This is a genomic window from Anaeromyxobacter oryzisoli, from assembly GCF_022690765.1.
GTDB classification, from domain to species: domain Bacteria; phylum Myxococcota; class Myxococcia; order Myxococcales; family Anaeromyxobacteraceae; genus Anaeromyxobacter; species Anaeromyxobacter oryzisoli.
This window is the reverse complement of record NZ_JALCZA010000041.1, coordinates 1-41,742: the sequence shown is the minus strand read 5'-3', so window position 1 is coordinate 41,742 and position 41,742 is coordinate 1. Positions and strand designations below refer to the sequence as shown.

The 41,742-nt window shown below is 71.9% G+C and carries 41 protein-coding genes; 19 read left to right on the top strand and 22 right to left on the bottom strand.

The features are described from left to right. A partial coding sequence (locus MNZ27_RS14000) for a hypothetical protein (RefSeq protein ID WP_242394702.1) occupies nt 1-226 on the top strand: 226 nt, incomplete at its 5' end. Nucleotides 227-407: 181 nt separating this feature from the next. Here the strand turns inward: MNZ27_RS14000 and amrB are convergent. Beyond that, on the bottom strand, nt 408-1,205 hold the full coding sequence (gene amrB, locus MNZ27_RS13995) for an AmmeMemoRadiSam system protein B (protein ID WP_242394701.1): 798 nt from the start codon (nt 1,203-1,205) through the stop codon (nt 408-410). Nucleotides 1,206-1,232: 27 nt separating this feature from the next. Here amrB and MNZ27_RS13990 point away from each other — a divergent pair, with 27 nt between their 5' ends. From MNZ27_RS13990 to MNZ27_RS13980, 3 genes are all read left to right on the top strand, one after another. Further along, nucleotides 1,233-1,622, top strand: a complete 390-nt coding sequence (locus MNZ27_RS13990; protein ID WP_242394700.1) for a response regulator — start codon at nt 1,233-1,235, stop codon at nt 1,620-1,622. A gap of 107 nt (nt 1,623-1,729) precedes the next feature. Then, complete coding sequence (gene mrtX / locus MNZ27_RS13985; RefSeq protein ID WP_277957941.1) at nt 1,730-2,485, top strand: myxosortase MrtX; 756 nt, start codon at nt 1,730-1,732, stop codon at nt 2,483-2,485. A gap of 68 nt (nt 2,486-2,553) precedes the next feature. Further along, nucleotides 2,554-3,600, top strand: coding sequence for a deoxyguanosinetriphosphate triphosphohydrolase (locus MNZ27_RS13980; protein WP_242394698.1), 1,047 nt, complete (start codon nt 2,554-2,556; stop codon nt 3,598-3,600). Nucleotides 3,601-3,621: 21 nt separating this feature from the next. Here MNZ27_RS13980 and MNZ27_RS13975 read toward each other — a convergent pair whose 3' ends face one another. After that, nucleotides 3,622-4,467 (bottom strand): class II glutamine amidotransferase, encoded by an 846-nt coding sequence (locus tag MNZ27_RS13975; RefSeq protein WP_242394697.1) that lies wholly within the window; start codon nt 4,465-4,467, stop codon nt 3,622-3,624. A gap of 210 nt (nt 4,468-4,677) precedes the next feature. Between MNZ27_RS13975 and MNZ27_RS13970 the strand changes: the two genes are divergently transcribed. The 3 genes from MNZ27_RS13970 to MNZ27_RS13960 are packed head-to-tail and all read left to right on the top strand — an operon-like array spanning nt 4,678 to nt 7,602. Continuing rightward, nucleotides 4,678-6,288 (top strand): Hsp70 family protein, encoded by a 1,611-nt coding sequence (locus tag MNZ27_RS13970; protein WP_242394696.1) that lies wholly within the window; start codon nt 4,678-4,680, stop codon nt 6,286-6,288. Between the two features lie 27 nt (nt 6,289-6,315). Further along, the gene (locus MNZ27_RS13965) at nt 6,316-6,879 is read left to right on the top strand and encodes a J domain-containing protein (protein ID WP_242394695.1); all 564 of its coding nucleotides are present in this window, start codon (nt 6,316-6,318) and stop codon (nt 6,877-6,879) included. 6 nt (nt 6,880-6,885) lie between these two features. Continuing rightward, nucleotides 6,886-7,602, top strand: coding sequence for a CvpA family protein (locus tag MNZ27_RS13960; RefSeq protein ID WP_242394694.1), 717 nt, complete (start codon nt 6,886-6,888; stop codon nt 7,600-7,602). Between the two features lie 246 nt (nt 7,603-7,848). On the opposite strand, the gene MNZ27_RS13955 is transcribed toward MNZ27_RS13960, so the two are convergent. The 3 genes from MNZ27_RS13955 to MNZ27_RS13945 all read right to left on the bottom strand — a co-directional run bounded on the left by MNZ27_RS13955 (nt 7,849) and on the right by MNZ27_RS13945 (nt 10,600). Then, nucleotides 7,849-8,874 carry an agmatinase family protein gene (locus MNZ27_RS13955; RefSeq protein ID WP_242394693.1) on the bottom strand — a complete coding sequence of 342 codons (1,026 nt, stop codon included), beginning with the start codon at nt 8,872-8,874 and terminating at the stop codon, nt 7,849-7,851. A gap of 12 nt (nt 8,875-8,886) precedes the next feature. Beyond that, entirely contained in the window at nt 8,887-10,056 is a 1,170-nt protein-coding gene (locus MNZ27_RS13950; RefSeq protein ID WP_242394692.1) for a homospermidine biosynthesis protein, read from the bottom strand. A gap of 67 nt (nt 10,057-10,123) precedes the next feature. After that, nucleotides 10,124-10,600 (bottom strand): RrF2 family transcriptional regulator, encoded by a 477-nt coding sequence (locus MNZ27_RS13945; protein WP_242394691.1) that lies wholly within the window; start codon nt 10,598-10,600, stop codon nt 10,124-10,126. An 86-nt stretch (nt 10,601-10,686) separates the two neighbouring features. On the opposite strand from MNZ27_RS13945, the gene MNZ27_RS13940 reads away from it, so the two are divergent. Next, nucleotides 10,687-11,538, top strand: coding sequence for a PHP domain-containing protein (locus MNZ27_RS13940; protein WP_242394690.1), 852 nt, complete (start codon nt 10,687-10,689; stop codon nt 11,536-11,538). Between the two features lie 314 nt (nt 11,539-11,852). Here the strand turns inward: MNZ27_RS13940 and MNZ27_RS13935 are convergent, their stop codons facing one another. The 11 genes from MNZ27_RS13935 to MNZ27_RS13885 form a co-directional block, all read right to left on the bottom strand. Then, the gene (locus tag MNZ27_RS13935; RefSeq protein WP_242394689.1) at nt 11,853-13,418 is read right to left on the bottom strand and encodes an NADH-quinone oxidoreductase subunit N; all 1,566 of its coding nucleotides are present in this window, start codon (nt 13,416-13,418) and stop codon (nt 11,853-11,855) included. A gap of 13 nt (nt 13,419-13,431) precedes the next feature. Further along, nucleotides 13,432-15,090: a complex I subunit 4 family protein gene (locus MNZ27_RS13930; RefSeq protein ID WP_242394688.1), complete on the bottom strand. Its 1,659-nt coding sequence runs from the start codon at nt 15,088-15,090 to the stop codon at nt 13,432-13,434. Nucleotides 15,091-15,108: 18 nt separating this feature from the next. Further along, nucleotides 15,109-17,574: a proton-conducting transporter transmembrane domain-containing protein gene (locus MNZ27_RS13925; protein ID WP_242394687.1), complete on the bottom strand. Its 2,466-nt coding sequence runs from the start codon at nt 17,572-17,574 to the stop codon at nt 15,109-15,111. Nucleotides 17,575-17,578: 4 nt separating this feature from the next. Then, on the bottom strand, nt 17,579-17,908 hold the full coding sequence (nuoK, locus tag MNZ27_RS13920; RefSeq protein WP_242394686.1) for an NADH-quinone oxidoreductase subunit NuoK: 330 nt from the start codon (nt 17,906-17,908) through the stop codon (nt 17,579-17,581). Nucleotides 17,909-17,917: 9 nt separating this feature from the next. Further along, nucleotides 17,918-18,559, bottom strand: a complete 642-nt coding sequence (locus MNZ27_RS13915) for an NADH-quinone oxidoreductase subunit J family protein (protein ID WP_242394685.1) — start codon at nt 18,557-18,559, stop codon at nt 17,918-17,920. A gap of 8 nt (nt 18,560-18,567) precedes the next feature. Beyond that, nucleotides 18,568-19,287 carry a NuoI/complex I 23 kDa subunit family protein gene (locus tag MNZ27_RS13910; RefSeq protein WP_242394684.1) on the bottom strand — a complete coding sequence of 240 codons (720 nt, stop codon included), beginning with the start codon at nt 19,285-19,287 and terminating at the stop codon, nt 18,568-18,570. Between the two features lie 14 nt (nt 19,288-19,301). Continuing rightward, a complete protein-coding gene (locus MNZ27_RS13905) occupies nt 19,302-20,687 on the bottom strand; it encodes a complex I subunit 1/NuoH family protein (RefSeq protein WP_242394683.1) in 1,386 nt (461 codons plus the stop codon). Further along, the gene (locus MNZ27_RS13900; RefSeq protein ID WP_242394682.1) at nt 20,684-21,823 is read right to left on the bottom strand and encodes an NADH-quinone oxidoreductase subunit D; all 1,140 of its coding nucleotides are present in this window, start codon (nt 21,821-21,823) and stop codon (nt 20,684-20,686) included. Before MNZ27_RS13900 ends, MNZ27_RS13905 begins: the two co-directional genes overlap by 4 nt. A gap of 9 nt (nt 21,824-21,832) precedes the next feature. Beyond that, nucleotides 21,833-22,414, bottom strand: a complete 582-nt coding sequence (locus tag MNZ27_RS13895; RefSeq protein WP_277957936.1) for an NADH-quinone oxidoreductase subunit C — start codon at nt 22,412-22,414, stop codon at nt 21,833-21,835. Nucleotides 22,415-22,519: 105 nt separating this feature from the next. Next, nucleotides 22,520-23,041: an NADH-quinone oxidoreductase subunit B gene (locus MNZ27_RS13890; RefSeq protein WP_242394681.1), complete on the bottom strand. Its 522-nt coding sequence runs from the start codon at nt 23,039-23,041 to the stop codon at nt 22,520-22,522. A gap of 73 nt (nt 23,042-23,114) precedes the next feature. Beyond that, nucleotides 23,115-23,561, bottom strand: coding sequence for an NADH-quinone oxidoreductase subunit A (locus MNZ27_RS13885; RefSeq protein WP_242394680.1), 447 nt, complete (start codon nt 23,559-23,561; stop codon nt 23,115-23,117). 158 nt (nt 23,562-23,719) lie between these two features. On the opposite strand from MNZ27_RS13885, the gene MNZ27_RS13880 reads away from it, so the two are divergent. From MNZ27_RS13880 to MNZ27_RS13845, 8 genes are all read left to right on the top strand, one after another. Beyond that, complete coding sequence (locus MNZ27_RS13880; RefSeq protein WP_242394679.1) at nt 23,720-24,109, top strand: NADH-quinone oxidoreductase subunit A; 390 nt, start codon at nt 23,720-23,722, stop codon at nt 24,107-24,109. Nucleotides 24,110-24,127: 18 nt separating this feature from the next. After that, nucleotides 24,128-24,679 carry an NADH-quinone oxidoreductase subunit B gene (locus tag MNZ27_RS13875; RefSeq protein ID WP_242394678.1) on the top strand — a complete coding sequence of 184 codons (552 nt, stop codon included), beginning with the start codon at nt 24,128-24,130 and terminating at the stop codon, nt 24,677-24,679. A 10-nt stretch (nt 24,680-24,689) separates the two neighbouring features. Further along, entirely contained in the window at nt 24,690-25,214 is a 525-nt protein-coding gene (locus tag MNZ27_RS13870) for an NADH-quinone oxidoreductase subunit C (RefSeq protein WP_242394677.1), read from the top strand. Nucleotides 25,215-25,275: 61 nt separating this feature from the next. Continuing rightward, nucleotides 25,276-26,574 carry an NADH dehydrogenase (quinone) subunit D gene (nuoD, locus tag MNZ27_RS13865; protein WP_242394676.1) on the top strand — a complete coding sequence of 433 codons (1,299 nt, stop codon included), beginning with the start codon at nt 25,276-25,278 and terminating at the stop codon, nt 26,572-26,574. Between the two features lie 34 nt (nt 26,575-26,608). Next, entirely contained in the window at nt 26,609-28,360 is a 1,752-nt protein-coding gene (locus MNZ27_RS13860; protein ID WP_242394675.1) for a 2Fe-2S iron-sulfur cluster-binding protein, read from the top strand. A 12-nt stretch (nt 28,361-28,372) separates the two neighbouring features. Continuing rightward, the gene (locus tag MNZ27_RS13855) at nt 28,373-29,758 is read left to right on the top strand and encodes a complex I subunit 1/NuoH family protein (protein WP_242394674.1); all 1,386 of its coding nucleotides are present in this window, start codon (nt 28,373-28,375) and stop codon (nt 29,756-29,758) included. A gap of 5 nt (nt 29,759-29,763) precedes the next feature. Continuing rightward, the gene (locus MNZ27_RS13850) at nt 29,764-30,483 is read left to right on the top strand and encodes a NuoI/complex I 23 kDa subunit family protein (RefSeq protein WP_242394673.1); all 720 of its coding nucleotides are present in this window, start codon (nt 29,764-29,766) and stop codon (nt 30,481-30,483) included. Between the two features lie 106 nt (nt 30,484-30,589). After that, nucleotides 30,590-32,131, top strand: coding sequence for a hypothetical protein (locus MNZ27_RS13845; RefSeq protein WP_242394672.1), 1,542 nt, complete (start codon nt 30,590-30,592; stop codon nt 32,129-32,131). Here the strand turns inward: MNZ27_RS13845 and MNZ27_RS13840 are convergent. The 3 genes from MNZ27_RS13840 to MNZ27_RS13830 form a co-directional block, all read right to left on the bottom strand. Further along, nucleotides 32,112-32,696 carry a porin family protein gene (locus MNZ27_RS13840; RefSeq protein ID WP_242394671.1) on the bottom strand — a complete coding sequence of 195 codons (585 nt, stop codon included), beginning with the start codon at nt 32,694-32,696 and terminating at the stop codon, nt 32,112-32,114. The two genes, MNZ27_RS13845 and MNZ27_RS13840, sit on opposite strands and share 20 nt — an antisense overlap. A gap of 195 nt (nt 32,697-32,891) precedes the next feature. Next, entirely contained in the window at nt 32,892-34,232 is a 1,341-nt protein-coding gene (locus MNZ27_RS13835; RefSeq protein ID WP_242394670.1) for an MFS transporter, read from the bottom strand. A 72-nt stretch (nt 34,233-34,304) separates the two neighbouring features. Further along, nucleotides 34,305-36,122 (bottom strand): helix-hairpin-helix domain-containing protein, encoded by a 1,818-nt coding sequence (locus tag MNZ27_RS13830; protein ID WP_242394669.1) that lies wholly within the window; start codon nt 36,120-36,122, stop codon nt 34,305-34,307. A gap of 141 nt (nt 36,123-36,263) precedes the next feature. On the opposite strand from MNZ27_RS13830, the gene MNZ27_RS13825 reads away from it, so the two are divergent. Both MNZ27_RS13825 and MNZ27_RS13820 read left to right on the top strand, forming a co-directional pair. Beyond that, on the top strand, nt 36,264-36,776 hold the full coding sequence (locus MNZ27_RS13825) for a MogA/MoaB family molybdenum cofactor biosynthesis protein (protein WP_242394668.1): 513 nt from the start codon (nt 36,264-36,266) through the stop codon (nt 36,774-36,776). A gap of 124 nt (nt 36,777-36,900) precedes the next feature. Next, a complete protein-coding gene (locus MNZ27_RS13820; RefSeq protein WP_242394667.1) occupies nt 36,901-37,959 on the top strand; it encodes a TIGR02757 family protein in 1,059 nt (352 codons plus the stop codon). On the opposite strand, the gene MNZ27_RS13815 is transcribed toward MNZ27_RS13820, so the two are convergent. After that, nucleotides 37,859-39,391, bottom strand: coding sequence for a glycosyltransferase family 39 protein (locus MNZ27_RS13815; protein WP_242394666.1), 1,533 nt, complete (start codon nt 39,389-39,391; stop codon nt 37,859-37,861). The two genes, MNZ27_RS13820 and MNZ27_RS13815, sit on opposite strands and share 101 nt — an antisense overlap. 64 nt (nt 39,392-39,455) lie before the next feature. Then, the gene (locus tag MNZ27_RS13810) at nt 39,456-40,340 is read right to left on the bottom strand and encodes a DNA integrity scanning protein DisA nucleotide-binding domain protein (protein WP_242394665.1); all 885 of its coding nucleotides are present in this window, start codon (nt 40,338-40,340) and stop codon (nt 39,456-39,458) included. Nucleotides 40,341-40,582: 242 nt separating this feature from the next. Between MNZ27_RS13810 and MNZ27_RS13805 the strand changes: the two genes are divergently transcribed. Then, complete coding sequence (locus MNZ27_RS13805; RefSeq protein ID WP_242394664.1) at nt 40,583-40,945, top strand: TraR/DksA family transcriptional regulator; 363 nt, start codon at nt 40,583-40,585, stop codon at nt 40,943-40,945. A 24-nt stretch (nt 40,946-40,969) separates the two neighbouring features. Here MNZ27_RS13805 and MNZ27_RS13800 read toward each other — a convergent pair. Continuing rightward, nucleotides 40,970-41,742, bottom strand: a 773-nt coding sequence (locus MNZ27_RS13800; RefSeq protein ID WP_242394663.1) for an FHA domain-containing protein, incomplete at its 5' end; no start/stop codon positions are given.

The window sequence follows — 41,742 nt, the reverse complement described above, 5'->3', positions numbered from 1 at the left end:
GCCGGCGGCGGCGAGCCTCGCGCCGGGCGCCCTCGGGGCGCCGGAGCCCGCGAGCGCGACGGCGGTCGCGGCCGCGAGCGGGGCCGGCGCGGCCTGCATCCCCGCGGCGAAGAAGAGCGGCGGCTGCGCGAGCGGCCCGGGTTTCGCCGGGACCACGCTGCTCGCCCTGCTCGCGCTCGCGCTCCGGCGCGGGCGCGGGCGCAGTACTGCTCCGCACAGCTCATGAACCAGCTGACTCGATGTGCTCCGCAGTACTTCGCGGGGAAGACTCCAGGCCTTGCAGAAGAGCCGCAAGGCCTGGGCCCTCCCCGCGGAGCCCTACCGGGGGAGGCGGAGCGCCGCCTCCCCCGAACCCCCACCCGCGTACCGCGCGTGAGGCTCCGGCTCGCAACCACTGACGCGCGGTACTAGGCCACGACGATCCCGGCGTAGCCCACCACGCTCGAGCGGTCGCCGGTGACGTCGCCCGAGCTCGCGTAGCGCACCAGCTCGGCCCGGGTGGCGCCGAGCGCGCGCGCGGCGACGAGCATCACCGTGGCCGGGATGATCCCGCACATCGAGATCTCCTCGTCGTGGACCACGGCGTACAGCCCCGCCGGGTCGAGGGCGAGGATCCGGTCGATGGCGCGCTGGTCCGCGGCGCGGGCGACGTCCGCCGGGACGTAGTGGCTCATGTCCGACGACGCGACGACGAGCGCGCCCGCCTTCCGGACCGCGTCGGCGACGGCGCGTCCGAGGGCCTCGCACGCGTCGTACGGCAGGTGCGCGAGGCACAGCGCGGCGATCGAGACGCCCGGGCGGGCTCGCTGGAGGAACGGGACCTGGACCTCGAGCGCGTGCTCCCGGAGGTGGGCGAGCGGGTCGGGAGCCACGCCCGGCGCCGCGGCGAGCGCCGCGGTGAGGCCGGGATCGATCGCCACCTCGCCGAGCGGCGTTCGCCAGGCCCCGCCGGGGAACAGCGCCGCGCGCGCGCGGCCGAGCCCGGTGTGGTTCGGGCCGAGGACGAGGACGCGGGCGGGGACGTCCACTCGCTCGTAGACCGCCCCGGCGACCGCCCCGGAGTAGACGTACCCGGCGTGCGGCGCCACGATGCCCAGCGCCGGCGCGCGCGGCGCGCCGCCCATGAGGAAGCCGTCCACCTGCGCCGCGAGCGCGGGGGCCGCGCCCGCGTAGAAGCTGCCCGCCACCGCCGGTTCACGGACCATGGCGGTTGGAGTATAACGCAGGGCAAGATGTCGCCCCGGAAGACGGTCCTCATCGTCGACGACTCGCCGGCCGTCATCGACGCCCTCCGGTCTGCCTTCGAGGAGGCAGGCTACGAGGCGGTCTCCGCCGGGGACGGGGAGGAGGTCTTCCGGAGGATGGCGACGTCGGATCCCGACGCGCTCCTGCTCGACGTCTACATGCCCAAGCTGAACGGGGCGGACGTGTGCCGGTTGGTGAAGGCGCACCCGCACTGGAAGAAGACGTACCTCGTGCTCATGTCGTCGCGCATCAGCGACCGCGAGATGGACATGTACCGCAGGCTCGGGGCGGACGAGATCCTGAAGAAGCCGTTCGACCCCGCGAACGCCGTGTCCATGGTCGCGAAGGCCGTCGGCGCCGCGCCGGCCGAAGGTTAGCGCGAGGCGAGCGCCCGCCCTGCGGGCACCTCACCGGGACCTGCCGTTGACGCGCGCCGCGGCCCGTGCGAAGCGGGGGCGTGGCCGAGCCCAGCCCCCTCGCCTCGATGACGTCGCCGGCCGGCCCGGCGGATCCTCCGCGCGTGCTCGTGTGGACCTGGGCGAAGGCCGTGCTCTGGCTCGCCGTGGCGGCGGCGATCGCGCAGGGGATCCCCTGGTTGCGGGCGAACCTCGCGGGGGTCGCCGCCTTCGTCTTCATCGCCCTCCCGGACGGCCGGCTCCGCGTCCGTCACGAGGGCTGGGATCGCTACGGGTTCCCCTGGGACGGCCTCGCCGATCGTCGCACGTGGCGGGCGTGGGGGCGCGGCGTCCGCGACGGCCTGCTCGTCTGCGCGGTGATCTTCCCGCCGTTCGCCGCGGCCTTCTGGGGCTACTCCGTGCTCCTGCCGCACCTGCCGGCCGGCCTCTCGTCCGCGCTCGCGCCGTACGGCGGCACGCCGCGCCTCGCGCTCCGCCTGCCCCCGGATCTGGCGGTGCGGGCCGCCGTCCAGGTGCTCGTCGTCGCGCTCCCGGAGGAGCTCTTCTACCGAGGGTGGATGCAGACGTCCTGGGCCCGGAGCGCGCCCGGCGCCGGGGTCCGGATCCTCGGCGCTCGCCTCGGGCCGGGCTTCCTCTGGACCCAGGTCCTCTTCGCGGTGGGGCACCTCCCCGCGAACCCCGTGCCCTGGCGGCTCGCCACGTTCTTCCCTGGCCTGCTCTTCGGGTGGGTCCGCGAGCGGACCGGCGGCCTCGTCGCCCCCATCGTGGTGCACGCCCTGTCGAACCTCTTCATCGCGACGCTCGAGGCGAGCTTCTACCGATGACAGCCCGGGGGCCGGGCGGTAGTGGTACCGCGAGGGCGCGCGGCGGCCGCGCGCGGACGAGGCCTGCGATGGGCGGATCGATCCGGGAGATGCTCGAGGAGCTGGAGGAGCGGATCCAGCACCCCCGCGCGGCGCGCTCCGCGGCGAGCCGCGGGCGGGAGCGGCCGGAGGCGCCGGATCCCGAGCGCCCGTCCTTCCAGCGCGACCGCGATCGCCTCATCCACTGCAAGGCGTTCCGCCGGCTCGCCGGCAAGACCCAGGTCTTCCTCGCGCCCCGCGGCGATCACTACCGGACGCGGCTCACGCACACGCTCGAGGTGGCGCAGGTCGCGCGCTCCATCGCCCGGGCGCTGCGCCTCAACGAGATGCTGGTCGAGGCGATGGTGATGGGGCACGACCTCGGCCACACGCCGTTCGGCCACGCCGGCGAGCGGCTCCTCGATCAGGTGTCCCCCGGCGGCTTCCACCACGTGGTCCAGTCGGTGCGCGTCGTCGAGGTGCTCGAGCGGGACGGCCAGGGGCTGAACCTCACCGTCGAGGTGCGCGACGGGATCCTCCGCCACTCGAAGGGCAGGGGGGAGGTCCTGCTCGAGGGCACCGGCCAGAAGGCGCTCACGCTCGAGGCGGAGATCGTCCGGATCGCGGACATCGTGGCCTACGTGAACCACGACCTGGACGACGCGATCCGCGCCGGCCTCTTCGGCGAGGGGGACGTGCCCGCGGGCATCCGGCGCGTGCTCGGCGACAGCCGGTCCGCGCGGTTCACCACCCTCGTCCACGACGTGATCGGCGCGTCGGACCTCGACGGCGGCGGGCACATCGAGATGTCGCCGGACGTGCACGGCGCGCTGCTCGCGCTCCGCGACTTCCTCTACACCCGCGTCTACGAGAACCCCGTGGTCCACGACGAGTTCGTGAAGGCGCAGCGGATCCTGCGCGACCTGTGGGGCTGGTGCCTCGAGGATCCCGCGCGCCTCGCCGCCCGCCACGGGATCGCGCCGCGCGACGGCGAGCCGCTCGAGCGGGCGGTGGTGGACTGGATCTCCGGGATGACCGACCGGTTCGCCCTCGCGACCTGGGAGGAGCTGTTCGTCCCGCGGCCGTGGGGGCTGTGAGGAGCAGGCCCGAGGCCCGCCTCACGCCGCGTTCAGCGGCGACACCGAGACCTGCAGCCTCCGGCTCACCGAGACGACGCTGCCCTCCGGCACCTCGATGAAGCCGTTCGGGGCGGTGATCCGCGACGCGAAGCAGACCGCCTTCACGATCCGATGCGGGCGGACCCGGGGATCGCTCTCCGGCGTCGCGAGCGTGATCCCGTCCAGCGCGCACGGCACGATCCCCTCGAGCAGGGCGTAGAACAGCGGCCCGCCGCGCCGCGTGGCGGCCAGCACCCGGCCGTTCGTCGCGACGAAGTCGAGGCGCGACGGGCGCTGCGCGCCGACGTCGCGGCTGAAGGCCTCGAGGTCCCGGACCGTCCGGGCGAGGGCGCGGCCCGCGGTCGCCGCCTCGAGCTCGAGATCGTCCACCGCGTTCTCGTCCCGGAGGTGCTTCGCGAAGAGCATGAACGCCGCCTCCGAGTCGGTGTCGCCCATGATGGCGCGGCGCAGGTGGTCCGGGAGGGCGGCGACGAGCTTCGGGCGAACCCGGTCGAACGCCTCGATCGCGCCGTCGTGCGCGAAGACCCACTTCCGGTAGCGGAAGGGCTGCGTGTTCTCGTCCTTCGCGGTGCCGGCGGCCGCGCGCCGCGCGTGGACGACGAGCGCCTCCGAGTCCACGCGCCCCACCAGCTCCGGCAGCGAGAGCGGGTGCGGCGCGCCGGTGGGGCGCTTCCCGAGCAGCACGTTTCCGCCGTGGTAGTAGCCGAACCCGTACGCGTCGGGGGCCGCGTCGCCGTCCTGGAGGGACACGTGGCCCTTCAGCCGGTCGATCTGGCAGCGGAGCAGGTTGGGATCGCTCTGGAGGATCGCGACGAGCGCACCCATGTCATCCTTCCTCGGTGGTCCGGGTCGAGGAGCTTGGCCACCGAGGAAGTAATAACGGCCGGCGGCGGCGCGGACACGCCCCCCTCTTCGAGCGGAGCACCGCGGGTGCGCGCGGACCGGGTGAACCCGTGGTTTGACAGCGTCCCGACACGGTCGCCCTGTGCTAAGATGCGCCCTAACCCGGCGGAACCGCTGGGAGACGCGACCTCCATGAGCGACGACATCGCCGTCGGAATCGACCTCGGTACGAGCTACAGCTGCGTGGGCGCCGTCCTCGCAACGGGGGAGGCCCCCTCCGTGCTCCCGAACGAGTGGGGAGAGCGGACGCACGCCTCCGTGGTGTCCTTCCAGGAGGACGGCACCGTCCTCGTCGGGAACGGCGCCAAGAAGAACATCATCACCAACGCCGAGAACACCGTGTACTCGGCGAAGCGCCTCATCGGCCGCTTCTACTTCTCCGACGAGGTGAAGAAGGCCCAGGCGGTGATGCCGTACCGGATCGTCGAGGGCCCGGGCAACTCGGTCCGCGTCGCCGTGCGGGACCGGGTCCTCGCGATCCCGGAGATCTCCGCCCTCGTGCTCAAGGAGATGAAGGCGGTCGCGGAGACCGCGCTCGGGCGCGAGGTGACGAAGGCGGTCGTCACCTGCCCGGCCTACTTCAACGACAACCAGCGCCAGGCCACCAAGGACGCGGGCAAGATCGCCGGCCTCGAGGTGCTGCGGATCATCAACGAGCCCACGGCGGCCGCGCTCGCGTACGGCTTCGGCAAGGACATCAACCAGAAGATCTGCGTGTACGACCTCGGCGGCGGCACGTTCGACGTGTCGATCCTCGAGATCGGCAAGGACGTGTTCGAGGTGCTCTCCACCGCCGGAGACACGTACCTCGGCGGCGACGACTTCGACGACCGGATCATGACCTGGCTCGCGGACGACTTCCTCGCGAGGCACGGGCTCGACCTCCGCCAGAACAAGTACTGCCTCCAGATGCTCAAGGAGGCGGGCGAGCGCGCCAAGATCGAGGTCGGCCGCGACGGGGTCGCCGACGTCCTGGTGCCGGGGATCTGCCAGTCGCCGGAGGGCGAGGTGATCGACCTCGCCCAGAAGCTCACCCAGGACCAGTTCAACCGGATGGTGATGGACCTCGTGCAGCGGACCTTCAAGGTCTGCGACGAGGCGCTCCAGTCCGCGCGCCTGACGGCCTCGGACATCGACGCGGTGATCCTGGTGGGCGGCCCGACCCGGCTCCCCATCATCCGGAGCAGCGTCCGGCACTACTTCCAGAAGGAGCCGATGACCGGCGTCGATCCGGACGAGGTCGTCGCCCTCGGCGCCTCGATCCAGGCGAGCGCGCTCCTCTCGACGACCGCGCCGGACGCGGGCCAGGCGAGCTACCTGCTCGACGTGACGCCGCTGTCGCTCCGCGTCGGGACGGTGGGGGGCTTCACCGAGAAGATCATCGACAAGAACACCCCCATCCCCATCGAGAAGTCGAAGACCTTCACCACCAGCCGCGACGGCCAGGACCGGGTGCGGATCCGCGTGTACCAGGGCGAGTCGAACCGCGCCGACGGCTGCGAGCTGCTCGGCGAGTTCGAGTTCACCGGGTTCCGGATCGGCTACCGGGGCGAGGTGCAGATCCAGGTCACGTTCGAGATCGACTCGAACGGCATCGTGAACGTCGCGGCCACCGACCTGGACTCGGGCCAGAAGACCTCGACGACCATCAGCCTGTCGTCCGGCCTCTCCGCGGGCGATCTGCAGAAGGCGATCGACGACAACGCGGGGATCGAGCTGGCGCGCGGGGCGCGCGCCGCCTGACGCGCGGGGACCCTCCGGAGGACCAACGTGGACGCCCAGTTCCTCATCGAGGTGGAGGCGCTCGCCGGGGCGCTCGATCAGCTCGACTACTTCGGGATCCTCAAGATCCCCCAGACCGCCACGCCGGCGGAGATCAAGGCCGCCTACTACCGGGAGTCGCGCGTGTACCACCCGGATCGCTACGCGGCGGTCGCGAGCGCCGAGCTGCGGGAGCTCGTGGGCCGCGTCTACCGGCGCATCAACGAGGCGTACACGGTCCTCCGCGACGACCACAAGCGCGAGCGCTACCTCGCGGACGTCACCGGCCCCGAGCGCGCGCGCAAGCTCCGCTTCACCGAGGCCGAGGAGGTCCAGGTGAAGGAGGAGCAGAAGCGGAAGCTGGAGGAGCAGTTCGGCCTGACGCCGAACGGGCGGAAGTTCTACGCCGCCGCGCTCGCCGAGATCCAGCAGGGGCGGTGGGAGGCGGCCGAGCGGTCCCTGAAGAGCGCGCTCATGTACGAGCCGGCGAACGCCAGGTTCAAGGAGCAGCTCGCCGCGGTCGCGGTCGAGGTCGAGAAGCGCCGCCCCAGGGGCGACTACCGGATCAGGTAGGGGCGCGTGTCGCTCGACCTCCTCGCGCTCGCCCTCCTCGCCGGCGCCGCCGCCCTCGGCGCGGCGAGCGGCGCGCTGCGCCAGGGCGTGCAGCTCGCGGCCGCGGTCCTCGGCTGGCTCGCGGCGCGACATCTCGGGCCGTCGGTCGCCGACGGCTTCGCCCGCTCGGTCCCGGCGCCGCTCGCGCGCGCGGGCGCGGCCGTGCTGCTCTTCGTCGGGATCTCCGCGCTGGCGACCCTCGCCGGCGCGGTCGCCCTGCGCGCGACCGACCTCTCGCGCGTGGTGCGGGGCCCGGCGGACCGCGGGGTGGGCGCGCTGCTCGGAGGCGTGAAGGGCGCGCTCGCGATCTGGGTCCTCCTCTCCGCCGCGCTCCTCGCCGGCCGCGCGCTCCCCGGGGGGGCCGGGCTCGGCCGCGCGCTCGCGCGGAGCGATCTCGCGGCGCTGGCCCGCGAGCACAACCTGCTCGTCCGGATCGACCCGGAGGGCGTCCGCGCCCTGGAGCGCGCGCTCCGCGCGGCCCGCCAGGCGGAGCGGGCGGGCGAGCTGGCGCGCGATCCGGAGACGCGCCGGCTGCTCGAGGACCCGCGCGTCCGCGCCTTCGTGGACGGCGACCGCGAGCCGGCCCCGGCGGAGCTCGAGCGGGCGCTCGAGGATCCCGAGGTGGCGCGGCTCGTGGAGCGGATCCGGGCCCGCGCCGCGGAGCGCGAGCGGGGCGAGGAGTGAACGAAGAGGCGCCGGGACGCCCCGGGTGTCGAGGTCTCCCGTGCCCGTGACCGTGTGGCGTCACCGATCCCCGTGCCCGTATCCCGCTTCCCGTGTCCCCTGGCCCGGGAATCCGTCGGGCATCGGGCCACGGGCGAGGGGAAGCGGTTCACGGTTCACGGAGAAGCCGGTGACGGTGACGGGCACGGTCCGCGGGGCCGATGGGGAGGCGTGTCGTGCGTGTTCCGAGGCGCGAATGCGCCCGCCTCACCGCCCCTGGCGCATCCACCCGACGAGCTTGTAGAGGAGCCGGGCGCCGACGTTGCCGTCCCACTCCCCGCCGCCGGGGTCGGGCGCGACCTCGACCAGATCGAACCCCACCAGCCGCCGGCCGCTCCGCACGACGGCGCCGACGAGGTAGGCGGCCTCCTGGAAGGAGAGGCCGCCCGGCACCGGCGTGCCGGTGTGCGGGCAGAGGGTCGGGTCGAGCCCGTCGATGTCGAAGGTCACGTAGACGTCGCGCGGGAGGGGCTCGACGATCCGCGCGACGCGGTCCGCCCAGCGCTCGCCCTCGAAGCGGGCGCGGGCGAGCTCGGCGTCCGCGTGCTGGACGATGCGCCCGCCCGAGGAGGCGGCGTAGGCGTGCTCCTCCTCGGAGAGGTCCCGGACGCCGACCTGCACGATCCGCGCGACCTCGGGCAGGCGCTCCGCGACGTTGTAGAGCACGGACGCGTGGCTGTAGGTGAACCCCTCGAAGGCGACGCGGAGGTCCGCGTGGGCGTCCACGTGGAGCACGCCGAGCCCGGGGTGGCGACGCGCGTGGGCGGCGACCGCGCCGAAGGCGACCGAGTGATCGCCGCCGACGACCCCCACCTGCTTCCCCCGCGCGAGCAGCCCCGAGACCTGCTCCTCGACCCACGCGTTCACGCGCTCGCAGGCCCGATCGACCTCCTGGGCGGCGCGGGCGAGCTCGGGGCGGCCGGGGACGATCCCGCCGGCCTCGATGACCGGCGCCGCCGCCGCGCGCGCCGCGCGGTCGAGCCGGGCGATCTCCTCGGGGGAGGGGAGCATGTGGATCCCGGCCTCGTACGGGCGCCCGGTCTCCACGTCGAAGAGATCGACCTGGCGGCTCGCCGCGCGGATCGCCTCCGGCCCGCGCGCGGCGCCGCCGCCGTAGGACGTGGTCGCCTCGAAGGGGACCGGGACGAGGACGACCGCCGCCTCCTCGGCGGAGTGCGGCAGCCCGAACACGCCGGAGTCGGGGAGCGCCGCGGCGGAGGGGTCGAAGGGCATGGCGGCGAGGCGCTAGCGCCGCGCCTTCGCGCGGGCGCGAACGGGCTGCGTCTTCCCGGACTCCTTCATCTCCTCGAGCGCGCCCGAGCCCGGGTGCTTCTTGAGGTGCGCCTTCCGCAGCGCCTCGTACATGTCCGGCAGCCGCTGGAAGAGCCGCTTCGGCTTGCGCTTCTTCCGGGTGGCGAGGGCGTACGCGAAGATGAGCGGCGTTGCGATGGTCGTGTCGGAGTACACGACCACGTGGTTCCGCTGCATGTTCGCCTGGATCTTGCCCCAGCTGATCGCCTCGGACGGCGTCGCGCCGGAGAGGCCGCCCCACTGCGGCGAGTCGGTGGTGATCTGCAGCATGTACTCGTGGCCGCCCCGGTTCAGGTCGAGGATCTGCCAGAGCGTCGGCTGCGTCTGCATGTAGAAGTTCTTGGGCGAGCCGCCGCCCAGGATGACGACGCCGTTCACGTCGGCGTCGTAGACGATCGCGGTGGACTGGAGCACGTCGAGGTCCGGGTCGATCGTCGTCTCGCCGCCGCGGAGCTTCATCGCGGCCACGTTCATGCCGATGGACGAGTCGCCGGGAGACGAGGTGAACACCGGGACGTCGTACCGGGCGGCGGTGGCGAGCCAGCTCTTCTGCGGCAGCGGCGCCTGCTGGTTCACGAGCTGGCCGAGGTAGTGGTGGAGCTGCGGCGTGGAGATGCGGCCGCGCAGCTCCGGGGGCGCCTTCTCGAGCGCCTCGCGCACGAACGCGTCGGTGTCGAGGAGGGAGTCCTCGGTGATGAAGATGTCGTAGATGCGCTCGATGCCGGCGCGGTACAGCTCCTTGTCGTCCACCTGGAAGTGGCCCTGGACCACCGGGAGCTTCAGCGCGAAGTGGAGGTCGTGGTACAGGTTCGCGCCCGTCGAGACCACGAGGTCCACGAACCCGGCCTCGATCATGGCCTGGATCGCGCCGCCGACGCCGGCGGGCGAGAGCGCGCCGGTGACGGTGAGGGCGATGGTCGCGCCGGAGTCGATCATCCGGCCGAACAGGTCGCAGCCCTCGGCGAGCCGGCCGCCGTTGAAGGCGCCGGCGCGCCGGTAGACGTCGACGAGATCCTCGACGCTCATCCCAGGGCGGAGCCGCATCGGCTCGACGGGGGGGCGGGCGAGGTACTTCTTGCGGAGAACCTTGGGAGACGGGGCCATGAGGGCGCGGACGTTAGACCGTCCGCGACCGGACCGTCAAGGCGCCGCGCGCGAGGCGACGGCGCGGCTAGATCGGGCGCGCCGCCGGGGAGAGCTGGAGCTGGACGAGCCCGATCTGCCCGTCGTCGGCCGGCTTGAACGCGAGCTCGGCGAGCTTCGACTGACGGTATACGTCCAGCATCCGCTCCTGCCCCTGCCGCCACACCGACACCATCGTGCAGGAGGTCGAGTGGCCGCACGCGTCCTCGCCGTCCAGGCAGACGTTCAGCGCCACCGGGCCCTCGACCGCCTCGATCACGTCGAGGAAGCTGATGTCGAGGGGAGATCGCGCCAGCGCGTAGCCGCCGTGGGGACCGCGGGTGGACTTCACCAGCCCCATGTCCACCAGGGTCTTCAGGATCTTGGCGAGGAAGTCCTCGGGCACGTCCATCTGCCGGGCGATCTCCCGGAAGGGGACCACGGAGTCCTGCGGAATGGAGGCGAGGTAAATCATGGCCCGCAGGCCGTAATCGATCTTGCGCGAGATCCGTAGAACGTGCTGCATGGAGCCTTCCTCGTGCCCGTCGGCTGTATCCGGGCGCGGCTTGTGACAGGGTTGCGTTACTGTAACACGACCGAGGTGCGTATCACATGGGTGAGGCGGCGACCGCTGGACCGACCGGCGGGAAGATCGATCTGCACTCGCACAGCAGGGCCTCCGATGGCCAGTATCCGGCCGCCGAAGTAGCAGAGCGCGCGGCGCGGGCGGGGGTTCGCGTCTGGGCGCTGTGCGACCACGACACCGTAGCCGGACTCGAGGACGGGGCCGCTGCGGCGAAACGCCTAGGGCTGCGCCTGGTGCCCGGGATCGAGCTCTCCGCCTTCCTGGACCAGCGCGAGATCCACCTGCTCGGCCACTTCGTCGACCCAGCGCACGAGGCCCTGCGGCGGTTCGAGGATCTCCTCGCGGATCATCGCCGCGAGCGGATGCGGAAGATGGTCGACAAGCTCGCCGGGATGGGCATCCGCGTCCGCACCGAGGACATCGTGAAGTGGAGCGGCGGGAAGACGATCGGCCGCCCGCACGTCGCCCGGGCGATCGTCGAGCTCGGCGCGGTCGCCACCGTGAAGGAGGCGTTCGATCGCTTCCTCGGCGAGGGGCGACCGGCGTACGTGCCGCGGTACCGGCTCGAGGCGGAGGAGGCGATCCGGCTGGTGCGCGGCGCGGGCGGGACGACCACGGTGGCCCACCCGGGCGTGTCCAGGCTCGAGCGGTACGACCTCGAGCGGCTCCGGGCGGCGGGCGCGGAAGGGGTGGAGGTCTACCACACCGACCACAACCCCTCGGTCCGGGAGAAGTACCTCCGGCTCGCCGAGGCGCTCGACCTCGTCCCCACCGCCGGCTCGGACTTCCACGGCGAGGCGGTCGCGCCCGATCGCCACCTCGGCGACGTGTCCATGTCGCCGGAGGCGCTCGCGCGGCTCGAGGCCCGGCGGCCCTGAAACGAGGGCTCGCGGTTCGCGAGGACCTTCGCTGCTGGGCCTCGCGCTCTCTTTTCAGGGCGTGTGTCGCCTCGGCCTGAACGGCCGATTGGATTCCGCCGGGGAGGGGCCCATCCGCAGGAGTAGAGGGGCGGCGCCCCCTCCCCGCGGGACAGCGCGCGCCAGCGCGCGTGGGCCCCGCGGAGCCAGGGGGGCCCGGCGACCCTTCGACGAGCTCAGGGTGGACGGGGCGGGGGCGCGGCCCCCGCATGAACGATGGCCCGGTCGGTTCGGAACCGGCCGGGCCATCGAGAGGGGCGGGAGGAGGGGACCCGCTACCCTCTGAACAGCTGAAGCGACGAGAGGGTCCAGTCGATGATGGCCTGAGGACGGATGCCGAAGAAGAGCACCGCCGCGGCGCACGCACCGAGCACGACCTGCCACGACACCGGCGACACGATCCGCTTCGCGTCCGGCGCGTAGGGCGGGTCGATGAACATCGCCCGGATCACGCGCGCGTAGTAGAAGAGCGCGATCGCGGTGTTCAGGGCGGCGATGACGAGCAGCGCCCCGTACCACGTACCGTGCGGCCCGCCCGTCCGCTCCCAGACCGCCACGAACAGGTACCACTTGCCGATGAACCCGGCGAACGGCGGGATGCCCGTGAGCGAGAACAGGAAGATCGCGAACGTGATGGCGGCGAACGGCTGCCGGCGCGACAGCCCCCGGTAGTCGAGGATCGACTCGGACCCGGTGGCCTGGGCCACCAGGATCACCACGAGGAACGCGCCGAGGTTCATGACCAGGTAGATGGCCATGTAGATCATCACGCTCTGCGTCCCCACGGCGGAGACCGCCGCGAGCCCCATCAGCATGTAGCCCGCGTGCGCGATCGACGAGTACGCGAGGAGCCGCTTCAGGTTGGTCTGGAGCAGCGCGGTGAGGTTGCCGAGCGTCATGGTGACCGCGGAGACGACGCCGATCACCGCCGGCCAGGGGATGTCGCCGATGGGCAGCGCGAGCCCGTCCGCGTTCGCGGGGAAGCTGAGGGCGGAGAGGAAGAACCGGAGCGCGAGGGCGAAGCCGGCGGCCTTCGGGCCCACCGACAGGAAGGCCGTGAACGGCGTGGGCGCGCCCTCGTACACGTCGGGGCACCACATGTGGAACGGGACCGCGGCGATCTTGTAGCCGAGGCCTCCCGCGACGAACGTCGCGGCGACCACCAGGGCGATCCGGGTCGCGGCCAGCTCGGCGGTGCCGGAGGCGGAGAGCTGCTGCACCTGGGTCGCGATCTGGGAGAGGTTGGTCGTGCCGGTGAGGCCGTACAGGTAGCTCATGCCGAAGAGCATGATCCCGGACGCGACGCTGCCGTAGATGACGTACTTCAGCGCGGCCTCGGTCGCCTTCCGATCGCCCTTCTTGAAGCCGGCGAGCACGTAGCTCGAGAGCGAGACGAGCTCGATCGACAGGTACATCATCAGCAGATCGGTGGCGCTCGCCATCATGAACAGGCCGAGCACGATGCTGACGAGCAGGGCGTAGAACTCGCCGACCCGCGCGGGCGGGAAGTCCTTGCCGGACGCCGTGATGATCACCACGAGCGCCGCGGCCGCCAGGAAGAGCCACTTGAAGAAGCTCGCGAACGCGTCGTTCGCGAGCAGGCCGTTGAAGAGCGACAGCGCGTCCGCGGGCTGCACGGCGAGGAACCCGGCCGCCGCGGCGAGGACCGCGAGGGCGCTCGCGGTGAGGTACGCCACGCGGCGCGGGCTCTTGCGCCAGAACAGATCGAGGACGAAGAGGAGGACCGCCCCGGCGGTGAGCACCGCCTCGGGGCGGAACCAACTCGCCGACCAGAGGTTCTGGGTGACGAGCGGATCGAGCTGCTGGACGAGTGGGGTCATCACGGTCTCGCGCCTACCCCTGCAGGAGCGCCAGGGCGGGCTTGATGAGGTCGTGCAGGGTCCCGTTGATCACGCCCAGGATCGCCTGCGGGTAGAACCCGAGGAAGATCGCGATGGCGGCGAGCGGGTAGAGCGCGATCCGCTCACGCCAGTTGAGGTCCGGGTAGCCCTTGTAGGCCGGGTTCGGCTTGCCGAGGAACATCCGGTGGATCGCCCACAGGTAGTACGCGGCCGTGAGGATGACGCTGGTCGCCGAGATGACCGTGTAGAGCGTGAACCGCGGGAACGAGCCCGTGAACACCATGAACTCGGAGATGAAGCCGGCGAGGCCCGGCAGGCCGAGGGACGCGAAGAAGGCGAGGCCCATGATCGCGGTGTACTCGGGCAGCTCGGTGGCGAGGCCGCCGAACTTCTCGATCTCGCGGTGGTGGGCGCGGTCGTAGATCACGCCGACGATGAGGAACAGCATCGGGCTGATGATGCCGTGCGTGAAGAGGTTGAACACCGCGCCGGAGATGCCGGCCTCGGTCATCGCCGCCATGCCGAGCAGCGAGAAGCCCATGTGCGAGACGGAGGAGTACGCGATGAGCTTCTTCAGGTCCTTCTGCGCGAGGCAGACGAACGCGGCGTAGATGATGTTGATCATCCCGAAGACGGCGATGGCGTTGGCGGCCCAGGCGGTCGCGTCCGGGAAGATCCCGTAGTTGAACCGGAGGATGCCGTAGATGCCCATCTTCAGGAGCACGCCGGCCAGGATGACGGAGACGGGCGTCGGCGCCTCGACGTGGGCGTCGGGCAGCCAGGTGTGGAAGGGGAACATCGGGATCTTGATGGCGAACCCGATGAAGAGGGCCACGAAGGCGACCCGGGCGAAGTCGAAGCCGAGGAACGTGAGGCCGTGGAACTGCCCGGCCGCGCCCTGCTTCGCGAGCTGGATGAGGTTGAAGGTGTGGCCGCTCGACATCGTGACGCCGTCGGCGAGCAGCTCGGCGTGGCTGTTGTAGTAGATGCCGATGATCGCGAGGAGCATCAGCACGGAGCCGGCCAGGGTGTAGAGGAAGAACTTGATCGCCGCGTACTCCTTGCGCGGGCCGCCCCAGATGCCGATGAGGAAGTACATCGGCAGGAGCATGACCTCCCAGAACACGTAGAAGAGGAACATGTCGAGGGCGACGAAGGTCCCCATCATGCCGGTCTGGAGCAGGAGCAGCATGGCCATGTAGCCGGGGACCATCCGCACCGAGAAGTGCTTCGGGTGGTGCGGATCGTCGTGGCCGTCGTCGACCATCCCGGCCATCTGGGCCGCCTTCGCCCCCGACCACCACGGCATCGAGGCGATGGTCGCGATGAAGGAGATGAGGGCGGACAGCAGCACCATCGAGATCGACAGGCCGTCGGCGCCGACGAAGTACTCGATGTTGAACGCCCGGATCCACGTGAAGTGGTGGACGAGCTGCGGCCCCTTGACGGTCGCGTCGAACATCCGCCAGGCGGCGATCGCGGCCGCGAGCGACATGCCGCTCGCGAGGAGGGCGATCCACCGCGCGGCGTCGTCCATCACCCGCTTCGACAGACCGGTGAAGAACTTCACCACGAGGAGGGCGCAGATGAGGATCGAGCCGGCGACCGGCACGAACGTGGCCCAGCTGAGGACGGTGTTGGGGTTGAACATTGCGTCGCTCTCCAGGTGCTACTTGATGAGGAAGTTGAGCAGGACCACCACGAGCGCGCCCCCGAGCGCGCCGTAGAGGTAGGTCTGGACGCGGCCGGTCTGGAGCGTCCGGAGGGACCGGCCGAGGCCCGCCGTGCCGTTGGCGACGGCGTTGACCACGCCGTCCACGATGTACTTGTCGATGGCCCCGTCGAGGTTGGCGAAGGCCCGCGTGATCGCGCCCACCAGGAGCACCACGCGATCGATCACGTTCGAGTCGAACCAGGAGCAGGCGCCGGCGAACGCCGTCGCGGGCTTGTACACCACGCGCGCGTAGGCCTCGTCCACGTAGTACTTGTTGTAGACGACCGTCCAGAGCCCGAGGAACCGCTCCTTGAGGGCCGCCGGGACGGTGCTCTTGCCGTCCTTGAAGAGCAGCATCGCGAAGAACCAGCCCACCGTGCCGGCGAGGACGCCGAGCCCCTGGAACGCGTACTCCATCCAGTGGGGCTTCTCGACGAACGGGACCTCGGCGGTGAGGACCGGCTCGAGCCAGTGCTCGAGGATCGGGGCGTGGTGCGTCCACGCCGCGGGGAGGCCGATGAAGAGGGTCGCGAAGGAGCCGAGCGCGAGGACCGAGAGGACCACGGTCATGTTCCAGGGCGACTCGTGCGGCGTGCCGCCGTGGTGGCCGTGGCCGCCGGCGTGCGCCGCGTCATCGTGCGCGGTGACCGCGTGGGCGGCCGTCGGCGCCGGGTGGCCGTGCGTGCCGTGGTCGAGGTGGGCGGCGCCGTTCGAGGCGTGGACGCTCACGGACGCCGCGGACATCGCCGTCGCGCCGGCGGAGTGCGGATCCTCGTTGTGCTCGTCGTGGTGGCCCGCACCGCCGCGGTACTCGCCGGTGAAGGTCATGTAGTAGCTGCGGAACATGTAGAAGCTGGTCCCGGTCGCGGCGACGATGCCGACGAGGTAGATGACGGGGCCGAGCCACGGGGTGGGGTGCCCGAAGAGCGCGAGGTGACCCGAGGTGAACGCCTTCCAGAGGATCTCGTCCTTCGAGTAGAAGCCGTTCATCCAGGGGAAGCCGGCGATCGCCCAGCAGGCGGCGAGGTACGTCCACCGGGTGACGGGCATGTACTTCTTCAGCCCGCCCATCTTCCGCATGTCCTGCTCGTGGTGGCAGCCCAGGATCACCGAGCCGGACCCGAGGAACAGCGTCGCCTTGAAGAAGGCGTGGGTGAGGAGGTGGTAGACGCCCGCCCAGTACGCGCCGACGCCGACGCCGATGAACATGAACCCGAGCTGCGAGACGGTCGAGTAGGCGAGGACCTTCTTGATGTCGTACTGGAAGAAGCCGATCGACGCGGCGAAGATCGCCGTGACCGCGCCGATGAGGGCGACCCAGCCCATCGCCGACGGCGAGAGCGCAAAGAGGAAGTTCAGCCGGGCGACCATGTAGACGCCGGCGGTGACCATCGTCGCGGCGTGGATGAGGGCGGAGACCGGGGTCGGGCCCGCCATCGCGTCGGGGAGCCACACGTAGAGGGGGATCTGGGCGCTCTTGCCCATGGCGCCGACGAACAGCAGGATCCCGACGAGCATCAGGACCGGGATGCCCCAGATCGTCGCGCCGACGAGGTGCTCCTTCACCCCGGTGGCCTCGATGACCACCTGGTCGCGGAGCTCGCGGAAGTTCATCGTCGGGCCGACCTTCACGCCGTCCACCATCGGCGCGAGGGCCGCGGACTGCGCCGCGTTGGCCGCGGAGGCGATCGGGCGCGTGTCGACGGCCTGCCCGCGCAGCTCGACCGTCGTGCCGTAGCGCGGGTTCGGCGAGCCCTGCGGGCGGGGCATCCACGTGCCGCCGAGGGTCCAGAAGAGGAGGAACAGGCCGGCGAGGAAGCCGAAGTCGCCGAAGCGGTTCGCCACGAAGGCCTTCATGCCGGCCTTCGCCTTCTCGGCGTCCGCGTGCCAGAAGGAGATGAGCAGGTACGACGCGAGGCCGACGCCCTCCCACCCGAAGAACATCACCGCGAAGTTGTCCCCCATGACGAGGAGCAACATCGCGAAGACGAACAGGTTCAGGTAGCTGAAGTACCGCCAGTAGGACGGCTCGTCGGCCATGTAGCCGATCGAGAAGACGTGGATGAGCGAGCCGATGCCGGTGATGACGAGCACCATCATCATCGACAGCGGATCGAGGGCGAAGGACAGATCCACCGTGAGCCGGCCGGCGGTGAGCAGGTTCCAGAGCGTGTCCTGCAGGAACCGGTGCTCGGGATCGAGGTGGAGGAGCTGCCAGTAGGCCCGGACCGCCACCGCGAACGCCGCGAACATCGCGGTGATGGCGATGCGGTGGACGATCTTCTTGCCGAAGACCTTCTGGAGCTTCCACCCGATCAGCGCGTTGATCGTCGCGCCGAGGATCGGGAAGAAGGGGATGAGCCAGAGGTAGCTCGCGTGCGTCACGGCGATCTGGCCGAGCTCTCGTGCGGTCTCGTGCATCGACTTACTCCCGCATCAAGTCCGCGGAGCGGACGTCGATGGACTTGAAGGTCTGGAAGATGGCGAGGACGATCGCGAGCCCGACCGCCGCCTCCGCCGCCGCCAGGACGATGACGAAGAGGGAGAAGACCTGGCCGCCGATCGCGTCGAAGGTCTGCGTCCCCGCGCTCCCGACGTAGCGGTTGAAGGCGACGAAGTTCACGTTCGCGCCGTTGAGGATGAGCTCGACGCCCATGAGGACGCCGACGGCGTTCCGCCGCGTGGCGACGGTGACGATGCCGAAGGCGAAGAGGAGCGCGCCGACGGCGAGGAAGTGCGAGAGGGAGATCTGCATGGTCGGTTCCTAGGCCTCCTCGGCCTTGATCTCCTTGCGGGCGATGAGGACGGCGCCGATCAGGGTCGACAGCAGGACGAGCGACGCGACCTCGAACGGCAGGAGCCAGCGGGACAGGAGGGCGTCGCCGATGACCTCGGCGGTCGGGGCGAGCGCCGCCGGCGGGACCACGCGCCACGGGGTGAGGAGCGCGACGGAGAGGAGCACCGGCGCGGCCGCCACGAAGAGCAGGACGCCGCCGAACAGGCCGAAGCTGGTGTTCGAGACCTTGATGTCGGAGATGCGGCTGGTGAGCATCACCGCGAACAGGATGAGCACCAGGACGCCGCCGATGTAGACGAGGAGCTGCGCCACGGCCACGAAGTCGGCGGAGAGCATCACGTACAGCGCGCCGGCGCCGAGGAGCGCCGTCAGCAGCCCGAAGGCGCTGTAGAGGATGTTCCGCGAGAGCGTGACCCCGGCCGCGCCGACGACGGTGAACCCGGCGATGACGTAGAAGAGCACGTCCGGGAGCGTGAGCGCGCCGGCCACCGGGCGCGGCATGCCGCGGGCCGCGGGACCGACGACCTGCGTCGCCATGTAGACCACGAACGCGACGACGGCGACCGCCGCGAGGGCCCAGGCGACGAGCTTTCCTCCTTTGGATTCCATCGACGGCCTCACTTGGACTCGGGGTTGGCTGCGGGGGCCTTCGGCGCCTCGGCAGCGGCCGGAGCGGCGGCCGCGGGCTTCGCGGCGGGCGCAGCGGCGGTGGGAGCGGGAGCGGCCTTCAGCGCCGGGGCCGGCTTCGCGGCGGCGGGCTTGGGCGGCTCGGGCGGCAGGAACTCCGGCGCGGGCCGATCCCACGCGAGGGTCTCGAGCCGCTGCCGGACGAGGGAGCCCAGCGGCGCGCGCGGGAAGTACTCGGCGGTCTTGTCCACCTTGTACACGGGGAACGGGTTCATCGGGTCGGCCCAGCGGAACACCAGGTTCCGGATGTAGCGGTGGGTCCCCTCGAACTCGCGCGTGTGCTGGATGGCGCCGGTCGGGCAGGGCTCGACGCAGAGACCGCAGAACATGCACCGCGACTCGTCGATGTCGAACTGCGCGACGAGACGCTGCTTGGGGTTGGTCGGGTCCTTCTCCAGCGTGATCTGGATGCAGCCGATCGGGCAGGCACGCTCACAGGCCTGGCAGCCCGTGCAGATCGTGTTGTCCACCTCGAGGAAGCCGCGGTAGCGCGGCGGCAGCATGTCGCGCACCGGGAGCGGCGTGCGGTCCGGGTACTGGACCGTGGTCGGGCGGCGGGCGAGGTACGAGAGCGTGATCGACAACCCGTGCCAGAAGGACTTCACCGTGTCCCGGATGGCGCCGGTGTACTCGCGGACGGACTGAGGCATCGTTCCGACTCCCGTTACCAGTTGGTGAAGTCGACGCGGTCGCCGACGGCGGAGATGTTCTGCCGGGTCTGCCGGAAGAACAGGAGGGCCGTCACCACCGCGGCGGCGAACATCACCGCGCCGGAGACCGTCGCGGACACCGGCAGCCGCGCGATCAGCATCTGCCAGAGCAGGGTGGCGACGAACACGACGAAGGCGATGGGGACGAGGTACTTCCAGCAGAGGGTCATCATCTGGTCGACGCGGATGCGGGGCAGCGTCCAGCGGACCCACACCACCACGTTGAGGACGACCAGCGTCTTCGCGACGAAGACGAGCATCGAGAGGATCTGGAGCCCCCACCAGGCGGCGCCGGGGAGGTCACCGACCCCACGCGCAGCGGCGAACGCCTCGGGGCCGACGAAGGGCACCTGCCAGCCGCCGAAGAAGAGCGTGACGGCGATCGCCGACATCACCCAGAGGTTCCCGAACTCGACGAGGAAGAAGAGCGCGAACCGGAAGGACGAGTACTCCGAGAGATAGCCGGCGACGAGCTCCGACTCGGCCTCGGGGAGGTCGAACGGCGTCCGGTTGCCCTCGGCGAGCTGGGCGACGAAGAAGATCGCGAAGGCGGCCAGGGCGAAGGGGTTGGTGAACGCGTGCCACTCCCACGGCCAGGCGCCCTGGGAGCGGATGATCCCCTGCATCGAGAGGGTGCCGGACATCATCACCGGGACCATCGCGGCGAGGCCGGAGGGGATCTCGTACGAGATCACCTGGGCGGCGGATCGCATGCCGCCGAAGAGCGCCCACTTGGAGTTGGAGGACCAGCCGGCGATCAGGATGCCGACCACGATCAGGGCGGTGACCGCCGTGATGTAGAAGATGCCGACGTTCATGTCCGCGGCGATGAGGCTCTCGCCGAAGGGCAGCGCGACGAAGACGAGGCCGAAGCCGGTGAGGACGAAGTACGGCGCCGCGCGGAAGAGCAGGGCGTCGGCGTCCGCCGGGACGAGGTCCTCCTTCAGGAGGAGCTTCACCGCGTCGGCGATCCACTGGAAGAAGCCGGCCGCGCCCACGCGGTTGTAGCCGACGCGGCTCTGCATGCGGGAGCTGACGCGCATCTCCCACCACACGGTCATGCCGGAGATCACCGCTCCGAAGGAGAGCAGGATGAGGGCGAGGACCGCGATCGCCACGATCCAGGCCACGTACTGGCCGGTGACCGACCAGCCGGAGACGTTCACCCCCGCCGCGCCGAGCGCCGCCATGAGCATCGCGGGCTTCGAGAGCGGGGAGAGCAGCAGCACGGCGGCGAGCAGCACCAGCGGCAGGCCGAACCCGACGGCGAGCGTCGCGAGGACGACGCCGCGGGCGGTCTTGCCGGAGCCCGCGCAGAGATCCTGGGTCTTGGAGTTCATCGATCGATCTCCGGGGCGATGACGTCCAGCGAGGAGATGAGGGCGACCAGGTCGGCGACCATCAGGCCGCGCGAGACGTCCTCGATGATGCACATGGCCGAGAAGGAGCCGGTCCGGACGCGCACGCGGTACGCCTTGTTCGTGCCGTCCGAGACCACGTAGTAAGCCATCTCGCCGCGGGCGCTCTCGACGCGCGCGAGCGCCTCGCCGGCCTCCGGCTTGATGTTGCGCGGCACCTTCGCCGAGATCTCGCCCTCGGGGAGCGTCTCGAGCGCCTGGCGGATGATCCGGGACGACTGGGCCATCTCCAGGCAGCGGACGTAGTACCGGTCGAAGCAGTCGCCGGTGGTGCCGAAGAAGCCCTTGCCGATCGGCACGTCGAACTTGAAGTTCGGGTACGCGCCGTACGGCATGTCGCGCCGGACGTCCCAGTCCACGCCGGAGCCGCGGAGGTTCGGGCCGACGAGGCCGTAGTTCACCGCCATCGGGCCCGGGATGACGGCCACGTTGGCGAGGCGCTTCACGAAGATCTCGTTGAACGAGATGAGCCGGTCGAACTCGCCGAGGAACTTGTCGAAGTGGTCGAGGAAGGCGAGGGCCTTGTCACGCCACCCCTCGGGCAGGTCGAACGCGACGCCGCCGATGCGGTGGTAGTTGTAGGTCATCCGGGCGCCGCAGAGCGCCTCGATGAGGTCGTTGATGACCTCCCGCTCGCGGACGCCGTGGAGGAACGGCGTGAACGCGCCGATGTCCATCGTCATCGTGCCCACCCCGACGAGGTGGGACGCGATGCGGCAGAACTCGTTGGCGATGACGCGGAGCCACTGGGCGCGGGCCGGGACCTCGAGCTTGAGGAGCCGCTCGACCGCCATCGCGTAGCCCTCGTTGGCGAACATGGCCGCCACGTAGTCCACGCGATCCGTGTACGGCATGAACCCGGGGTACCCGACGATCTCGCCGATCTTCTCGATCGAGCGGTGCAGGTAGCCGACGTCCGGGATCGCCCGCTTCAGCACCTCGCCGTCCGTCTCGACGAGGAAGTTGATGACGCCGTGGGTGGAGGGGTGCTGCGGACCGAAGTTGAGGATCATCTCCTCGTTGGACTGGTCCACGCGGCGAAGGATGAGCTTGTCCATTTCGTCTCCCTACGCCTTGGGGGCGGCCTCGGTGCCGGTCGGCGGCGCCGCCTTCGCGGCCGCCTCCGCGCGCCGGGCGTCGTCGAGCCGCTTCAGCTCGACGAGCGGGTTCTCGCGGACGTTGGAGATGCCGTGCCAGCCGCCCGCCTCCTGGTAGTCCTTGCGGAGCGGGTGGCCGACCCAGTCGTCCGGCAGCATCAGGCGGCGCAGGTCCGGGTGCCCCGTGAACGTGACGCCGAACAGGTCGTAGACCTCGCGCTCGAACCAGTTGGCGCCCTTCCAGACGCCCTCGGCGGTCGGGACGACCGGGGCCGCGCGGTCCGCCTCGACCTTCAGCACGAACGTGTGGTGATGGCGGTACGAGAGCAGGTGGTAGACGATCTCGATGACGCTCCGCTTCGGCCAATCGACCGCGGTGAGGTCCTCGAGGAAATCGAACTCGAGGCCCGGCTCCGTGGCGAGGAAGCGGCAGACCTCGACGATCCGGTCGGCCTTCACGACGCAGAACGCGTCCGCCTTCGGCTCGGACAGAGGACCGACGTCCTCTCCGAACCGCGCCTTCAGCCGCTCGTGGATTTCTTGAGTCGTCATTCGTTCCTCAGTTGCGGACCAGGGCGAGCCAGCGCGCCCCTTCCGAGCGTCCGGCCCGCCCCGTCGTGATCAGCCGTCCGGAGAGATGTCCTGGCGTGGCGAGGGCTAGGCGCCCCCCGTTGCCTTCGGCCGCCGCTTGGTGGACCACGGCTCGCTCCGCACGATCTCCTGCAGCCGGAGGAGCCCCTCGGTCAGCGCCTCGGGCCGCGGCGGGCAGCCTGGGACGTACACGTCAACCGGGATGACCTTGTCGACGCCCTTGCACACGGAGTAGCCGAGCTGGAACAGGCCTCCGCAGTTCGAGCAGGAGCCCATGGAGATGACGTACTTGGGCTCGGGCATCTGGTCGTACAGGAGCTTCGCGCGCTCGGCCATCTTGTAGGTGAGCGTCCCGGCCACGATCATGAAGTCCGCCTGGCGCGGGGAGGCGCGCGGGATCGCGCCGAAGCGCATCACGTCGGCGCGGGGGCCGCCGGTCTGCATGAGCTCGATCCCGCAGCAGGCGAGGCCGAACGTCAGGTAGTAGAGCGAGCTCGCGCGCGCGAGGTTGATGAGGTTGTCGAGCTGGCTGGTGTGAAGGAGGGTGACGTCGCCGCCGACCCCCGGGTCCATCGTCCGCGCTGCCATGTGGGACCGTCCTCCTCTGCTGCCTGCGTCCAGCGGGTCTTCGGTTTCGAGCGAGCGCCAGCGGCGCCTGCGATCAAGCGGCCCGACGCGCTCCGTCGGTGCCGGGGACCTGCTTCTCCTCGCGAGGCGGCGTGGCCAGGCTCTTCACCCACTCGAGGTCGCCGTTCGCCCACGCCCACGCCAGCCCGACCACCAGGATGACGGTGAAGAGGACGAGCTCGAAGAACGCCACCCACGCGAAGCGGGGGGAGGCCTCGGCCCAGCGCCGGTACACCGACACGACCGGGAAGGTCAGCGCGATGTCCACCTCGAAGACGAGGAAGACGAGGGCGACCAGGTAGAAGCGCGGGTTGAAGTTGAACCAGGCAGCCCCGATGGGCCGCTCGCCGCACTCATAGATGGAGGCCTTCTCGGGATTCGGCCACTTGGGACCGAGCGCTCGGGAGGCAGCAATCCCACCGAGCGCGAACCCAATCGCGACCACGGTGAAGACGAGGACGGTAGCGAAGTCGAAACCCATTTTTCGGGCCCCTTAAGTGGACCTATCTTGTCGGCAAAACTAGGGAAAAGTGCGCGCAGTTTACAGATGGGACCTTCGAAGTCAAGGGGCTGGAAAGCCGTTGACAAACCCAAATCGGGCAGGCACTTAAGTGCCTCCAACCGACCATCCCCCACCTTATGACACCCCTGCAGATCTACTTCCCAATCGGTGTAGTGCTGCTGGTCGCGATCGCCCTGGCGTTCACCATGCTGGGGCTCTCCAACCTCCTTGGTCCGCGGCGGCCCAGCCGGGTCAAGGAGACGCCGTTCGAATGCGGCTCGGTGCCGGTCGGCCCGGCGCACGAGCGCTTCAGCGTGAAGTTCTATGTCGTCGCGATCCTCTTCATCGTCTTCGACATCGAGGCCATCTTCCTTTACCCGTGGGCGGTGCTGCTTCTTCCCGACGAGAAGACCGGCTACGCCGGCCTCGGCTGGCCCGGGTTCGTGTCGATGGGGATCTTCGTCGCGACCCTCGTCGCCGGCCTCGTCTATGTGTTGAAGAAGGGCGTCGTCGACTGGCAGGACTAGAGAGGAGCGACCGAGCGCATGTCTTCCGAGATCGACGTCGTCCCCGCCATCGCCACGCGTCGTGAAGACGCGGAGACGGGCCTGCGGAGCCTCATCTCCAAGGGCCTCGGCTGGGCGCGGAAGTACTCGCTGTTCCAGTATCCGTTCGTCACCGCGTGCTGCGGCATGGAGTACATGACCGTCTCCGCGGCGCGCTACGACCTCGACCGCTTCGGCGCCGCGATGCCCCGCTTCTCGCCGCGGCAGGCCGATCTGCTCATGGTCGTCGGGACGGTGAACTGCAAGCAGGCGCCGATCCTCCGGCGCATCTACGAGCAGATGGCCGAGCCGAAGTGGGTCATCGCGTTCGGCGTGTGCGCGAGCTCCGGCGGCTTCTACGACAACTACGCGACGGTGCAGGGCATCGACCGCATCGTCCCCGTGGACGTCTACATCCCGGGCTGCCCCCCGCGTCCGGAGCAGGTGCTCGACGGCATCATGCTCCTGCAGAAGCGGATCCAGGAGCAGCCGCACAAGCTCATCGACCGCGCGCCGCTGCCCGTCCTCGGGCAGGAGCGGGGCGAGCGGTAGAGAGGGTCTCATGTCCAAGGCCGTGATCGACGCGCTCGTGCAGCGCTTCCCCGACGTGGTGACCGACGCCTACGAGGGCGTGGGCGGCGACGACTGCGCGTTCGTGAAGAAGGACCGCATCGTCGAGGTCTGCCAGGCGCTCAAGGACGATCCCGAGCTCCGCTTCAACATGGCGCCGTACGTGACCGCGGTGGACTACCTCGGCCAGCAGCCGCGCTTCGAGCTCGTCTACAACCTGTACTCCTCGAGCACCAACCGGCGGATTCGCCTGCGCGTGCGCGTGCCCGAGGACGACCTCGTGGTGCCGTCCGTCTGGTCGGTGTGGCGCGGCGTGGACTGGTTCGAGCGGTACTGCTTCGACATGTACGGGATCCGGTTCACCGGCCACCCGGACCTCCGCCGCCTGTTCATGTACGACGAGTTCGTCGGGCACCCGCTGCGCAAGGACTATCCGCTGCGCGCCCGCCAGCCCCTCGTCCCGGAGCGCGAGGTGAAGGACATCTACCGCGGGCCTGGGCCCGCGACGCGCGACTAGCGCGGACGGCACTCGTTCCCCGCGCGCCCCTCGACGGGTTCGGCGCGCACGGAGGTCTCAGGTGACGGAAGGCAAGGGAGTCGGAGGCATCGACACGCGGGCGACGCCGGGCAGCGCCGGCGCCGGCCTGTCTGCGCCGCAGCTCGGGGGGCCGGCTGCCGGTCCGGCGGACGGCGAGCTGGAAGCGCCGCTCCGCGGGAAGCGGATGACGGTCAACTTGGGCCCCTCGCACCCGGCCACGCACGGCGTGACCCGGCTCGTCGTCGAGCTGGACGGCGAGAACATCGAGGCGATGAAGATCGACATCGGGTACCTGCACCGCGGCTTCGAGAAGAGCTGCGAGAACGGCACCTGGACGCAGGTGTTCCCGTACACGGATCGCCTGAACTACGTCTCGTCGATCATGAACAACGTGGGGTTCGCGCTCGGCGTCGAGAAGCTCTGCCGGCTCGACATCCCGGATCGCGCGAAGTACCTCCGCGTCATCACCAGCGAGGTGCACCGCATCTGCGACCACCTCACCCTCGTCGGCGCCATGGGGATGGAGCTCGGCGCGATGACGGTGTTCCTCTACGCCATCGAGGCCCGAGACCTCATCTACGACCGGCTCGCGGAGCTCGTCGGCGCGCGGCTCACCTCGAACTACGCCCGGATCGGCGGCGTCGCCCGCGACGTGCCGGAGGGGTGGATCGAGAAGATGACGAAGACGCTCGATCGCACGCGCGATCTCGTGGACGAGATCGACGCGCTCCTCGCGCGGAACCGGATCTTCATCGATCGCACCCGCGGCACCGGCAAGGTGTCCCGCGAGCTCGCGTGCGAGCTCGGCTTCACCGGGCCGTGCCTGCGCGCGGCGGGCGAGCCGTACGACATCCGCAAGGCGGCGCCGTACCTCGTCTACGACCGGCTCGACTTCGACATCCCGGTGGGCTCGAACGGCGACAACTTCGACCGCTACCTGATGCGGATCGAGGAGATGCGCCAGTCGGACAAGATCATCCGCCAGTGCTTCGCGCAGATGGAGCCGGGCGACATCATCGTCCGGGACTTCCGCTACGCGCTGCCCCCGAAGCCGCTCGTCTACGGGACCATCGAGGGGCTGATGGCGCACTTCAAGCTCGTCATGGAGGGGATCAAGGTCCCCGCCGGCGAGGTCTACTCGTACACCGAGGCCGCGAACGGCGAGCTCGGGTTCTACATCGTGTCCGACGGGGGCGGCCGGCCGTACAAGCTCGGCCTCCGCGCGCCGGGGTGGCCGATGGTGGCGGGGCTCCCGTACATGCTCAAGGGCTCGCTGCTCGCCGACCTCATCCCGACCTACGACTCCATCAACATGATCGGCGGCGAGGTCGAGCAGTAGACCCGCCCGGATTCGCGAGAACGGAGCCTTTCCGATGGCCGACGAGAAGAAGCCTGCAGTTCCACCCCCCGCGGCGGCGAGGCCGCCGCCTCCGCCGCCCAAGAACCCCGGGTTCGTGACGGCGACGATCGACGGCCGCGAGGTCGTCGTGAAGCCCGGCACGACCGTCATCGAGGCGGCGAAGTCGGTGGGGGTCGAGATCCCCTTCTACTGCTACCACAAGCGCCTCAGCATCGCGGCCAACTGCCGGATGTGCCTCGTGGAGATGTCCAACGCGCCGATGGGCAAGCTGATGCCGGCCTGCCAGATGCCGGTCGCGGAGGGCGTCGCCGTCAAGACGGACACGCCGCGCGTCAAGGACCAGCAGCGCGCGGTGCTCGAGTTCCTGCTCCTGAACCACCCGGTCGACTGCGCGATCTGCGACCAGGCGGGCGAGTGCAAGCTGCAGGACTACTACATGAAGTTCAACCGGCAGCCGTCGCGGCTCGACGTGCCGAAGAACGTGAAGGGGAAGCGGGTCGCGCTCGGGCCCACCGTCACGCTCGACCAGGAGCGCTGCATCCTCTGCACGCGCTGCGTGCGCTTCATGCGCGAGGTCGCGAAGGCGCCGCAGCTCGGCGTCGCCGAGCGCGGCAACGAGAGCTTCATCACGACGTTCCCGGGCCAGCCGCTCGTCTCGAAGTACGCGGGCAACGTGGTGGACGTCTGCCCGGTCGGCGCGCTCACCTCCACGGACTTCCGGTTCCGCGGCCGCGTCTGGTTCATGTCCTCGGCCCGGTCGGTCTGCACCGGCTGCGCGCGCGGCTGCAACACGTTCCTCGACTACCTGAACGACACGACGTACCGGTATCGTCCGCGGGAGAACGAGGCCGTCAACAAGGAGTGGATGTGTGACGACGGCCGGCTCAGCTACAAGTACCTGAACACCGGGCGCGCCCTCGCGGCGCGCACCGGGCGCGGGGCGCAGGCGCAGGTGGTCGGGCGCGCGGTCGCCGAGAAGCAGGCGGCCGAGGCCCTCTTCGCGCAGGCGCGGGCCGGCACGCTCGCGGTGCTCCTCTCGCCGGTGGCGTCGCTCGAGGATCTCCTCGCGGCGTGTCACGTCGCGAAGGAGGGGCTCGGGATCTCGGTCGCGTACGTGGGCGGCCGCCCCGACGGCTGGCAGGACGAGTTCCTGAAGCGCGCCGACGAGAACCCCAACCGCAAGGGGCTCGAGCTCGCCGCGCAGGCCTACGGCATCGCGCTCCGGCCCTTCGCCGACCTGGTGGCCGGCGTCCAGGGTGGGCAGGTGAAGGGGCTCTGGGCGGTCGGGACGGAGGTCCCGGACGCCGCGGCGGTCGCGAAGCTCGAGGCGCTCGAGGTGCTCGTCGCGCAGTCCTATGGCGACGGGCCCTTCGCCCGCGCGGCGACGATCCTGCTGCCGGCCTCGCCGCACTCCGAGGCGGACGGCACCTTCGTGAACTTCGAGGGGCGCGCGCAGCGGTTCGAGCTGGCGTACTACCCGCGCGGCGAGTCGCGCCCGCACTGGGCGCTGGCGGCCGCGATCGGCCAGGCGCTCGGGCTCGAGCTCTCGTTCGCCACCGGGCAGGAAGTGTTCCGGACCCTGGGCTCGAAGGTGGCCGGCGCGCTCGGCGACTTCCAGTGGGACTCGATGCCCTCGATCGGCAAGCGGTTCGGGATCGTGCCGCTCGCCGCGGGCACCGTCGACGGTCGGCTCGCGGGGAACCGCGATCGCGTTCCGTCGGAGACCAGCGAGGATTACCGCCGCGCGCTCGCGCGGAGCCGGTAACAGGGAGGCGCCTTGAACCGCTTCGTTGGAATGCTCCTGTTCTTCGCCGGCGTGGTCGCCGGCCTGATCGCCCTGAGCGCCGGGTTCTACTGGGTCGCCGGCTGGCTCGGCTGGGGCTTCAACGCCCTGGCGAACGCGATCTCCGGCACGCCCGGCGTGGTCTCCCCCGGCGCGATCTCCTTCGGCGCGTCGGTCGCGAACATCGTGACCCTGCTCCTGGTCCTGGTCATGACCTCGGGCGCGCTCCTCACCACCGCCGAGCGCAAGTGGTCGGCGATGATGCAGAACCGCATCGGCGCGAACCGCATCAAGGTGTTCGGCTCCGCGCTGGGCGGCGTGCCCTTCCTCGCGGCCGACGCCCTCAAGATGCTCACCAAGGAGAGCGTCGAGCCCCGCGGGCGCACCCGGCTGCTGTACCAGCTCGCCCCCGCGCTGGCGTTCGCGCCGGTGTTCGCGCTCTTCGCCATCGTGCCCGTCGGCATGGACCTCGACCCGAGCCAGATCCCGGGCCTGGCCAGCCGGATCGCGTCGGGCGTCGTCCAGCCCATCGGGCTGCAGATCGCGCGGCTCGACGCCGGGCTCCTCTACCTGTTCGCGATCTCGTCGCTGGCGGTCTACGGCACCTCGCTCGCCGGGTGGGCGTCGAACAACAAGCTCGCGCTCCTCGGCGGCGTCCGCGCGTCCTCGCAGATGATCTCCTACGAGGTGTCGCTGGGCCTCTCCCTCGTCGGATCGATGATCGCGTACCGGTCGCTGCAGCTCAACGAGATCGTCGTGGCGCAGGGGCAGTCCGTCTTCGGCGGGATCCCCGCCGTCGGCATCCTCCTGCAGCCCGTCGGGTTCCTCGTCTTCTTCGCGAGCGCCTTCGCCGAGACGAAGCGCGCGCCGTTCGACCTGCCCGAGGGCGAGAGCGAGATCGTCGGCTACTTCATCGAGTACTCCGGCATGAAGTTCGGCCTGATGTTCCTCGCCGAGTTCGTCGAGGTCGCCGTCCTGTCCGGCATCCTCACCGCGGTCTTCCTGGGCGGCTGGCACCCGTACCTCTTCGAGGGGTGGCTCCAGGCGAACCTCTCGCCGTTCTGGTTCGCCGCGGTCGGCGCCGGCGCGTTCATCTTCAAGATGACGCTCATGATGTGGCTGCAGTTCACGGTGCGCTGGCTGCTCCCGCGCTTCCGCTTCGACCAGATCCAGAAGCTCTGCTGGAAGATCCTGCTGCCCGCTGCGTTGGTGAACGTCTTCGTGACGGCCCTGGTGCTCCTCCTCGATCCGAGCATGCAGCTCCTGGCCGTCGTCGGCGCCGTCACCATCGTCGCCATCGCTGCCATCACCGTCGCGGTCGGCCGCGCCCCTGCCCCGGAGGCAGGGCACGGCGCCGCCCACGTCGTCGCGGGGCACTGACCACCATGCCTTACCCGCTCAAGAACCAGCCCGCCGACCTGCGCGAGTCGATGTACTTCCCGGAGATCATCCGGGGCTTCGGCGACCTCGCGCGGCACTTCTTCAAGAACCTGTTCTTCTCGCGCGACCGGAACCCGGACGTCCTCGCCCGCAAGCGCGGGGGGTTCGGCTACTCGGACAACGTGACGCTGCAGTACCCCGAGGAGCGGGCGCCGTACCCGCCCGGCTACCGGGGGCTGCACCGGCTCGTGCCGCGCGAGGACGGGCGTCCGCGCTGCGTCGCCTGCTACATGTGCGCCACGGCGTGCCCGGCCCAGTGCATCTACATCGAGGCCGGGGAGTACGCGGACGATCCGATCGAGAAGTACCCGGTCAAGTTCGTGATCGACGAGATGCGCTGCATCGTCTGCGGCTTCTGCGTCGAGGCGTGTCCCAAGGACGCGATCCGGATGGACTCGGGCGAGCACACGCCGCCGTCGTACGAGCGCGCCGCCCAGATCTGGGACCAGAAGCGGCTCCTCCGCGGGCCGTCCGTGTCGTACCAGTACGATCCGTGGCTGCGCCGCGGCTCGCCCTCCATCTCGCCCGAGAAGCTCGAGGAGATGCGCGCGCGGGCGAAGCCGTTCCCGTCGGTGGCCACCGACGAGGCGAGCCAGACGCCCGGCTTCTCGGTCCGCGCCCTCGCCCAGGAGGCGCGGGAGCGGGCGGAGGCTGCGAAGCGCTAGGTAGGACCGCCCCCGGCCCGCGCTCACCCGAGCGCGGGCCCGGGCGCGCGCGGCGAGCCGGGTTCGACCGCGCCCTGCGGGCGGTCCGGCGCGCCCGGGATACGCCGTGCTCTCCAGGATCGCGCGGGCGAGGGCCGGATCCCTCGCGACCTTCGCGGCGCTCGCGGTCGCCGCGGCGCTCGCCGATCTCGGCGGGATGCACGCGCACGAGCACGGCGACGCGATCGTGCCGATCCTCGTCGCGCTCCAGCGCTGGACGCCGTTCTACTGGGATCAGGAGCGGTACGGGATGCTCGTCCCGCTGCTCTCCCTCCCGGTGCGCGACCCGCTCTGGAACCTGCTCGTGCAGCGGTTCCTGCTCGTCCTCGCGGGGCTCTCCGCGGTGGTCCTGCTCGCCCGCCACGTCCTCGCCGGCCGCGAGTGGCGCGTCGCGGGCGCGCTCGCCGCGGCCCTCCTCCTCCTCTCCTGGCCGTCGTCGTGGGCGTTCGAGTACCTCGGCGATCAACCCTACGGCCTGTCGCTGGCGCTCGCGCTGGGCGGCCTCGCGTTCGCCGAGCCGGGGCCGGGCGGCCGCCGGAGCGCGGGGCGGCTGGGGGCGGGGCTCCTCGTCGTGGTCGCCGCGCACTGGGTCAACGCGGCGGCGGGGCTGCTGCTCCTGCCGCTCGCCGCGGCGCGGGCGGCGGTGGACCTCGCGGAGGGCGAGCCGCGCCGGACCGTTGCGGAGCGGCTCGCCGTGGACGCCGGGCTCCTCGTCGCGGGGCTCGCCGCGGGGCAGGGGATGCTGCGGCTCTACCCGATCCTCACCGGTCGGCCGCTCCGGCTCGCCCTCGGGGTGCTCCCCGCGGCGGAGTGGCCGCGGGCCTGGGGGACGATGTTCGGCCGCGCCTGGCGCGAGTCGGGAGCGCTGCCGGCCGCCACGGGGCTCGTCGCGGTTGTCGGGCTCGCCGCGCTCGCGCTCCCAGCGCTGCGCGGCCGGGCCCGGGGGGTGCTCCTCCGCGCCCTCGCCCTGGTCGCGGCGGGGGTCGCGTACGCGCTCTTCACGGGGACGCTGGCGTGGGTGCGGGACAACGCCTGGCACTGGCGGTACCTCGCGCCGGCGGCCGTCCTCGTCCAACTCGCCGCGGTCTCGCTCGTGGCGGAGCCGCTCGCCGCGGCGGCGCGCGTCGCGCGCGCGGCGGTGGTGACCGGGGTGGTGCTCGTGCCGATCGCGGCCCTCGCCGCGGCCGGGGCGCCCTCGCTCGCCCGCGTCCGGGGAGATCTGGACCGGGTGGCGGGGCGCTGGACCGAGGACGTGCTCGCGGCGCGCTGCGATCTCGTCACCGGAGACTACTGGTCGGTCTGGCCGGCGGTGTGGCACGTGGCCTGGACCGCCCGCGCGCGCGCCCTCCCGGCGCGCGTGTACGGCCTCGCGCACCGGGCGAACCCGACGGTGCGCTTCTGGGCGGGTCGCCCGCGCGAGGCGCTGCGGGTGTGCCGGGTGCGCGGCGCCGAGGCGGCGGGCGACGCGGCCCTGCGCGACTACGGGCTCTGGCCGGCGCGGGTGCTGGAGCGGCGCGCCACCGTGGACGTGCTCGCCCCGGCGCCGCTGCCGGCGCCGGGGGAGGGGACGGGCGCGGCGCGCTCGACGGCTACTTCGTCCGGAACATGATCGCGAACATCGCGGTGAACGGGGTGTCCTCGTAGTCGCCGACGTAGGGGTGGACGGCGAGGTCGATGCCCAGCCGGACGTTGTTGCTGGCCCAGACGTAGCCGCCGACGCCGACCCGCGCCGCGAGCCCGAAGTCGGTGTTGTCGGCGTGGTAGCCGTAGAAGTAGTCGGTCGTGTGCAGACGGCCCCAGTAGAGGCCGAGGCCGAGGTCACCGTAGACGCCGACCCCGGAGCCGAGCGGGACGAGGAAGCGCGCGGCGGGCACGAGCTCGAAGCGGTCGAAGCTCTGGGTGAAGTCCGGGTGGTCGAAGGTCAGGTGGGAGTAGCCGAAGGACCCGACGCCGTCGAGCACGAGCCTGGGCGCGAGCCGCTGCAGGCCGAGCTCGGCGTCGAGCCGCAGGGCGAGGCCGTCCAGGTCGCCCGACTCGTAGCCGACCAGCCCGCCGACCAGCACCCCGGGCCCCTCGTGGCCGTACCGCGACTGGGCGCGGGCGGGGGCGGGCGCGAGGGCGACCGCCGCCAGGGCGGCGGCGAGGGCGAGGACGAGGTGACGCGAGCGATGCATGGGAGCTCCTCCTTGAGAGCTTGTTTGAGGAGCAAGCATCCTACGTCCGCTCGACCCGCGCGCGGCGTGAAAATCGACGCGGTGCGGCGTGCGTCGCGGTGGCGAGATGTGAGCGGGAGTCGCCCCCGGGCGTCATGGCGCCTCCCGCTTGCGTCGAGCGTGCGCCGCAGCGGCTCGATGCGGGCGGCGTCGTCGTCAGGCGGGGGGCGCGCCCGGGTGCGGCGCGGCCTCGGCGACGAGCACCTCGCGCTGCGAGAAGGGCGCGATGCGGTGCAGGAAGAAGAAGCCCGGCAGCGCGAACACCGTCGCGCACGCCGCGAAGAACACCGGGTACCCGAGCTGCTGGGCGAGGTACCCGCTCGGCAAGCCCGCCGCCCAGCGCCCGAGCGCGAACAGCGAGGAGAGGAGCGCGAACTGCGTCGCGCTGTAGCGCTTGTCGCAGACCCGCAGCAGGAGGACCGCCTGGGCCGCGTTGGCCATCCCCTGCGCGCACTGCTCCGAGGCGATCGACGCGTACGCCCACAGGCGCGTCGCCGCGTCGATCGCCGGGAGCGCGGCGCACTGGTGCAGGTCGAGCGGGGCGGCGCGGCTCATCGCCGCGACGGAGTACAGGAGGTTCGCGCCCGCCTGCAGGAACCCGAACGCCCACAGCGCGCGGCCGAGCCCCATCCTCACCATCATCGCCGCGCCGGCGAGCGAGCCGACGATGGTGGCGACGATCCCGATGGTCTTGATCGCGGCCCCGGCCTCGGTGTTCGAGAAGCAGAGGTCCTTGAGGAAGTAGTTGACCATCGTCCCCGCCATGTTGTCCCCGAACTTGTAGAAGAGCAGGAACAGGGCGATGGGGATGGCGTCGGACCGGAGGAAGTAGGTCCGGAGCGGATCGACGACCGCGCTCCGGAGCGAGCGCGGGCGCGCGGCGGGCTGCTCCGGCTCGGGGGCCGCGGCGGTCACCACGACGAACGCGGCGAAGATCGCCCCGATCCCGAGGAAGAGCACGGGCCAGGGGACGTGATCGGACAGCGAGACCGCCGCCGCCCCGGCGACGAGCATCCCGATCCGGTACCACATGATGCGGAGGCCGGACGCGGTCTCCCGCTCGTCGGGGTGGAGGACCTCGACCGCGTAGGCGTCGAGCGCGATGTCCTGCGTGGCGGAGAAGAACGCCACGAGGAACCCGAGCGCGCCGACGGCGACCAGGGCCGGCGTCGCCAGCCCGGAGGTCGTCCCCACGACCTTCCAGGCGAACGCCGCCAGCGCGCCGAACGTCGCGGCCAGCGCGAGCTGCATGGCGATGACCCAGCTCCGCCGCCGGCCGGGCCAGCGCAGCGCGAAGCGATCGACGAGGGGCGACCAGAGGAACTTGACGGTCCACGCGATCGAGACGCCGGAGAGGACCCCCACCATCGGCTTCGACACGCCGAGGCCGATCAGGAAGAAGTGGTAGGTGACGAACACCCAGCCGAGCGGCATCCCGGAGGAGACGGAGAGCAACGCGAGGAGCTGGACGCGCTTCGACTTGAGGACGTTCGCCAAGGCCGGAGGAGCCTAGACGCGCGCGGTCGGCGCCACAAGCCACTTGCAGCCCCTCGCCCGCCCGGGTGGCCCTCAGCCGAATGGCCGCACGGCGCGCCGGAAGTCGTCCACCGGCCGGGTGTTCAGCACGTCTCCCCGCCGGACCCAGCCGCGTCGGGCGGTGAGGACGGCGAAGCGCAGGTACCTCAGCGCGCGGGCGGAGTGCGCGTCCACCGAGAGCACCACCGGGATCCCGCGATCGCGCGCGGCGCGCACGTGCCGCGGCGCGAGGTCGAGCCGCCGCGGATCCCCGTTCACCTCCACCGCGCCGCGCGAGCGCGCCAGGGCGTCGAGCACCTCCTCGACGCGGACCGGGTAGGGCGGGCGCTCCTCCAGGAGCCGGCCGGTGCCGTGCCCCCAGATCTTGAAGAACGGCCAGGACATCGCCCGGACGAGCCGCGCCGTCATCTGGGCCTCGTCCATCTTCAGCCGCGAGTGGACGCTCGCGATCACGACGTCGAGCTGCTCGAGGATCGCGTCGGGCCAGTCGAGCGCGCCGTCCTCGAGGACGTCCGCCTCGGTGCCGTGGAGGAGCCGGACCTTCACCTGCTCCTGCACGCTGGCGATCTCGTCACGCTGGCGCCGGAGCCGGTCGGCGTCGAGGCCGCCCGCGTAGTGGGCCGAGCCGGAGTGATCGGTGACGGTCAGGTACTCCAGCCCGAGGGCGTCGGCGGCCCGCGCCATCTCGAGGACCGACGCCCGGCCGTCGGACCAGGTCGTGTGGCAGTGGACCACGCCGCGCACGTCCTCGAGGGTCACGAGGTCCTCCGGCAGGGCCCCCGCGCGCGCGGCCTCGAGCTCTCCCGTGTCCTCGCGCAGCTCGGGGGGCACGTACGCGAGGCCGAGGGCCCGGTAGAGCGCCGCCTCCGAGGCGATCGGGATCTTCGGTCCGAGCGGGCCGGGCGCGCCGGGCTCCGGCTCGGGTGCGTCGGCGGCGAGGGCGATGGCCGGGCCCGCCGCCGCGGGGCGGGCGGCCGGCGCCGGGAGGCGGTGGAGCCCCCACTCGCTCAGCGTGAAGCCCAGCTCGCGGGCGATCCCGCGGAGCTTCACGTGGTGCGCCCGCGAGCCGGTGAGGTGGTGGAGGAGCGTCGCGAAGTCCTCCGGCGGGACCACGCGGAGGTCGACCTGGAGCCCCGAGGCGAGCCGCACGCTCGTCTTGGTGTCCCCGCGCGCGATCACGTCCTTCACGAGCGGGAAGGCGAGGAGGCGCGCCGAGAGCGAGGCCGGCTCGCGCGAGGCGGCCACGAGATCGAGGTCGCCGACGGTCTCCCGCCCGCGGCGGGCGGACCCGGCGAGCTGGACCTCGAGCGCCGCCGGCGAGGCGCGGAGGTGCGCGAGCAGCGCGTCGCTGGTCTCGAGGGCGTCCGCGAGGAGCACGCGCGCCTCCGCGGCGCGGGCCCGCAGGCGGCGGAGCCCCTCGAGGAGCCGGGCCTCGGTCTTCTCGCCGAAGCCCTTCACCGTCCGGACGCGGCCGGCGGCGCACGCCGCCTCGAGCTCCTCCACGCTCGCGATCCCGAGGGCCGCGTGGAGGGCGGCGATCTTCTTCGGCCCGAGGTCCGGGACGCGCAGGAGGTCGAGGAGGCCGGGCGGGTGGCGCGCGCGGAGGCGGTCGAGGAGATCGGTCGAGCCGCGCTCGAGGAGCTCCCCGATCTTCTTCGCGAGCGCCTCGCCGATCCCGGGCAGCTCCGTGAGGCGGCCGGCCGCCGCCAGGGCGGAGAGATCGCCGGCGACGGCCTCGACCGCGCGCGCGCCGTTCTCGTAAGCCCGGATCTTGAAGGGGTTCTCCTCCTCGAGCTCCAGCAGGGCCCCGATCTCGCGAAGCGCTCCCGCGACCTCGAACTTGTCGGCCATCGCGTGCATGTATACCGTCCGGGCGCTCGGGCCGCCCGTTCGCCGCCTCCGCGTCGGAGGCGCGATCGCCGAGCCCCGCGAGGCCCGGTGAGGCCCGGTGAGGCCTGAGCGCGGTGACGGCGGCGGCGCACGGAGGATCGAGTGGGACACCTGGAGCACCGGCACGAGGCCCCGAGGGCGGTCCGGATCTTCGTCGTCACCGCCTCGGACACGCGCGGCGAGGCGGAGGACGAGAGCGGCGCGTTCCTGCGCCGCGCCGCGGCGGCGGCGGGGCACGAGGTGGTGGGGTACCGGATCGTGCGGGACGAGCCGGCGGAGCTCCGCGCGGCGCTCGACGCGGCAGCCGCGGCGGGCGCCGAGGCGATCGTGGTGAACGGCGGGACGGGCATCGCCGCGCGGGACCGCACCTACGAGGCGGTGGCGGGGCTGCTCGAGAAGCGGCTCGACGGCTTCGGCGAGCTGTTCCGGATGCTCTCCTACGCCGAGATCGGCAGCGCGGCGATGCTGTCGCGGGCGGTGGCGGGCGTGTGGGGTGGCCGCGCCGTCTTCTCGGTGCCCGGCTCCCTCGCGGCGGTCCGGCTCGCGTGGGAGAAGCTCCTCGCGCCCGAGCTCGGCCACGTCCTCCGCGAGCTGCGGAAGGACGCTCCGCGGTAGCGCCGCAGGGCGGAGACGTCGGTCCCGAGCTCGGCGCCGGCGCGACCGGGAGCCCGACGCCTCGTCGTCGGAGCCGCGGGCGATCTCCCTTGCGCCGCGGCCCGCGCCGGGCCAGGTAACCGCCGTGGCCCGCTCGCGCCCTCGCACGCTCTCGCCGGCTCGCGCGGCCCGGCTGCGCCCGCTCCTCGACCGGCTCGACGCGGCCGTGGACCGCGCCGCGCGGGTCTCCGCCGATCCCGTCGAGTTCCCGCGCGCGTTCCCGGACCCGGACGACGCCGAGGTCGCCGCCCTCGTCGCGGTGAGCCTCGCCTACGGGCGGGCCGACGTGTTCAAGCCGGTCGTGGCGCGGGTGCTCGCCGCGATGAGCCCGTCGCCGGCGCGCTTCGTCGAGGTCTTCGCCCGCGCGCCCGCCCCGGGCGCCTTCGAGGGCGTGGTGTACCGCTTCAACCGCCCGCCCGACCTCGCCGCGCTCGCCGCCGGCGCCGGCGCGATGCGCCTGCGCCACGGGGGGCTCGGGGCGCGCTTCACCGCGCTCTTCCGCGAGGCCGGCGGCGGCCCCGCCGCCCTCCGGCCGGCCCTCGCCGCCTTCGCGGCGGAGCTGCGGGACGCGCCCGTCGCGCGGGGCCTCCTCGCCGGGCGCGGGCCGCGCGGCCTGCGGCACCTCCTGCCCGATCCCGCCGGCCCCGGCGCCTCGAAGCGCTGGAACCTGTACCTCCGCTGGATGATCCGAGGCCCGGACGCGGTGGACCTCGGGCTGTGGCGCGGCGTGCCGGCGTCGGCGCTGGTGGTGCCGCTCGACACCCACGTCCACCGGGTCGCGCGCGCGCTCGGGCTCACGGCGCGCCGCGACGCGAGCTGGCGCACCGCCGAGGAGATCACCGCCGCGCTCCGCCGCGTCGACCCCGAGGACCCCGTCCGCTACGACTTCGCGCTGTGCCACCTCGGGATGAGCGGCGCGTGCCCGGCGCGGCGCGACCGGGCGCGCTGCGCCGCGTGCGTCCTCGCGCCCGCGTGCGCGGGCGGCGCGCCCCCGCGGGCGAGCGACGCACCGCGCGGTCGCTCCACGCCGGCGGGGACCGCCGTCAGGGGTGGGCCGGGCCGGCGGCGCGGGGCTGCGCGGCGGGGAGCCCGCAGCGCCAGAGGCCGAACGTCGTCACCCGCTCGCGCCCCTTCGTCACGGTGAGCGGAGGGAGCGGCTCGAGCGGCCGGCACAGCTCCTCGCGCCGCTCGCAGCCGTGCTCCCGCGCGTCGCGCACGACGAGCGCCGTCCGCCCCGAGACGCGGCTCCAGTCGAGCCACTCGTCATACTGGAGCCCCGGCTCGCCGAGGGCGCCGACGCCGAGGGTCTCGGGCCGGCCGGGCAGGTAGTAGGCGAGCTCGCTCGCGACCTTGTAGTTGCACCCGACGACGGGGGCGCCGGGGGGCAGCCGCCCGCGCTCCGCCTCCACGCGCGCGGCCAGCGCGCGCCACCCCGCCGACGTCTCGTCCTTCGCCGGGAGCGGGAGCCACGACACCATGGGCCAGAGGTGCAGCAGGACGGTCATGGCGAGGGCGAGCGCGCCGCCGCCCGCGACCACCCACCGCCGGGCGCCGTGGCGCTGCTCGACGGCGAGGGCGGCCGCCCCCGCGAGCGCGGTCGGCCAGACCGGCCCGAGCCAGTTCATCTTGACCCAGTGGACGGGCGAGACGGCCGTGGCGAGGACGAGGAGCGGCGCCGAGAAGAGGAGCACGACGCGCCACGCCGGCGCCGCCCGGCGCCGCCACCCCGCGATCACCGCCTCGACGCAGAGCAGCAGGAGCACGGGCGACATCGCGAGCGCCTGGAGCCCCACGTACCGGCCGACGAGCACGGGGCGCAGGCGCGAGGCCTCGGCGCGCGCCGTCGTCTGGAACGCGAAGCTCTCGAGGTGGCGCGCGGCGTTCCACGCGACGACGGGCGAGAAGAGCGCGAGCGCGAGCGCGACGCCGACCCACGGCCACGGCGTCCGGAGCATGCGCCGCCCGCGGGGGTCCCACAGGAGCAGCGCGAGGAGCTGGGGCAGGAGCAGGGCCCCGGTGTACTTCCCGAGCATCGCCCAGCCGGTGGCGAGCCCCGCGGCGACGAGCCACCGCGGCCGCTCCTCCTCGAGCGCGCGCACCGCGAAGTAGATCGCCATCGCCCAGCCGGAGAGGAGGGGCCCGTCGGGCGTGACGATCACCTGCCCGATCGAGAACAGCGGCACCACCGCGCCGCCCGCGATGGCGAGGAGCGCGGCGCGGCTCCCGAACAGCCGGCGCGTCGTGAGCCAGAGGAACGCGGAGAAGACGCTCGAGTGGAACGCGGCGGCGAAGCGGATCGCCCGCTCGGAGTCGCCGAACAGGGAGGTGGCGAGCCGGATGGTCCAGGCGGCGAGCGGCGGGTGGTCGAAGTACGACGCCGCGAGCCGCCGGCTCCACTCCCAGTAGTAGGCCTCCTGGGGCGAGAGGTCGAACCACCCCGCGTACGCGACGTGGAACAGCGTCACGCCGCCGAACACGAGGAGGGCGAGGCGATCGAGGCGGGGATCCCGCGCCGGCGTCGCGGCGGGCGGCGAGGCGAGCGGCGGGCAGATCGGGGCGGCGTTCGTCGTCGGCACGGCGGCGGAGCCTACCGCGAAGGCGGGCGGCAGGCGATCTCCCCGGCGCCGGGGCGGCTCGCGATCAGACGCGCCGCAGCTTCTGGCGCAGCTCCAGGACGATCTCGCCCTCCCGGAACACCCGGACCGTGCCGGTGGTCTGCGACACGGTGATGGCCACCGCCTTGGTCTCGGCCGAGATCGACGCGGCGGCGCTGTGGCGCGCCCCGAGGCCCATCGGCAGCTTCACGTCGCGCGACATCGTGAGGAGGTAGCGCCCCGCCGCCAGCACCACCCCGTCCTCGCGGATGATGAACGCGCCGTCGAGCGCCGAGAACGTCTTGACCGCCTCCCGGATGGGCGGATCGAGCGCGTTCCGCTCCGCCTCGCTGATCCCCTGGAACGGGTTCAGGATGAGCTGCCGGCTCTTCTCCATCACCGCGGTCGAGTCGCCGATCACGATGATGGTGCCGACGGGGCTGCCCTCGTAGCCCTCGGCGCCGATCTCCATCGCGGTGTGGATGAGCGACTCGACCACCTGCGACGAGAACTCGGGCGGCAGGCCGAGGGTGTCGACGCGGAGCTTCTCCTCTGGGTCCTCCGAGCCGATGAGGACCTTGACGAGCGTGTCCATCACCCGGTCGTTCCCCGGGCCCGCGAGGGCGAGGACGGTGTCGCCGTCCTTGAGCAGCCCGGCGGACTGCGCCGCCACGACGGCCACCTTGATCTTCTCGACGCGCGTGTAGTCGTAGGGCGGGACCAGGACCACGGTGTACTTCTTCGCCTTGAGCTGGTTCGCGAGGCCGTCGCTCGTCACCGCGTAGACGAGCTTGCGCTTGATCGGCCGGCCGCGGAGCTCGGCGGGCGAGAGCGGGTGGTCCGAGACGTAGAGGAGGCGGTCCACCTCGGAGCGCGACATGAGGGCGAGGGCGCCTCGCAGGAACTCGCGGTCGAACTTCCCGTCAGCCATGCCTGGAGCATCCGACGCCCAGGCGCCCGAGTAAACCTCTCGTTCGCCGCCTCACCGAGCCGCGGGGACCGCCCGGGGGGGCTGCGGCCGCCGCGCCGCGCCGCGGCGCGTGACCGCCGCGGAGCCCAGGCCGGCCGTCTCGCGCGATGACCGGTCGCCTTGACAGGGCCACCCCTGCCGTTTACGTTCACGGCCTTCTTTTTTCGTCCCCCCCCAGGGGAGGGGCGGCCGGGGAGAATCGCTTGAACAAGAAGGACGTCAAGAAGTTCAAGGCGATGCTCGAGGAGTCGAAGCGTCAGCTCCTCGTCCAGGCGAAGAAGACCCTCACCGAGGAGTCGTCCTTCGACACGGACGACCTCCCCGACGAGATCGACCTCGCGTCGAGCGAGTACAGCCAGTCGATGATCTTCCGGCTCCGGGATCGCGAGAAGTTCCTCCTGGCGAAGATCGACAGCGCCCTCGCGCGGATCGAGAACGGCACGTTCGGGATCTGCGAGAAGTGCGAGGAGGAGATCTCCGCCAAGCGCCTCGAGGCGCGCCCGGTGACGACGCTCTGCATCCGCTGCAAGGAGGAGCAGGAGCAGAAGGAGAAGTCCTTCGGGTAGGCGGGCCGCCCGCCGCGCGGCGGGTCAGGCGTGGACGCGGAGGAGCTGCGCGCCGACGAGGAGCTGATCGCCGGACGCGAGCTCCGTCGGAGCGGAGATCCTCACGAACGTCCCGTTCGAGCTCCCCGCGTCGGTGATCGTGATCGCGTCGCGCGCCACCTCGAGCCGCGCGTGCCGCCCGGAGACGTAGCGGTCGGTGGGGAAGGTCACGTCCGCCTCGGCGCGTCCGAGCGTGCGCTGCCCCTCGCGGAGCGGGAAGACGTCTCCGACCCCACCGCCGTCTAGGAGCTGCGCGAGGCGCAGCGCGTGCCCGGGGTCCGGCGCCCCCCAGGGGTGGTCGCCGTCCGGCGACGCGGCGGGGGCGGCGGGGATCGGCTCGACGCGCAGGAGCTGACGGCCGACGCGCAGCTCGTCCCCGGGCTCGAGCCGGCGCGGCGCGCGGATGCGGACGAAGGTCCCGTTCGCGCTCCCCAGGTCCTCCACCGTGAGCACGCCGTGCCGCACGGTGAAGCGAGCGTGGCGCGGCGACACGGTGGCGTCGTCGGCGAGGCGGATCGTCCCCTCGCTACGTCCGCAGATCGTCTCGTCCTCGCGAACGTCGAACATCGCCCCGGGCAGCCCGTCGGAGCGGACCGTGGCGATCCGGACGACGGAGTGCCCGGTCGGCGGCGGCGGCTCGTCGGCGGGCGGCGCAGGGGTGGGCGGCGCAGGGGTGCGGGGCGCGGCGGCCGACGCCTCGAGCCGGCCCGGGGCCTGGCGGCGGGCGGCGGGCTTCCCGGGGAGCGGAGGCGGCGCCG

What these genes read in the sequence shown, in the direction of transcription:
- amrB (WP_242394701.1), bottom strand. Translation starts at nt 1,205, where the DNA reads ATGGTCCGTGAACCGGCGGTGGCGGGCAGCTTCTACGCGGGCGCGGCC.
- MNZ27_RS13990 (WP_242394700.1), top strand. Translation starts at nt 1,233, where the DNA reads ATGTCGCCCCGGAAGACGGTCCTCATCGTCGACGACTCGCCGGCCGTC.
- mrtX (WP_277957941.1), top strand. Translation starts at nt 1,730, where the DNA reads ATGACGTCGCCGGCCGGCCCGGCGGATCCTCCGCGCGTGCTCGTGTGG.
- MNZ27_RS13980 (WP_242394698.1), top strand. Translation starts at nt 2,554, where the DNA reads ATGGGCGGATCGATCCGGGAGATGCTCGAGGAGCTGGAGGAGCGGATC.
- MNZ27_RS13975 (WP_242394697.1), bottom strand. Translation starts at nt 4,467, where the DNA reads ATGGGTGCGCTCGTCGCGATCCTCCAGAGCGATCCCAACCTGCTCCGC.
- MNZ27_RS13970 (WP_242394696.1), top strand. Translation starts at nt 4,678, where the DNA reads ATGAGCGACGACATCGCCGTCGGAATCGACCTCGGTACGAGCTACAGC.
- MNZ27_RS13955 (WP_242394693.1), bottom strand. Translation starts at nt 8,874, where the DNA reads ATGCCCTTCGACCCCTCCGCCGCGGCGCTCCCCGACTCCGGCGTGTTC.
- MNZ27_RS13950 (WP_242394692.1), bottom strand. Translation starts at nt 10,056, where the DNA reads ATGGCCCCGTCTCCCAAGGTTCTCCGCAAGAAGTACCTCGCCCGCCCC.
- MNZ27_RS13945 (WP_242394691.1), bottom strand. Translation starts at nt 10,600, where the DNA reads ATGCAGCACGTTCTACGGATCTCGCGCAAGATCGATTACGGCCTGCGG.
- MNZ27_RS13940 (WP_242394690.1), top strand. Translation starts at nt 10,687, where the DNA reads ATGGGTGAGGCGGCGACCGCTGGACCGACCGGCGGGAAGATCGATCTG.
- MNZ27_RS13935 (WP_242394689.1), bottom strand. Translation starts at nt 13,418, where the DNA reads ATGACCCCACTCGTCCAGCAGCTCGATCCGCTCGTCACCCAGAACCTC.
- MNZ27_RS13930 (WP_242394688.1), bottom strand. Translation starts at nt 15,090, where the DNA reads ATGTTCAACCCCAACACCGTCCTCAGCTGGGCCACGTTCGTGCCGGTC.
- MNZ27_RS13925 (WP_242394687.1), bottom strand. Translation starts at nt 17,574, where the DNA reads ATGCACGAGACCGCACGAGAGCTCGGCCAGATCGCCGTGACGCACGCG.
- nuoK (WP_242394686.1), bottom strand. Translation starts at nt 17,908, where the DNA reads ATGCAGATCTCCCTCTCGCACTTCCTCGCCGTCGGCGCGCTCCTCTTC.
- MNZ27_RS13915 (WP_242394685.1), bottom strand. Translation starts at nt 18,559, where the DNA reads ATGGAATCCAAAGGAGGAAAGCTCGTCGCCTGGGCCCTCGCGGCGGTC.
- MNZ27_RS13910 (WP_242394684.1), bottom strand. Translation starts at nt 19,287, where the DNA reads ATGCCTCAGTCCGTCCGCGAGTACACCGGCGCCATCCGGGACACGGTG.
- MNZ27_RS13905 (WP_242394683.1), bottom strand. Translation starts at nt 20,687, where the DNA reads ATGAACTCCAAGACCCAGGATCTCTGCGCGGGCTCCGGCAAGACCGCC.
- MNZ27_RS13900 (WP_242394682.1), bottom strand. Translation starts at nt 21,823, where the DNA reads ATGGACAAGCTCATCCTTCGCCGCGTGGACCAGTCCAACGAGGAGATG.
- MNZ27_RS13895 (WP_277957936.1), bottom strand. Translation starts at nt 22,414, where the DNA reads ATGACGACTCAAGAAATCCACGAGCGGCTGAAGGCGCGGTTCGGAGAG.
- MNZ27_RS13890 (WP_242394681.1), bottom strand. Translation starts at nt 23,041, where the DNA reads ATGGCAGCGCGGACGATGGACCCGGGGGTCGGCGGCGACGTCACCCTC.
- MNZ27_RS13885 (WP_242394680.1), bottom strand. Translation starts at nt 23,561, where the DNA reads ATGGGTTTCGACTTCGCTACCGTCCTCGTCTTCACCGTGGTCGCGATT.
- MNZ27_RS13880 (WP_242394679.1), top strand. Translation starts at nt 23,720, where the DNA reads ATGACACCCCTGCAGATCTACTTCCCAATCGGTGTAGTGCTGCTGGTC.
- MNZ27_RS13875 (WP_242394678.1), top strand. Translation starts at nt 24,128, where the DNA reads ATGTCTTCCGAGATCGACGTCGTCCCCGCCATCGCCACGCGTCGTGAA.
- MNZ27_RS13870 (WP_242394677.1), top strand. Translation starts at nt 24,690, where the DNA reads ATGTCCAAGGCCGTGATCGACGCGCTCGTGCAGCGCTTCCCCGACGTG.
- MNZ27_RS13860 (WP_242394675.1), top strand. Translation starts at nt 26,609, where the DNA reads ATGGCCGACGAGAAGAAGCCTGCAGTTCCACCCCCCGCGGCGGCGAGG.
- MNZ27_RS13850 (WP_242394673.1), top strand. Translation starts at nt 29,764, where the DNA reads ATGCCTTACCCGCTCAAGAACCAGCCCGCCGACCTGCGCGAGTCGATG.
- MNZ27_RS13840 (WP_242394671.1), bottom strand. Translation starts at nt 32,696, where the DNA reads ATGCATCGCTCGCGTCACCTCGTCCTCGCCCTCGCCGCCGCCCTGGCG.
- MNZ27_RS13830 (WP_242394669.1), bottom strand. Translation starts at nt 36,122, where the DNA reads ATGGCCGACAAGTTCGAGGTCGCGGGAGCGCTTCGCGAGATCGGGGCC.
- MNZ27_RS13810 (WP_242394665.1), bottom strand. Translation starts at nt 40,340, where the DNA reads ATGGCTGACGGGAAGTTCGACCGCGAGTTCCTGCGAGGCGCCCTCGCC.